The sequence below is a fragment of the Streptomyces sp. NPDC037054 genome, from assembly GCF_055606745.1.
The window spans coordinates 1-57,671 of sequence record NZ_JBVJSJ010000013.1 but is presented as its reverse complement, the minus strand read 5'-3'; the positions used below and the strand labels follow the sequence as shown (position 1 = coordinate 57,671).

The 57,671-nt window shown below is 71.9% G+C and carries 44 protein-coding genes (1 of these 44 running past the window's edge); 30 read left to right on the top strand and 14 right to left on the bottom strand.

What is annotated here, in order from left to right; genetic code table 11:
- From ACZ7D7_RS27300 to ACZ7D7_RS27270, 7 genes are all read left to right on the top strand, one after another.
- Window positions 1–1,409 carry the 3' portion of an extracellular solute-binding protein gene (locus ACZ7D7_RS27300; protein ID WP_470827684.1) on the top strand. It extends 283 nt beyond the left edge of the window, so 1,409 of the gene's 1,692 nt are visible here — the last part of the coding sequence; the start codon falls outside the window, past its left edge; the stop codon is at window positions 1,407–1,409.
- A gap of 27 nt (window positions 1,410–1,436) precedes the next feature.
- Entirely contained in the window at window positions 1,437–2,471 is a 1,035-nt protein-coding gene (locus ACZ7D7_RS27295) for an ABC transporter permease (protein WP_470827683.1), read from the top strand.
- A complete protein-coding gene (locus ACZ7D7_RS27290) occupies window positions 2,468–3,409 on the top strand; it encodes a carbohydrate ABC transporter permease (protein ID WP_470827682.1) in 942 nt (313 codons plus the stop codon). The genes ACZ7D7_RS27295 and ACZ7D7_RS27290 overlap by 4 nt, the downstream gene beginning before the upstream one ends.
- Before the next feature lie 153 nt (window positions 3,410–3,562).
- Window positions 3,563–5,734 carry a 1,4-beta-glucanase gene (locus tag ACZ7D7_RS27285; protein WP_470827681.1) on the top strand — a complete coding sequence of 724 codons (2,172 nt, stop codon included), beginning with the start codon at window positions 3,563–3,565 and terminating at the stop codon, window positions 5,732–5,734.
- Complete coding sequence (locus ACZ7D7_RS27280; protein ID WP_470827680.1) at window positions 5,734–7,701, top strand: beta-galactosidase; 1,968 nt, start codon at window positions 5,734–5,736, stop codon at window positions 7,699–7,701. Before ACZ7D7_RS27285 ends, ACZ7D7_RS27280 begins: the two co-directional genes overlap by 1 nt.
- A gap of 38 nt (window positions 7,702–7,739) precedes the next feature.
- The gene (locus tag ACZ7D7_RS27275) at window positions 7,740–9,962 is read left to right on the top strand and encodes a glycosyl hydrolase family 95 catalytic domain-containing protein (RefSeq protein ID WP_470827915.1); all 2,223 of its coding nucleotides are present in this window, start codon (window positions 7,740–7,742) and stop codon (window positions 9,960–9,962) included.
- Window positions 9,963–10,009: 47 nt separating this feature from the next.
- Window positions 10,010–10,723, top strand: coding sequence for a glycoside hydrolase family 12 protein (locus ACZ7D7_RS27270; RefSeq protein ID WP_470827679.1), 714 nt, complete (start codon window positions 10,010–10,012; stop codon window positions 10,721–10,723).
- 70 nt (window positions 10,724–10,793) lie between these two features.
- On the opposite strand, the gene ACZ7D7_RS27265 is transcribed toward ACZ7D7_RS27270, so the two are convergent.
- Both ACZ7D7_RS27265 and ACZ7D7_RS27260 read right to left on the bottom strand, forming a co-directional pair.
- Window positions 10,794–12,836 carry a glycoside hydrolase family 31 protein gene (locus tag ACZ7D7_RS27265; protein WP_470827678.1) on the bottom strand — a complete coding sequence of 681 codons (2,043 nt, stop codon included), beginning with the start codon at window positions 12,834–12,836 and terminating at the stop codon, window positions 10,794–10,796.
- A gap of 103 nt (window positions 12,837–12,939) precedes the next feature.
- Window positions 12,940–13,989: a LacI family DNA-binding transcriptional regulator gene (locus ACZ7D7_RS27260; protein ID WP_470827676.1), complete on the bottom strand. Its 1,050-nt coding sequence runs from the start codon at window positions 13,987–13,989 to the stop codon at window positions 12,940–12,942.
- A 309-nt stretch (window positions 13,990–14,298) separates the two neighbouring features.
- Here ACZ7D7_RS27260 and ACZ7D7_RS27255 point away from each other — a divergent pair, with 309 nt between their 5' ends.
- From ACZ7D7_RS27255 to ACZ7D7_RS27225, 7 genes are all read left to right on the top strand, one after another.
- On the top strand, window positions 14,299–16,239 hold the full coding sequence (locus ACZ7D7_RS27255; RefSeq protein WP_470827675.1) for an acyl-CoA dehydrogenase family protein: 1,941 nt from the start codon (window positions 14,299–14,301) through the stop codon (window positions 16,237–16,239).
- Between the two features lie 75 nt (window positions 16,240–16,314).
- On the top strand, window positions 16,315–17,613 hold the full coding sequence (gene dxr, locus ACZ7D7_RS27250) for a 1-deoxy-D-xylulose-5-phosphate reductoisomerase (RefSeq protein ID WP_470827674.1): 1,299 nt from the start codon (window positions 16,315–16,317) through the stop codon (window positions 17,611–17,613).
- An 8-nt stretch (window positions 17,614–17,621) separates the two neighbouring features.
- The gene (locus ACZ7D7_RS27245; RefSeq protein ID WP_470827914.1) at window positions 17,622–18,914 is read left to right on the top strand and encodes a M50 family metallopeptidase; all 1,293 of its coding nucleotides are present in this window, start codon (window positions 17,622–17,624) and stop codon (window positions 18,912–18,914) included.
- A 168-nt stretch (window positions 18,915–19,082) separates the two neighbouring features.
- Window positions 19,083–20,240, top strand: a complete 1,158-nt coding sequence (gene ispG, locus ACZ7D7_RS27240) for a flavodoxin-dependent (E)-4-hydroxy-3-methylbut-2-enyl-diphosphate synthase (protein WP_470827672.1) — start codon at window positions 19,083–19,085, stop codon at window positions 20,238–20,240.
- A 162-nt stretch (window positions 20,241–20,402) separates the two neighbouring features.
- A complete protein-coding gene (locus ACZ7D7_RS27235) occupies window positions 20,403–21,251 on the top strand; it encodes a GNAT family N-acetyltransferase (protein ID WP_470827671.1) in 849 nt (282 codons plus the stop codon).
- A 20-nt stretch (window positions 21,252–21,271) separates the two neighbouring features.
- A complete protein-coding gene (locus ACZ7D7_RS27230; RefSeq protein WP_470827670.1) occupies window positions 21,272–21,805 on the top strand; it encodes a GNAT family N-acetyltransferase in 534 nt (177 codons plus the stop codon).
- 109 nt (window positions 21,806–21,914) lie between these two features.
- Window positions 21,915–23,615, top strand: a complete 1,701-nt coding sequence (locus ACZ7D7_RS27225; RefSeq protein WP_470827669.1) for a proline--tRNA ligase — start codon at window positions 21,915–21,917, stop codon at window positions 23,613–23,615.
- Window positions 23,616–24,081: 466 nt separating this feature from the next.
- On the opposite strand, the gene ACZ7D7_RS27220 is transcribed toward ACZ7D7_RS27225, so the two are convergent.
- The 3 genes from ACZ7D7_RS27220 to ACZ7D7_RS27210 are packed head-to-tail and all read right to left on the bottom strand — an operon-like array spanning window position 24,082 to window position 26,016.
- On the bottom strand, window positions 24,082–24,981 hold the full coding sequence (locus tag ACZ7D7_RS27220) for an aminoglycoside phosphotransferase family protein (protein ID WP_470827668.1): 900 nt from the start codon (window positions 24,979–24,981) through the stop codon (window positions 24,082–24,084).
- Between the two features lie 22 nt (window positions 24,982–25,003).
- Window positions 25,004–25,462 carry a ferritin-like domain-containing protein gene (locus ACZ7D7_RS27215; protein ID WP_470827667.1) on the bottom strand — a complete coding sequence of 153 codons (459 nt, stop codon included), beginning with the start codon at window positions 25,460–25,462 and terminating at the stop codon, window positions 25,004–25,006.
- Window positions 25,459–26,016, bottom strand: a complete 558-nt coding sequence (locus ACZ7D7_RS27210; RefSeq protein ID WP_470827666.1) for a hypothetical protein — start codon at window positions 26,014–26,016, stop codon at window positions 25,459–25,461. Before ACZ7D7_RS27210 ends, ACZ7D7_RS27215 begins: the two co-directional genes overlap by 4 nt.
- Before the next feature lie 198 nt (window positions 26,017–26,214).
- Here ACZ7D7_RS27210 and rimP point away from each other — a divergent pair, with 198 nt between their 5' ends.
- The 9 genes from rimP to ACZ7D7_RS27165 all read left to right on the top strand — a co-directional run bounded on the left by rimP (window position 26,215) and on the right by ACZ7D7_RS27165 (window position 38,302).
- Window positions 26,215–26,733, top strand: coding sequence for a ribosome maturation factor RimP (rimP, locus tag ACZ7D7_RS27205; RefSeq protein ID WP_470827665.1), 519 nt, complete (start codon window positions 26,215–26,217; stop codon window positions 26,731–26,733).
- Window positions 26,734–26,735: 2 nt separating this feature from the next.
- A complete protein-coding gene (nusA, locus tag ACZ7D7_RS27200) occupies window positions 26,736–27,758 on the top strand; it encodes a transcription termination factor NusA (protein WP_470827664.1) in 1,023 nt (340 codons plus the stop codon).
- 89 nt (window positions 27,759–27,847) lie between these two features.
- Window positions 27,848–28,135, top strand: coding sequence for a YlxR family protein (locus ACZ7D7_RS27195; protein ID WP_470827662.1), 288 nt, complete (start codon window positions 27,848–27,850; stop codon window positions 28,133–28,135).
- Window positions 28,136–28,314: 179 nt separating this feature from the next.
- Window positions 28,315–31,371, top strand: coding sequence for a translation initiation factor IF-2 (infB, locus tag ACZ7D7_RS27190; protein ID WP_470827661.1), 3,057 nt, complete (start codon window positions 28,315–28,317; stop codon window positions 31,369–31,371).
- Between the two features lie 153 nt (window positions 31,372–31,524).
- Entirely contained in the window at window positions 31,525–31,818 is a 294-nt protein-coding gene (locus ACZ7D7_RS27185; RefSeq protein ID WP_470827660.1) for a DUF503 domain-containing protein, read from the top strand.
- Between the two features lie 39 nt (window positions 31,819–31,857).
- Window positions 31,858–32,313, top strand: a complete 456-nt coding sequence (gene rbfA, locus ACZ7D7_RS27180) for a 30S ribosome-binding factor RbfA (protein ID WP_470827659.1) — start codon at window positions 31,858–31,860, stop codon at window positions 32,311–32,313.
- Window positions 32,310–33,215 (top strand): tRNA pseudouridine(55) synthase TruB, encoded by a 906-nt coding sequence (truB, locus tag ACZ7D7_RS27175; RefSeq protein ID WP_470827658.1) that lies wholly within the window; start codon window positions 32,310–32,312, stop codon window positions 33,213–33,215. Before rbfA ends, truB begins: the two co-directional genes overlap by 4 nt.
- 385 nt (window positions 33,216–33,600) lie before the next feature.
- Window positions 33,601–37,218: a trypsin-like peptidase domain-containing protein gene (locus ACZ7D7_RS27170; protein WP_470827657.1), complete on the top strand. Its 3,618-nt coding sequence runs from the start codon at window positions 33,601–33,603 to the stop codon at window positions 37,216–37,218.
- Window positions 37,219–37,351: 133 nt separating this feature from the next.
- A complete protein-coding gene (locus ACZ7D7_RS27165; RefSeq protein ID WP_470827656.1) occupies window positions 37,352–38,302 on the top strand; it encodes a bifunctional riboflavin kinase/FAD synthetase in 951 nt (316 codons plus the stop codon).
- Window positions 38,303–38,531: 229 nt separating this feature from the next.
- Here ACZ7D7_RS27165 and ACZ7D7_RS27160 read toward each other — a convergent pair whose 3' ends face one another.
- The 8 genes from ACZ7D7_RS27160 to eccE all read right to left on the bottom strand — a co-directional run bounded on the left by ACZ7D7_RS27160 (window position 38,532) and on the right by eccE (window position 50,590).
- Entirely contained in the window at window positions 38,532–39,560 is a 1,029-nt protein-coding gene (locus tag ACZ7D7_RS27160; protein WP_470827655.1) for an ABC transporter ATP-binding protein, read from the bottom strand.
- Window positions 39,557–40,576 carry an ABC transporter ATP-binding protein gene (locus ACZ7D7_RS27155; protein ID WP_470827653.1) on the bottom strand — a complete coding sequence of 340 codons (1,020 nt, stop codon included), beginning with the start codon at window positions 40,574–40,576 and terminating at the stop codon, window positions 39,557–39,559. Before ACZ7D7_RS27155 ends, ACZ7D7_RS27160 begins: the two co-directional genes overlap by 4 nt.
- Window positions 40,573–41,529 carry an ABC transporter permease gene (locus ACZ7D7_RS27150; RefSeq protein ID WP_470827652.1) on the bottom strand — a complete coding sequence of 319 codons (957 nt, stop codon included), beginning with the start codon at window positions 41,527–41,529 and terminating at the stop codon, window positions 40,573–40,575. Before ACZ7D7_RS27150 ends, ACZ7D7_RS27155 begins: the two co-directional genes overlap by 4 nt.
- The gene (locus ACZ7D7_RS27145) at window positions 41,526–42,593 is read right to left on the bottom strand and encodes an ABC transporter permease (RefSeq protein WP_470827650.1); all 1,068 of its coding nucleotides are present in this window, start codon (window positions 42,591–42,593) and stop codon (window positions 41,526–41,528) included. Before ACZ7D7_RS27145 ends, ACZ7D7_RS27150 begins: the two co-directional genes overlap by 4 nt.
- A 109-nt stretch (window positions 42,594–42,702) precedes the next feature.
- On the bottom strand, window positions 42,703–44,583 hold the full coding sequence (locus tag ACZ7D7_RS27140; RefSeq protein ID WP_470827648.1) for an ABC transporter substrate-binding protein: 1,881 nt from the start codon (window positions 44,581–44,583) through the stop codon (window positions 42,703–42,705).
- Between the two features lie 294 nt (window positions 44,584–44,877).
- Window positions 44,878–48,135, bottom strand: coding sequence for an SCO5717 family growth-regulating ATPase (locus ACZ7D7_RS27135; RefSeq protein WP_470827646.1), 3,258 nt, complete (start codon window positions 48,133–48,135; stop codon window positions 44,878–44,880).
- Window positions 48,136–48,467: 332 nt separating this feature from the next.
- A complete protein-coding gene (locus tag ACZ7D7_RS27130) occupies window positions 48,468–49,163 on the bottom strand; it encodes a hypothetical protein (RefSeq protein WP_470827913.1) in 696 nt (231 codons plus the stop codon).
- Window positions 49,164–49,252: 89 nt separating this feature from the next.
- Window positions 49,253–50,590: a type VII secretion protein EccE gene (eccE, locus tag ACZ7D7_RS27125; RefSeq protein ID WP_470827645.1), complete on the bottom strand. Its 1,338-nt coding sequence runs from the start codon at window positions 50,588–50,590 to the stop codon at window positions 49,253–49,255.
- A 186-nt stretch (window positions 50,591–50,776) separates the two neighbouring features.
- On the opposite strand from eccE, the gene eccB reads away from it, so the two are divergent.
- From eccB to ACZ7D7_RS27110, 3 genes are all read left to right on the top strand, one after another.
- Window positions 50,777–52,303 carry a type VII secretion protein EccB gene (eccB, locus tag ACZ7D7_RS27120; protein WP_470827643.1) on the top strand — a complete coding sequence of 509 codons (1,527 nt, stop codon included), beginning with the start codon at window positions 50,777–50,779 and terminating at the stop codon, window positions 52,301–52,303.
- Window positions 52,304–52,366: 63 nt separating this feature from the next.
- On the top strand, window positions 52,367–53,647 hold the full coding sequence (gene mycP / locus ACZ7D7_RS27115) for a type VII secretion-associated serine protease mycosin (protein ID WP_470827642.1): 1,281 nt from the start codon (window positions 52,367–52,369) through the stop codon (window positions 53,645–53,647).
- Window positions 53,644–55,122: an outer membrane protein assembly factor BamB family protein gene (locus tag ACZ7D7_RS27110; protein ID WP_470827641.1), complete on the top strand. Its 1,479-nt coding sequence runs from the start codon at window positions 53,644–53,646 to the stop codon at window positions 55,120–55,122. The genes mycP and ACZ7D7_RS27110 overlap by 4 nt, the downstream gene beginning before the upstream one ends.
- Window positions 55,123–55,177: 55 nt before the next feature.
- Here the strand turns inward: ACZ7D7_RS27110 and ACZ7D7_RS27105 are convergent, their stop codons facing one another.
- Complete coding sequence (locus ACZ7D7_RS27105) at window positions 55,178–55,501, bottom strand: DUF397 domain-containing protein (RefSeq protein WP_470827640.1); 324 nt, start codon at window positions 55,499–55,501, stop codon at window positions 55,178–55,180.
- Window positions 55,502–55,782: 281 nt separating this feature from the next.
- Between ACZ7D7_RS27105 and ACZ7D7_RS27100 the strand changes: the two genes are divergently transcribed.
- From ACZ7D7_RS27100 to ACZ7D7_RS27085, 4 genes are all read left to right on the top strand, one after another.
- On the top strand, window positions 55,783–56,115 hold the full coding sequence (locus ACZ7D7_RS27100; RefSeq protein WP_470827638.1) for a WXG100 family type VII secretion target: 333 nt from the start codon (window positions 55,783–55,785) through the stop codon (window positions 56,113–56,115).
- Between the two features lie 34 nt (window positions 56,116–56,149).
- Window positions 56,150–56,461 carry a WXG100 family type VII secretion target gene (locus tag ACZ7D7_RS27095; RefSeq protein ID WP_470827636.1) on the top strand — a complete coding sequence of 104 codons (312 nt, stop codon included), beginning with the start codon at window positions 56,150–56,152 and terminating at the stop codon, window positions 56,459–56,461.
- 205 nt (window positions 56,462–56,666) lie between these two features.
- Window positions 56,667–57,095, top strand: coding sequence for an SseB family protein (locus ACZ7D7_RS27090; protein WP_470827635.1), 429 nt, complete (start codon window positions 56,667–56,669; stop codon window positions 57,093–57,095).
- Window positions 57,092–57,580 (top strand): hypothetical protein, encoded by a 489-nt coding sequence (locus ACZ7D7_RS27085; RefSeq protein WP_470827634.1) that lies wholly within the window; start codon window positions 57,092–57,094, stop codon window positions 57,578–57,580. Before ACZ7D7_RS27090 ends, ACZ7D7_RS27085 begins: the two co-directional genes overlap by 4 nt.
- The last annotated feature ends 91 nt before the right edge of the window (window positions 57,581–57,671 follow it).

Sequence of the window (57,671 nt, the reverse complement as noted above, 5' to 3'; positions counted from 1 at the left end):
TCCCGGAGAAGCTCGGCAAGGGCGGCAGGGTCAGCGTCATGTCGCCGTTCTGGGGCTCGCCGCCCAAGAACGACAACGCCTACTACCGCGCCATGAACGACCTGACCGGCGTCGACGTCCGGTGGCAGAACCAGGACGGCAACACCTACGACCAGAAGCTCGGGGCGGTCCTCGCCTCCAGCGACATCCCGGACGTCGTGGTCGTCCCCGGCTGGAACATGTCGGGCAAGATCCCCAGCGCCATCATCGGCAAGTTCGCCGACCTCGGCCCCTACCTGTCCGGCGACGCCGTCAAGGAGTACCCGAACCTCGCGGCGATCCCGACCGACGCCTGGCAGCGCTCCATCTTCGGCGGCGAGCTGCGCGGCCTGCCCATGCCGTCGTCGTACGTCACGAGCATCACGCCGCTGTACCGCAAGGACGTCTTCGACAAGGAGGGCTACGAAGTCCCCACGTCGGCCGACGAGTTCATGGCGCTCGCGAAGGACGCCACCAGCGCGAAGGCCAAGCGGTGGGCCTGCCTCGACATGAAGTGGACCGCGTTCAACGCCTTCGGGGTGCTCTCCGGCGAGGAGAAGTCCCTCGGCTGGAACATGACCGACGGCAAGCTGATCTACCGCATCGAGACCGAGGAGTACCTCGAGGCGCTGGAGTGGACCCGCAAGCTGTTCGCCGCGAACGTCGTCCACCCCGACGCGCGCCTCGGCAAGAGCCAGGCCACCGACCCCGGCCCGAAGTTCGCCAAGGGCGAGTTCCTCATCTACAACCAGGACATCTCCCAGTGGTGGAGCCGCACCGCCGAACAGGCCGCGCAGAACCCGGAGTTCGAGATCTGGGGCATGGACCTCTTCGGCCACGACGGCGGCGACCCGACGCTGTGGGCGAAGAACCCCGCCGGCATCTTCGCCTTCGTCAACAAGAAGGCGTCCGAGGCCGTCATCCGTGACGTGCTCGCCGTCGCCAACGTCACGGCGGCCCCGTACGGCACCAAGGAGTACATGCTCACCAACTACGGCGTCGAGGGCACGCACTACACCGTGAAGGACGGCGTCCCGGTCAAGACCGACCAGGGAAACATCGACGTGATGAACGCCTTCGTGATGGTCGCGAGCCCCGCCCCGACCATCGCCCACCCCGACTTCCCCGAGGTCGCCAGGGGCCAGGTCGAGTGGCAGCAGCGGATGGGCGCCTTCACCAAGAAGTCCTCCTTCTACGGCATGCAGATCACCGAGCCCGCCCGGTACGCCAACCTGTCCAACGACTTCGAGCAGCTGGAGGACGACATCGTCCGCGGCCGCAAGAAGATCAGCGACATGCAGCAGGCCGTCTCGGACTGGAAGAAGAAGGGCGGCGACGAACTGCGCGACTGGTACAAGAAGATCCTCGACGAGAACGGCTCCGCCAACTGACCCCGCACCGAGGCAAGGAGAACGGCCGTGTCCCACAGCACGGTGCCTCGGAGCAGGCCCGAGGCCGACACCACGGCGAAGACCCCGGCCGCGTCCGGTGACACGACCGGCGGCGGCGAGCGCCGGGCGAAGGGCCGACGCGGCATCCGGGTCAGGTTCCGGCGCGACCGCGTCCTGATCCTCATGACCCTGCCGGCCCTCGCCCTCGTCCTGCTCTTCAACTACGTGCCGATCCTCGGCAACGTCGTCGCCTTCCAGGAGTACGACCCCTACATCAGCGACAACGGCGTCGTCTCCATCCTGAACAGCCCCTTCGTCGGCCTGGACAACTTCGAGCGGATCTTCGCGGACTCCGCGTTCTGGAACGCCGTCCAGAACACCCTCGTGCTGTTCTTCCTCCAGCTCGTGCTGTTCTTCCCCATCCCGATCCTGCTCGCGCTGCTCATCAACAGCGTGGTCAGGCCCCGGGTGCGGGCGGTCGCGCAGGCCGTGCTCTACCTGCCGCACTTCTTCTCGTGGGTGCTGGTCATCGCCGTCTTCCAGCAACTCTTCGGCGGCGCCGGGATCTTCTCCCAACTGCTGCGCGAGCACGGGTACGACGGGCTCGACGTCATGACCGACCCGAACACCTTCGCCTTCCTGATCACCGCGCAGAGCGTCTGGAAGGACGCCGGCTGGGGCATCATCGTCTTCCTCGCCGCCCTGTCCTCGGTCAGCCCCGACCTGTACGAGGCCGCCGCGATGGACGGCGCGAACCGCTGGCGCCGCATGTGGCACGTCACGCTGCCCGCGCTGCGCCCCGTGATCGCCCTGCTGCTGGTGCTGCGCGTCGGCGACGCCCTCACGGTCGGCTTCGAACAGATCCTGCTGCAACGCGACGCGGTCGGGCCGGGCGCCTCCGAGGTGCTCGACACCTTCGTGTGGTGGAACGGCGTGCGCAACCAGGACTTCGGCTACGCCGCTGCCGCCGGCCTGGTCAAGGGCGTGGTCAGCCTCGGCCTGGTCCTCGCGGCGAACAAGGTCGCCCATCTCATGGGCGAGCAGGGGGTGTACAAGAAGTGACCGCCGTCCTCGACGAACCCGTGCGCGAACCCGCCGACCGCTGGTGGTCCGCGCCGCCCCGCCCGGTGTGGGAGGAGAAGCCCACCCCGGCGGGCGCGGCCGGCAAGGGCCTGGTGCTGACGCTTGCCTGCCTCGCGATCCTCTTCCCGCTGTGGATCGTCGTCGTCACGAGCCTGTCCTCGCGCAGGACCATCGACGAGGCCGGCGGCCTGGTCATGGTGCCGAAGGACATCACCTTCGTGGCCTACGAGGAGCTGCTGAGCGGGGGCCAGGTCACCCGGGCCGCGATCATCAGCGTCCTCGTCACGCTCGTCGGCACGCTGTTCTCCATGACCGTGTCGGTGCTGTGCGCGTACGGGCTGTCGCGCAGCGGGTCGCTCGGGCACCGGTGGTTCCTGATGCTGCTGCTCGCGACCATGTTCTTCAGCGCCGGGCTCATCCCCACGTATCTGCTGGTGCAGACCCTCGGGCTGACCGACAGCTACCTCGCGCTGATCCTGCCGAGCGCGGTGAGCGTGTTCAACATCCTGGTGCTGCGCGGGTTCTTCATGGGCATCTCGCAGGAACTGATCGACAGCGCGCGCATCGACGGCGCCGGGGACTTCCGGATCCTGTGGCAGATCGTCATGCCGCTGTCGCGGGCCGTCCTCGCGGTGATCACGCTGTTCTACGCGGTCGGGTACTGGAGCGCGTGGTTCAACGCGTCGCTGTACCTGAACGACCAGGACATGATGCCGCTGCAGAACGTGATGATCCAGCTGGTGCAGAAGCAGGAGGCGCCGGTGGGGCTCGGACAGGCCATCAAGACGGGGGAGTTGTCCGGGCTGGCCGTGCAGATGGCCGTGATGGTGATGGCGTTGCTGCCGGTGGCGGTGTTGTCGCCGTTCGTGCAGAAGCATTTCCGCAAGGGGATGTTGACCGGAGCGGTGAAGGGCTGAAGCCCGGGCGCGGTTGGGGTCGGGGGCCTTGAGGTGCGCTTTCGGGTGCGGGCTCGTTGTGGCCTGTCGCACCCACGCGGCGGAGCCGCAAATCGATACAGTCCCGCGCCCCTGAGTCACTCATCTCACCTTCCTTACAAAACGAGGTATGTCATGTTTGGGTCCAGTCCGAGTCGGCGTGGGGTCCTTGCCGGGGCTGCGGCTGTTGCCGCCCTCGCCGCCGTTCCGGCGTCTCACGCCGTCGCCGCGCCCCGCGGGTACCGCTGGCGCAACGTCGTCATCGGGGGCACCGGGTTCGTCACCGGTGTGCTGTTCCATCCCGCCGTGCGCGGGCTCGCCTATGCGCGGACCGACATCGGGGGTGCCTACCGGTGGGACCGGCTGCGCGAGCGCTGGGTGCCGTTGCTCGATCACATCGGGTGGGACGACTGGAACCTGCTCGGGGTCGAGGCGATGGCAGTGGACCCCGCCCATCCCGGCCGGTTGTACCTCGCCGTCGGCACCTACGCCCAGGACTGGGCGTCCAACGGGGCCGTGCTGCGGTCCGAGGACCGGGGGGCCACCTGGGAGCGGACCGACCTCGCCGTGAAGCTCGGGGCCAACGAGGACGGGCGGGGGACCGGGGAGCGGCTGCTCGTCGACCCGCGCGACAGTGACGTGCTGTGGCTCGGCACCCGGCACGACGGGTTGTGGAAGTCCACCGACCGGGGGGCCAGCTGGCGGCCCGCCGACGGGTTCCCGGCCGCTCCCAGCCCATCCGGGCAGGGCGTCACCCTGCTCGTCGCCGCCGGGCGCGCCGTGTACGCCGGGTGGGGCGACGGCACACCCAACCTGTACCGCACCACCGACGGCGCCACCTGGACCGCCGTCCCCGGACAGCCCACCGGCGCCGCCGCGAAGGTGCCGATCCGGGCCGCGTACGACCGGCACAGCCGTGAGCTGTACGTGACGTACGCCGACGCCCCGGGGCCCAACGGGCAGGCCGACGGGAGCGTGCACAAGGTGCGGGTCGGTGACGGGCGGTGGACGGAGGTCACGCCGGTGAGGCCCGACGGGGCGGCGGACACCTTCGGGTACGGGGGAGTGGCCGTGGACGCTCGGCGGCCCGGGACGGTCGTCGTCTCCACCAACAACCGCTGGGGCGCCGTCGACACCCTGTACCGGTCCACCGACGGCGGGCGCGGCTGGGCGTCCCTGAAGGACACGGCCGTACTCGACGTCTCCGAGACGCCGTACCTCAAGTGGGGCGGTGACCGGCCCAAGTTCGGGTGGTGGATCCAGGCGCTCGCCGTCGACCCGTACGACGCGGAGCACATCGTGTTCGGCACCGGCGCGACCCTCTACGGCACCCGTGACCTCGTCCACTGGGCTCCGGAGATCCGCGGCCTGGAGGAGAGTTCCGTGCGGCAGCTGATCTCGCCCCCGGCCGGTGAGGCGCACCTGATCAGCGGGCTCGGCGACATCGGCGTGATGTACCACGAGCGGCTCCACGCCTCCCCGTCGCGCGGCATGGCGGACAACCCCGTCTTCGGCACGGCCACCGGACTGGCGCAGGCGGCGGCACGGCCGTCGTACGTGGTGCGCACCGGCTGGGGCGACCACGGCAACGGCGCGTACTCCGAGGACGGCGGGAAGAGCTGGGCGCCCTTCGCGGCGCAGCCCGCGATCGCCAAGGACGCGCCGGGGCCCATCGCCGTGAGCGCCGACGGCCGTGTGCTGCTGTGGACCTTCGTGCACTGGGACGGCACCAAGTACGCCGCCCACCGCTCGGCGGACCACGGTGCCACCTGGACGGAGGTCGCCACCTTCCCGAAGGGCGCCACCCCGGTCGCCGACCCCGTCGACCCGAAGCGCTTCTACGCCTACGACACCGACTCCGGCAGCGTGCACGTCAGCACCGACGGCGGCCTGACCTTCAGCGTCCGGGCCGGTGGACTGCCGTCCGGGGACGGCCAGTTCAAACTCGTCACCGCGCCGGGCCGGGCCGGCGACCTCTGGCTCAGCGCCAAGTGGCACGGGCTGTACCGGTCCACCGACGGCGGCGGCACCTTCACCAAGGTCGACAGCTGCTGGGCCTCGTACGCCCTCGGCTTCGGCAGGGCCGCCGACGGCGCCGACTACCCGGCGATCTACCAGGTCGGCGCCACCGACGCCACCACGGCCATCCACCGTTCCGACGACGGGGCGAAGACCTGGACGCGGATCAACGACGACGCCCACCAGTGGGGCTGGACCGGCGAGACCATCGCCGGCGACCCGCGCGTGTACGGCCGCGTCTACGTCGCCACCAACGGGCGCGGCATCCAGTACGGGGAGCCCGTCTGATGCCGGCGCTCGCCGACGTCACCCGCGGCCGCATCCTGTTCGGCGGCGACTACAACCCCGAGCAGTGGCCCGAGGAGACCTGGGCCGAGGACGTCCGCCTGATGAGGGACGCCGGGGTCAACTCCGTCACCGTGGGCGTCTTCTCCTGGTCCCGGATCGAACCGCAGCCCGGCGTACGGGACTTCGCCTGGCTCGACCGGCTGATGGACCTGCTGCACCAGCACGGCGTCGGCGTCGTCCTCGCCACCCCCACCGCCTCGCCGCCGCCCTGGCTGGGCCGCCTCCACCCGGACACCCTGCCGCGCGACGCGGAGGGCCGCACCGAGTGGTGGGGCGGGCGCCAGCACTTCTCCCACTCCAGCGCCACCTACCGCCGCTACGCCGCCGCCGTCACCGAGGACCTGGCCGCCCGCTACGCCGACCACCCGGCCCTCACCATGTGGCACATCAACAACGAGTACTGCACCTACGACTGGGGCGACGAGGCCGCCGTCCGCTTCCGCCGCTGGCTGCGCGCCCGGTACGGCACGCTCGGCGCCCTCAACTCCGCCTGGGGCACGGCCTTCTGGAGCCAGGGCTACGGCGACTGGCCGGAGATCCTGCCGCCCCGGCACGCCCACTACCTGAAGAACCCGGCGCAGGTACTGGACTTCAAGCGGTTCACCTCCGACATGCTCCTGGAGTGCCACGCCGCCGAGCGCGACATCGTGCGCCGCCACACCCCGCACCTGCCGGTCACCACCAACTTCATGCCGCTGTGGGCCGGCCTGGACGCCTGGCGCTGGGCCGAGGAGGAGGACGTCGTCTCCGTCGACCTCTACCCCGACCCGCGCGACCCGTACGGCGCGCAGGCCGGCGCGCTCGTGCAGGACTTGACCCGGTCCCAGGCCCGCGGGCCGTGGATGCTGATGGAACAGGCGGCCGGGGCTGTCAACTGGCGGGGCGTGAACCACCCCAAGCCGCGCGGGCTCAACCGCCTGTGGTCCCTCCAGGCCGTGGCGCGCGGCGCGGACGCCGTCTGCTACTTCCAGTGGCGGCAGTCCCGGCAGGGCGCCGAGAAGTTCCACTCCGGCATGGTGAGCCACGCCGGGGAGCACGGCCGTACCTTCCAGGAGGTCAAGCGGCTCGGCGCCGACCTCGCCCGGATCGCGCCCGACGTCGCCGGCCGGCACTGCACCGCCGACGTCGCCGTCCTGCACGACTGGCACTCCTGGTGGGCCGGCGACCAGGACGCCCGCCCCTCGCGCGAGGTCACCTACCCCGACGTCCTCACCGCCTGGCACCGCGCCCTGTGGCGGGCCCACCTCACCACCGACTTCGCCCACCCCGAGCACGACCTCACCGCCCACCGCCTCGTCGTCGTCCCCCAGCTCTACCTGCTGACCGACGCCGCGATCGACAACCTCCTCGCCTACGTCGGGCAGGGCGGCACCCTCGTCTGCGGCTTCCTCACCGGCGTCGCCGACGAGGACGACCGGATCCGCCCCGGCGGCATGGACGCCCGGCTGCGCGCGCTGTTCGGCATCCGCACCCTGCACGAGTGGTGGCCGCTGGAGGCGGGGGAGCGCGCCGACTGCGACGGCTTCACCGGCACCCTCTGGACGGAGGAACTGGAGACCGACGGCACCGCCGAGGAGTCCCTCTCCTACCGGGGCGGCGAGCTCGACGGGCTGCCCGCCGTCCTGCGCAAGGGCCGCGCCTGGTACGTCTCCACGCTCCCCGAGCCCGACGCGCTGCGGGACCTCCTCGCCCGCGTGGCCGCCGGCGCGGGGGTGCGCCCGGTGCTCGACGGGCTGCCGGCCGACGTCGAGGCCGTACGCCGCGGCGACCTGCTGTTCCTGCTGCACCACGGCCGCGGGGAGGTGACCGTCGAGGTCCCCGGCACCCACCGCGACCTGCTGACGGACACCGTCGTCACGGACCGGGTCACCCTGGGGCGGTACGGGGCGGCGGTGCTGAAGCCGTGAGCGTGCGGGACGAGGGCGTGCGCCCGCCGACCGAGGGCGTGAGCCGCGCCCGCCCCGGCGCCACACCCGGGGCGGGGCCCCTGCACGGCACCTGGGAGCCGCGCCCCGCCGCCCGGTGGGAGGACGCCTTCCTGACCGGCAACGGCCACCACGGCGCCCTCGTGTTCGGCGATCCGAACGACGACCGTGTCGTCGTCACCCATCACACCCTCGTCCGCCCGAACGGCGACGAGCACCGCGAGCCACCACAACTCGCCGAACGGCTCCACGCCCTCCAGGACCGTCTGCTGTCCGGCGACCTCACCGCCGCCGAGGACTTCACCGACGGGCGCCCGCTCCAGTGGGTGCGCCCCTTCCACCCCGCCTTCCAGGTCCGCCTGCGCCGCGACCCCGCCCCCGCCGGACGCCACCACCGCCGCGTCGACTTCACCACCGGCGAGACGACCGCCGTCCACGGCGACCGGACCAGCCGCGTCTTCGTCTCCCGCGCCGACGACGTGATCGTGCACCGCGTCACCGCTCCCCGCCTCACCCTCGGCATCGGCCTGGACCACCGCCTGCCCGGCGCCCCCGGCGGCCTCGCCGTCGGCCACGGCAGCGTCCGCACCGCCGACGGCGCCCTGCTCAGCCTGCGCGTCCGCCACCCCGGAAGCGACCTCGGCTACACGGGCGTCAGCCTGGCCGTCGTCACCGGCGGCACGACGACGATCACCCCGCCCGGCGCCCACGTCACCGCGGCGACCGAGGTGCTCCTGCTGACCCGCGTACGCCGCCACACCGGCGAACTGGACGTCCTCGCCGAGTCCCGCGCCCTGCGCGCCCTGCTCACCGACCGGCCCTACGACGACCTCCTCGACCGGCACCTCGCCCTGCACCGCACCGCCTACGAGCGCGTCGAACTCGACCTCGACGCCGACCCCGCCGAGCGCGCCCTGCCGGGCTCCGAACTCCTCGCGCGGCCCCACAGCCCGGCCCTGCTGGAGCGCCTCTTCGCGGCCGGCCGCTACCACCTGCTGTCGGCCAGTGGCCTGTGCCCGCCCCGGCTCACCGGCCTGTGGACCGGCGACTGGAACACCGCCTGGTCGGGCGCGTTCACCAACGACGCCAACCTCAACCTCCAGACCGCCGCCGCCGCGCCCACCGCCCTCCCCGAGGTCACGGAGGCGCTCGCCGCCCTCGTCCAACGGCAGTTGCCGCACTGGCGGGACAACGCCCGCGCGATCTTCGGCGCCCGAGGCGTCGTCGCGCCCGCGCACACCGACGGCGAGTCCGGCCACGCGTACCACTTCAGCCGCGAGTACCCCCTCCACCTGTGGACCGCCGGCGCCGACTGGCTGCTGAAACCGCTCGTCGAGCACGACGAGATCCACGGCACCCGCGACCCGCGCACCGCCGCCGCGCTCGCCGAAGTCGCCCGGTTCTACGAGGACTTCCTCACCCGCACCGACGCCGACGGACACCTCGTCGTCGTGCCGTCCTACTCGCCCGAGAACCGGCCCGCCAACGCCGGTTGGGGCGCGATCAATGCCGCCATGGACCTCTCCGCCGCCCGCCACGCCCTGCGCACCGCCGCCGACTACCACCCAGGGCCCGACGCCGACCGCCTGCGCGCCCTCGCCGACCGGCTCCCGCCCCACCGGATCAACGCCGACGGCGCCCTCGCCGAGTGGGCCCACCCCGGCCTGGACGACTCCTACGACCACCGCCACCTCAGCCACCTCTACGGCGTCTGGCCCCTGGACGAGATCAACCCCTACGACACCCCCGGCCTCGCGGCGGCCGCCCACCGCGCCCTCGAACTGCGCGGCGCCGAGAACGACTCCGCGCACGGCCACCTCCACCACGCCCTGATCGCGGCCCGGCTCCGCGACGCCGACCGCGTCGCCCACGCCCTGGACCAGGTCCTCGGCGGCGACTTCTTCCACGCCTCCCTGATGAGCGCGCACTACCCGGGCCGCGACGTCTACAACGCCGACGCCGCGCACACCCTGCCCGCCGTGCTCGTCGAGGCGCTCGTGCAGTCCACCCCGGACCGCCTCGTCCTGCTGCCCGCGCTCCCGGCCGCGTACCCGACGGGCCGGCTGCGCGGCGTGCGCACCCGGTTCGGGGCCGAACTCGACCTCGCCTGGGGGCCGGACGGCGTCACCGCCGTGCTGCGCCCGGGCCGCACCCACCGCGTCGAACTGCGGACTTCGTCCGGCGCCCAACCGCTCGACCTGGTCGCCGGAGAGGACCGCGTCCTCACCCTGGGGGCGCGGTAGACCCCTGCGATTCCCCGGCAATTCCCCCCACCCATGGAAGGAACACCATGGCAACAAGCACCCTCGGCAAGGTCACCAAGGCCCTGCTCGCCCCGGCGCTCGCGCTCGGCGCCACGGTCGGCCTCGCCGCCGCCCCCGCCCAGGCAGCCGTCTGGAACTCCTGCGACCAGTGGGGCAACACCACGCTGGGCGGCTACACCCTCTACAACAACATCTGGGGCTCCGGCGCCGGCAGCCAGTGCGTGTGGGCCAACTCCGGCACCAACTGGGGCGTGTGGGCCGACCACCCCAACACCGGCGGCATCAAGTCGTACCCGAACTCCAAGAAGGTCATCAACAAGCCGATCACGTCGATCGGTTCGCTGACCAGCAGCTACAACGTCACCGTCCCGTCGTCCGGCGCCTACAACACGTCCTACGACATCTGGGACACCGACTACGACTACGAGATCATGCTCTGGGTCAACAAGACGGGCCCCGTCGGACCGCTCGGCTCCGCGCAGGGCACCGTGACGCTGGGCGGCCACTCCTGGTCGGTCTACAAGGGCAGCAACGGCCACAACGAGGTGTTCTCCTTCATCCGTACCTCGAACTCGACCGCCGGCACCGTCAACATCCTTCCGATCCTGAAGTGGATCAAGGACACCAAGGGCTGGATGGGCAACGAGACCATCGGTGACGTGCAGTTCGGCTACGAGATCACCTCGTCGTCCGGCGGCCTGAACTTCACCACCAACAACCTCACGGTCTCCGGCGGCTGACGTCCGCGGCAGTCGCACCACGGGGGACGGGGGCGGCCGGGACAGGACCCGGCCGCCCCGCTCCGCCCCGCTACTCGGCGACCGGCAGCCGCGCCCCGTCCCGCAGGAACAGCGGGATCCGGTCCAGCGGCGCGTCCACCGTCACGGCCGCCCCGCCCTCGTACGTCTCACCCGTCCACGCGTCCGTCCACGTCGCGCCCGCCGGAAGGTACGCCGTGCGGGCCGTCGCGCCCGCCGTCAGCACCGGCGCGACCAGCAGATCCCGGCCGAACAGATAGGCGTCGTCCACCGACCAGGCCGCCTGGTCCGCCGGGAACTCCAGGAACAGCGGCCGCATCACCGGCAGCCCCTCCTCGTGCGCCTGACGCATGACCTCAAGGACGTACGGCTTGAGCCGCTCCCGAAGCCGCAGGTACCGCTCCATGACCGCACCGGCCTCCTCGCCGTACGACCACACCTCGTTGGGCCCGCCCGTCATGTCCGGGCCCAGCGGCATGCCGGGGTCGCGGTAACCGTGCAGCCGCATCAGCGGCGACAGCGCGCCGAACTGGAACCAGCGGACCATGACCTCGCGGTACGCCGGGTCGTCCGGATCGCCGCCGTGGAAGCCGCCGATGTCCGTGTTCCACCACGGGATGCCCGACAGGGCGGTGTTGAGTCCGGCCGCGATCTGGCGGCGCAGCGTCGCGAAGTCGGTGCCGATGTCACCGGACCACAGGGCGGCCCCGTAGCGCTGACTGCCCGCCCACGCCGAGCGGTTGAGGGTGACGACCTCGGTCTCGCCGGCCGCCGTGAGGCCCTCGTGGAAGGTGCGGGAGTTCTCCGCCGGGTACATGTTGCCGACCTCCAGGCCCGGGCCCGCCCAGTAGCGCAGGTTCTCCGAGAAGCCCGGCTTCAGCTCCGGCTCGCAGGCGTCCAGCCAGAACGCGGTGATGCCGTACGGATCCAGGTAGTTCTCCTTGATCCGCGACCACACGAACTCCCGGGCGTCCGGGTTGGTCGCGTCGTAGAAGGCGACCTGGACCGTCGACGCGACCTCCTTGTCCGGCCAGTCGGCGTGCGCCATCGGGCCGTACTGCGTGCCGATGAAATAGCCGCGCTGCTCCATCACCGGATGGTTCTCCGACAGCGGCGACACCGACGGCCACACCGACACCACGAGCTTGATGCCCAGCTCGTCCAACTCCCGCACCATCGCCGCCGGGTCGGGCCACTCGGCCGGGTCGAACCGCCACTCGCCCAGATGCGTCCAGTGGAAGAAGTCGCACACGATCGCGTCGATCGGCAGTCCCCGCCGCTTGTACTCCCGTGCCACGGCGAGCAGTTCGTCCTGCGTGCGGTAGCGCAGCTTGCACTGCCAGAACCCGGCCGCCCACGCGGGCAGCATCGGCGTACGGCCGGTCACCGCGCTGTAGCGGCGCTGCCCGTCGGCCGGATCGCCCGCCGTGATCCAGTAGTCGATCTGCCGGGCCGAGTCCGCCACCCACCGCGTGCCGTTGTGCGCCAGCTCCACCCGGCCGATCGCCGGGTTGTTCCACAGCAGCGTGTAGCCCCGGCTGGACGTCAGCACCGGGATACCGACCTCGGCGTTGCGCTGCACCAGGTCGACGACCAGGCCCTTCTGGTCAAGCCGCCCGTGCTGGTGCTGCCCCAGGCCGTACAGCTTCTCGCCCTCGTACGCCGCGAAGCGCTGCTCCAGGCGGTGATGGCCGTTGCCGACCGCCGTGTAGAGGCGCGGGCCCGGCCACCAGAAGTGGGCGCGCTCCTCGGCGAGCAGCTCGGCGTCGTCCCCGGTGCGCAGGAAGCGGACCATGCCCTCGGCGTCGACCTCGGCGGTCAGCGCGCCGACGGTGAGCGTGGCGCGCCCGTCCTCGACCTCGACGGTGCCGCCGGCGGCCGGCGCCTCGTCCAGGAGGGCGCCCGGCAGCCCTTCGAGCACCGGCCCGCCGAGCCGGGCCCGCACCCGGACCGCGTCCGGCCCCCACGGCTCTATCCGTACGGTCTCCTGGCGGCCGCTCCACTCCAGCGCGCCGTCCCGCTCCCGGAACGTGCCGACGGTGGGCGAGGACTGGGCGAGGCTGACCTTGGGCTGCAGCTCGGCGGGCTGATTCACGAAGCACGCTCCTGGAGGAGTGCGGGCATGGCGGTGCCCCGTGCGGGACACCTCGGGTGAGGCCGGGCGCGGAACGCCCGGGGTGAGCGGAAGGACGGGCGCGTCAGGACGCGGTCGGCGCCGGTCCCGAACTCGCCCGTACCGTCAGCTCGGGCGCGAGCAGCACGACGTCGTGGCCGCCCCGTCCGTCCAGCTTCGCGACCAGGTGCTCCACGGCGCGCCGGCCCATCTCCTGCGCCGGGATGGCGACCGACGTGAGGCGCACCGAGGCCTGTGTGGCGACCTGCTCCGGGCAGATCGCCACCACCGACACGTCCTCCGGCACCGCCCGGCCCTGCTGGCGCAACAGGGCGAGCAGCGGCTCGACCGCCGACTCGTTCTGCACGACGAAGCCCGTGGTGCCGGGCCGCTCGTCGAGGATCCGGGCGAGCGTCACGGCCGTCGCGTCGTACCCGCCGTCGCACGGCCGGTGCAGCACGCGCAGCCCCAACTCCCGCGCGCGCGTGCGCAGTCCGTCCAGGGTGCGTTCGGCGAAGCCGGTGTGCCGCTCGTAGACCGCCGGGGCCTCGCCGACGACCGCGACGTCACGGTGCCCCAGCATCGCCAGATGCTCCAGGCACAGCGCGCCCGTCGCCTTGAAGTCGAGGTCGACGCAGGTCAGCCCGGTGGTGTCGGCGGGCAGCCCGATCAGGACCGACGGCTGGTCCTCCCCGGCTCCCGGCCGCGCCCGACCGGGGGCGCCCCCGTCCCGCAGCAACGGCAGCCGCTCGTCGTCGAGTTCGACGTCCATCACGATCATGCCGTCGGCGAGACCGCTGCCCGTGACGCGGCGCACCGCGTCGGGACCCTCCTCGCCGGTCAGCAGCAGCACGTCGTAGCCGTGCGTGCGGGCGGTGGTGGCCACCGCGATGGCGATCTCCATCATCACCGGCACGTACATGTCGGTGCGCAACGGGATCATCAGCGCGATGATGTTCGACCTGCTGCTGGCCAGGGCGCGGGCGCCCGCGTTCGGGTGGTAGCCGAGTTCGCGGATGCTCCGCTCGACCCGCTGCCGGGTGGTCGCGGAGATGGACCGCTTGCCGCTGAGGACATAGCTCACCGTGCTCGCCGAGACTCCGGCGTGCTGGGCGACCTCGGCGAGGGTGACCATCCGGCTCTCCAAGCTTTGTGAAGCGCTTCGACAGTTGCGCGGTGCGTACCAGGGCGGGTGACGGTGATCCGACAGTAACGCTGACGAGGAGCGGGTGTCCATAGGCTGTCGAAGCGCTTCGACAACTTTCTCCCGGCGTCTCGCTCTCCCCCGGGTCGCGGCGACGCCAGTACTACCAGGCCCGCCCCGCATCGGCCGAACGGCCGCGCGAAGGGTGGTGGGGTCGCCCCGTATCGGGTACATACGATCGGGTAGCACCCGTCGGTAACCAAATGGACCTTGATCCCGATTCGCGGCGAGGTGAGCCTCATGTCCGCCAGCTCAGAACCAGCGTCCCGACCCGCCGTCACCGAACGCGAGGCACGCCGGGTGGCGGAGGCCGCCCGGGAGCAGGACTGGCGCAAACCCAGCTTCGCCAAGGAACTCTTCCTCGGCCGCCTCCGCCTCGACCTCATCCACCCGCACCCCCTCCCGGCCGACGAGGACGCCCGCCGCGGCGAGGAATTCCTCGCCAAACTCCGGGACTTCTGCGAGACGCGGATCGACCCGGCCGTGATCGAACGCGACGCGCGGATCCCCGACGACGTGATCAACGGGCTCAAGGAGCTCGGCGCCCTCGGCATGAAGATCGACACCAAGTACGGCGGCCTCGGCCTCACGCAGGTCTACTACAACAAGGCCCTCGCCCTGGTCGGCTCCGCGAGCCCCGCCATCGGCGCGCTGCTGAGCGCCCATCAGTCCATCGGCGTCCCGCAGCCGCTGAAGCAGTTCGGCACCCAGGAGCAGAAGGACACCTTCCTGCCGCGCTGCGCCCGCACCGACATCTCCGCCTTCCTGCTGACCGAGCCCGACGTCGGCTCGGACCCGGCGCGCCTCGCCACGACCGCCGTCCCGGAGGGCGACGAGTACGTCCTCGACGGGGTGAAACTCTGGACGACCAACGGCGTCGTCGCCGACCTGCTCGTCGTCATGGCCCGCGTGCCGAAGTCCGAGGGACACCGGGGCGGCATCACCGCGTTCGTCGTCGAGGCCGGCTCCGAGGGCATCACCGTCGAGAACCGCAACGCCTTCATGGGCCTGCGCGGCATCGAGAACGGCGTCACCCGCTTCCACCGGGTGCGGGTGCCCGCCGCGAACCGCATCGGCGAGGAGGGCCAGGGCCTCAAGATCGCCCTGACCACCCTCAACACCGGCCGCCTCTCCCTGCCCGCGATGTGCGTCGGCGCCGGCAAGTGGTGCCTGAAGATCGCCCGCGAGTGGTCGGCGGCGCGTGAGCAGTGGGGCAAACCGGTCGCGCTGCACGAGGCCGTCGGCTCGAAGATCAGCTTCATCGCCGCCACCACCTTCGCCCTGGAGGCGGTCCTCGACCTCGCCTCCCAGATGGCCGACGAGGACCGCAACGACATCCGCATCGAGGCCGCCCTCGCCAAGCTGTACGGCTCCGAGATGGCCTGGCTGATGGCCGACGAACTCGTCCAGATCCGCGGCGGACGCGGCTTCGAGACCGCCGCCTCCCTCGCGGCCCGCGGCGAGCGCGCCGTCCCCGCCGAGCAGATCCTGCGCGACCTGCGCATCAACCGGATCTTCGAGGGCTCCACCGAGATCATGCACCTGCTGATCGCCCGCGAGGCCGTCGACGCCCACCTCTCCGTCGCCGGCGACCTCATCGACCCCGACAAATCCCTCGCGGACAAGGCGAGGGCGGGCGCGAACGCCGGCGTCTTCTACGCCAAGTGGCTGCCGAAACTGGTCGCCGGACCGGGCCAACTGCCCGTCTCCTACGGCGAGTTCAAACACGAGGTGGACCTCGCGACCCACCTGAGGTACGTCGAGCGCGCCGCCCGCAGACTGGCCCGCTCCACCTTCTACGCCATGTCCCGCTGGCAGGGCCGCATGGAGACCAAGCAGGGCTTCCTCGGCCGCGTCGTCGACATCGGCGCCGAACTGTTCGCGATGAGCGCCGCCTGCGTCCGCGCCGAGCTCCTGCGCAGCCGAGACGACCACGGCCGCGAGGCCTACCAGCTCGCCGACGCCTTCTGCCACCAGGCCCGCATCCGCGTCGACACCCTCTTCGACCGGCTGTGGACCAACACCGACGACCTGGACCACAAGGTCGTCAAGGGCGTCCTGACCGGCACCTACGCCTGGCTGGAACAGGGCGTGGTCGACCCCTCGGGCGAAGGCCCCTGGATCGCGGACGCCACCCCCGGCCCGGCGCGGAAGAAGAACGTCCACCGCCCCATCAGGTAAACGCGGCGCCCACCCCGCCACCCCGGAGGGGGACGCGCTGTCCACAAGGCACCCCCCTCCGGCCACAATAGAAGGATGAGCGACTCTCCAGCCCTCCCCGCCGCGGGGCAGACGGGGCTTTCGGCCCGCGCCCTGGCCGACCCGCACCTGGTCTACGACCCCGTCGCGGGAGACGGCCCGAAGGACGTGGTGATCCTCGGCTCCACCGGGTCGGTCGGCACCCAGGCGGTCGACCTCGTCCTGCGCAACCCCGGCCGGTTCCGCGTCACCGGCCTGTCCGCCAACGGCGGCCGGGTCGCCCTGCTCGCCGAGCAGGCGCACCGGCTCGGGGCGCGGACCGTGGCGGTGGCCCGCGAGGACGTCGTACCGGCGCTGCGCGAGGCGCTCGCCGCGCGGTACGGCGCGGGGGAGCCGCTCCCGGAGATCCTGGCCGGGCCGGACGCGGCCACCGAGCTCGCCGCGTCGGACTGCCACACCGTCCTCAACGGCATCACGGGCTCCATCGGCCTCGCACCGACCCTCGCCGCCCTGGAGGCGGGCCGCACCCTCGCGCTCGCCAACAAGGAGTCGCTCATCGTCGGCGGCCCGCTGGTCAAGGCCGTCGCCAAGCCCGGACAGATCATCCCGGTCGACTCCGAGCACGCGGCGCTCTTCCAGGCGCTCGCCGCCGGCACCCGCGCCGACGTCCGCAAACTGGTCGTCACCGCGTCCGGCGGTCCCTTCCGGGGCCGCACCAGGGCCGACCTGGCGCACGTCACCGTCGAGGACGCCCTCGCCCACCCCACCTGGGCCATGGGCCCGGTCATCACGATCAACTCCGCGACCCTCGTGAACAAGGGCCTGGAGGTCATCGAGGCGCACCTGCTCTACGACATTCCCTTCGACCGCATTGAGGTCGTCGTGCACCCGCAGTCGTATGTCCACTCGATGGTCGAGTTCACGGACGGCTCCACCCTGGCCCAGGCGACGCCCCCCGACATGCGCGGGCCGATCGCCATCGGTCTCGGCTGGCCGGAGCGCGTCCCGGACGCGGCGCCCGCCTTCGACTGGAGCACGGCGTCGACGTGGGAGTTCTTCCCGCTCGACAACGAGGCCTTCCCGTCGGTGAACCTCGCCCGGCACGTGGGCGGGCTCGCGGGCACCGCCCCGGCGGTGTTCAATGCCGCCAACGAGGAGTGCGTGGACGCGTTCCGGCGCGGCGAACTGCCCTTCAACGGGATCATGGACACCGTCACCCGGGTCGTCGAGGAGCACGGCACCCCGGCCGCGGGAACCTCCCTGACCGTGGCGGACGTCCTCGAAGCGGAGACCTGGGCGCGGGCCCGGGCCCGGGAACTGACGGCGCGGACGGCGAGCGCGGAGGCGCGTGCATGACGACACTGATGTTCATCCTCGGCATAGTGCTCTTCGCCGTGGGCCTGCTCTTCTCCATCGCCTGGCACGAGCTGGGGCACCTGTCGACCGCCAAGCTGTTCGGCATCCGTGTGCCGCAGTACATGGTCGGCTTCGGCCCCACGCTCTTCTCGCGCAAGAAGGGCGAGACGGAGTACGGCATCAAGGCCATCCCGTTCGGCGGCTACATCCGCATGATCGGCATGTTCCCGCCCGGCCCCGACGGACGGCTGGAGGCCCGCTCCACCTCACCCTGGCGCGGCATGATCGAGGACGCCCGCTCCGCCGCGTTCGAGGAGCTCAGGCCCGGCGACGAGACCCGCCTGTTCTACACGCGCGCGCCCTGGAAGCGCGTCATCGTGATGTTCGCCGGCCCCTTCATGAACCTGATCCTGGCGGTCGTGCTGTTCCTCATCGTCCTGATGGGCTTCGGCATCACGCAGCAGACCACCACCGTCGGCTCGGTCTCCAAGTGCGTCATCTCCCAGAGCGAGAACCGCGACACCTGCAAGGGCTCCGACCCGGCCGCCCCGGCCGCCGCCGCGGGCCTCAAGGCCGGCGACCGGTTCGTCTCCTTCAACGGCGTCCCCACCGACTCCTGGAACCAGCTCTCCGACCTCATCCGGGCCAACCCCGGCAAGGACGTCCCGATCGTCGTCGAGCGGGGCGGCGAGCAGGTCACCCTGCACGCCAAGATCGCCACCAACCAGGTGGCCAAGAAGGACTCCGGCGGACAGATCGTCGAGGGCGAGTACGTCACGGCCGGCTTCCTCGGCTTCAGCGCCGCCACCGGCGTCGTCAAGCAGGACTTCGACGAGTCGCTGACCTGGATGGGCGACCGCATCGGCGAGGCCGCCCACTCCATCGCCGCGCTCCCCGGCAAGATCCCCGCCCTGTGGGACGCGGCCTTCGGCGACGGCCCGCGCGAGCCGGACTCCCCGATGGGCGTCGTCGGCGCCGCCCGCGTCGGCGGCGAGATCGCCACCCTGGACATCCCGCCCACCCAGCAGCTCGCCATGTTCATCATGCTGGTCGCCGGCTTCAACCTCTCCCTGTTCCTGTTCAACATGCTCCCGCTGCTGCCCCTGGACGGCGGCCACATCGCGGGCGCCCTGTGGGAGTCGCTGCGCCGCAACGTCGCCAAGCTGCTGCGCCGCCCGGACCCCGGGCCGTTCGACGTGGCGAAACTGATGCCCGTGGCCTACGTCGTCGCCGGGATCTTCGTCTGCTTCACGATCCTGGTGCTGATCGCGGACGTCGTTAACCCGGTGCGCATCTCCTAGACGGACGACGTTCCCCGTGGCCCGGCAGGAGCTCTGCCGGGCCACTTCCATCGAGTGGGTTTAGCGACCTGCGATGTGCTGGGCCCGGTGCCCGTGCCGTAATCTCGGACTTCGGAGCCCGCCGCAAGCGGGGCCGGGCCTGATCCACGACTTGGGGTTGCACAGCAGATGACTGCGATTTCTCTCGGCATGCCGTCCGTACCGACCAAGGTCGCCGAGCGCCGCAAGAGCCGGCAGATCCAGGTCGGTTCCGTGGCGGTCGGCGGCGACGCCCCCGTGTCCGTGCAGTCCATGACCACCACCCGCACCTCGGACATCGGCGCCACCCTCCAGCAGATCGCCGAGCTGACCGCCTCCGGCTGCCAGATCGTGCGCGTCGCCTGCCCCACGCAGGACGACGCCGACGCCCTCGCGACGATCGCCCGCAAGTCGCAGATCCCGGTCATCGCCGACATCCACTTCCAGCCGAAGTACGTCTTCGCCGCCATCGAGGCCGGCTGCGCCGCGGTCCGCGTGAACCCGGGCAACATCAAGCAGTTCGACGACAAGGTGCGCGAGATCGCCAAGGCGGCCAAGGACCACGGCACGCCGATCCGCATCGGCGTCAACGCGGGCTCCCTGGACCGCCGGCTGCTCCAGAAGTACGGCAAGGCCACCCCCGAGGCCCTCGTCGAGTCCGCGCTGTGGGAGGCGTCCCTCTTCGAGGAGCACGACTTCCGCGACATCAAGATCTCGGTGAAGCACAACGACCCGGTCGTGATGATCGAGGCCTACCGCCAGCTCGCCGCCCAGTGCGACTACCCCCTCCACCTCGGCGTCACCGAGGCCGGCCCCGCCTTCCAGGGCACCATCAAGTCCGCCGTCGCCTTCGGCGCGCTGCTCTCCCAGGGCATCGGCGACACCATCCGCGTCTCCCTGTCGGCCCCGCCCGTCGAAGAGGTCAAGGTCGGCAACCAGATCCTGGAGTCCCTGAACCTCAAGCAGCGCGGCCTGGAGATCGTCTCCTGCCCGTCCTGCGGCCGCGCCCAGGTCGACGTCTACAAGCTCGCCGAGGAGGTCACCGCCGGCCTCACCGGCATGGAGGTCCCGCTGCGCGTCGCCGTCATGGGCTGCGTCGTCAACGGCCCCGGCGAGGCCCGCGAGGCCGACCTCGGCGTCGCCTCCGGCAACGGCAAGGGACAGATCTTCGTCAAGGGCGAGGTCATCAAGACCGTCCCCGAGTCCAAGATCGTGGAGACCCTCATCGACGAGGCCATGAAGCTGGCCGAGCAGATGGAACAGGACGGCGTGGCCTCCGGCGAGCCGTCGGTCTCCGTCGCCGGCTGACCCACCCGCACACCCGAACGCCCCGTCACCCGCGCAGGTGACGGGGCGTTCGCGTGTCCGCACCGCCGCGACCGGCCCCACCAGGGCCGCTCACCGGGCGACGCGGCACATTTTCGGCAGGTACAGTGCGGAAACCAGCAGATCCGACGACGAGGCCCGCACGTGTTGACCCAGACAACCTCCCGCGTGCTCGAACCGAGCGACCTGGACGCCGCGCTCGCCGTACTGGAGCGCGAGCCGGTCGCCAACGCCTTCGTGACCTCCCGCGTGCGGATCGCCGGCCTGGACCCCTGGCGCCTCGGCGGCGAGATGTGGGGCTGGTACGAGGACGGCATGCTCACGTCCCTGTGCTACGCGGGCGCCAACCTCGTCCCCATCTGCGCCACCCCCCGCGCCGTCCGCGCCTTCGCCGACCGCGCCCGCCGGGCCGGCCGCCGCTGCTCCTCCGTCGTCGGCCCCGCCGAGGCCACCGCCCAGCTCTGGCGCTTCCTCGAACCCTCCTGGGGCCCCGCCCGCGAGGTCCGCACCCACCAGCCGCTCATGGTCGCCGACCGCATGCCCGACGGCATCACCCCCGACCCGCACGTCCGGCGCGTCCGCAAGGACGAAATGGAAACGATCATGCCGGCGTGCGTCGCGATGTTCACCGAAGAGGTCGGCGTCTCACCCCTGGCAGGCGACGGCGGCCTGCTCTACCAGGCCCGCGTCGCCGAACTCGTCGGCTCCGGCCGCTCCTTCGCCCGCTTCGACCGCGACGGCAAGGTCGTCTTCAAGGCCGAGATCGGCGCCGCCACCGACCGCGCCTGCCAGATCCAGGGCGTCTGGGTCGCCCCCGAACACCGCGGCAAGGGCCTCGCCGCCCCCGGCATGGCGGCCGTCCTGCGCTACGCCCTCGCCGACGTCGCCCCCGTCGTCAGCCTCTACGTCAACGACTTCAACACCCCGGCCCGCCGGACGTACGAGAAGGTCGGCTTCCAGGAGGTCGGCGCCTTCATGAGTGTCCTCTTCTGACCGCCTGTAGGCTCCCCGCCATGGATCTCGAGATCGGCCCCTTGGACCTCTCGTCCCACGTGGACGAAGCCCTCGCCGTCCAGGCCGTGGCCTTCGGACTGGGCGCCGACGAGGTCGCCGTACGCCGCCAGATCGTCCTGCGCCACATGACGTACCCCGGCGCCCGAGCCCTCGGCGCCACCAGCGGCGGCAGACTCGTCGGCTTCGTCTACGGCATGCCCAACGACCGGGCCCACTGGTGGTCCACCGTCGTCGAGCCCTACCTGCGCGCCCAGGGCCACGACGCCTGGCTCGACGACTCCTTCGTCATCACCGAACTGCACGTCCACCCCCGCCACCAGAACCGCGGCATCGGCCGCGCCCTGATCACCGGGATCACCGACACGGCCGCCCAGCCCCGCTCGATCCTCTCCGCGATCGACACCGAGAGCCCCGCCCGCGGCCTGTACCGCTCCCTCGGCTACGAGGACCTCGCCCGCCGGGTCCACTTCCCGAGCGCCCCGAAGCCGTACGCCGTCATGGGCGCCCCCCTGCCGCTGCGCCGCCGCCCATAACCGATTTCCGCAGCCCCGCACCCCCCGGCTAACCTCCTTGCCAACACCCTCCCCGCACTCGGCGGCGCCCGAGCGGGGAGAACCCACATCCGGCAGGAGTACGAGAACGATGGCGAACGCACCGGTCCAGCGCATGTCCCAGTTGTTGGCGAAGACGCTGCGCGACGACCCGGCCGACGCCGAGGTCCTCAGCCACAAGCTGCTGGTCCGCGCCGGCTACGTCCGCCGCACCGCGGCCGGCATCTGGACGTGGCTGCCGCTCGGCAAGAAGGTCCTCGCCAACGTCGAGCGGATCGTCCGCGAGGAGATGGACGCGATCGGCGCCCAGGAGGTACTGCTCCCCGCGATCCTGCCCAAGGAGCCGTACGAGGCGACGGGCCGCTGGGACGAGTACGGCCCGGAGCTGTTCCGCCTGAAGGACCGCAAGGGCGGCGACTACCTGCTCGGCCCCACCCACGAGGAGATCTTCACCCTCCTGGTGAAGGACCAGGCGTCCTCCTACAAGGACCTGCCGGTCATCCTCTACCAGATCCAGAACAAGTACCGCGACGAGGCCCGCCCCCGCGCCGGCATCCTGCGCGGCCGCGAGTTCCTCATGAAGGACTCCTACTCCTTCGACACCGAGGACGAGGGCCTGGCCCGCGCGTACGCCCTGCACCGCGAGGCCTACCAGCGGATCTTCGAGCGCCTCGGCCTCGACTACCGCATCTGCGCCGCCACCGCGGGCGCCATGGGCGGCTCCAAGTCGGAGGAGTTCCTCGCCCCGGCCGAGGCCGGCGAGGACACCTTCGCGGACTGCCCGAACTGCGACTTCGCCGCGAACACCGAGGCGATCACGTACGAACTGAAGCCGGTCGACGCCACGGACGTGCCCGCGGCGGAGGACATCCCCACCCCCGACACCCCCACGATCGAGACCCTCGCGGCCTCCCTCGGCGTCCCGGCCTCCGCGACGCTGAAGAACCTCCTCGTCAAGGTCGACGGCGAGATCGTGGCCGTGGGCGTGCCGGGCGACCGCGAGGTCGACATGGGCAAGGTCGAGGCCCACTTCGCCCCGGCGGCCGTCGCGATGGTCACCGAGGAGGACTTCGCGACGCGCCCCGACCTGGTCCGCGGCTACGTCGGCCCGCAGGGCCTGCCCAAGCTGACGTACATCGCCGACCCCCGGGTGGCCCCGGGCACCGCCTGGATCACCGGCGCCAACAAGCCGGACACGCACGCCAAGAACGTCGTCGCCGGACGGGACTTCGAGGTCGACGAGTACGTCGACGTCGTGGTCGTGCAGGAGGGTGACCCCTGCCCCGAGTGCGGGACCGGGCTGAAGCTGGACCGCGCCATCGAGATCGGCCACATCTTCCAGCTGGGCCGCAAGTACGCCGACGCGCTCAAGCTCGACGTCCTCGGCCAGAACGGCAAGCCCGTCCGCGTCACCATGGGCTCCTACGGCATCGGCGTCTCCCGCGCGGTCGCGGCGCTGGCCGAGCAGCACGCCGACGACAAGGGCCTCATCTGGTCCAAGGAGGTCGCGCCGGCCGACGTGCACGTGGTGGCCGCCGGCAAGGCCCTCCAGACGGAGCTGGCGCTCGACATCTCCGGGAAGCTCGCGGCGGCGGGTGTACGAGTGCTTGTCGACGACCGGGCGGGGGTGTCGCCGGGCGTGAAGTTCACGGACTCCGAACTGATCGGCGTCCCGCAGATCCTGGTCGTGGGGCGGCGGGCCGGCGAGGGCGTGGTGGAGCTGAAGGACCGCCGGACGGGGGCCCGTGAGGAACTGCCGATCGAGGACGCGATCGGTCGGCTGACGGCGTAGGTGTGACGGTCCCTGCGCGGGTCGTACTCGCGTGCGCCTACCGTCCACACGTGGGTCGGGGGCGTGGGGCCGGGGCGAGCCCGCCGCGGTCGGGCCCTTGCGCGGGCCCACAAGTGACCGCCGGGTGGTAACCGAGTAAGCGGCGGGCTTTCGCCCCGGCCCCACGCCCCGCTCCCGTCGTACGGCGGCTGCCGGAAGGACCTCGCTGGGGTTCGGAGGGGAATGGGGCAGCGTGCCGCAGTCGCGTACGGCGAGAAGGGGACGTGGCGGGGGGTGTCCGCCCGCAGCGGACGGCGCGTCAACGCCGCGAGCTTCTCAAGACACCTCGCCCGCGCCGTTCCGAGGACGGACACCCCCCCGGCGCGGCCCCGACCCCACCACCGGGCCGCAGGCGCTACGCGCACCCCCACCGGAGCCGCGCAGGCCGCCGCAGGCATCCCGCGCAACCGCCGGAGGCCAGGGCCTCCTACAGCCAGCCCGCGAACTCCAGCAACAGCTCCGCGTCCTTGGGGCGGCCCACTCGGCGGGCTCGTACGCCCGATTCCACCGCGCGGAACAGGGTCCAGCCCCGCAGCCGCTCCTGGTCCACCTCCAGCGACTCCGCCAGCCGCTTCACGCGCCGCCGCGTCGTCGCCGCCCCCGACGGCTGTGCGATCAGGTCTTCCACCCGGTCCCGCACCAGCCGCGCCAGGTCGAACGCGCTCTCGCCCACCACCGGGTCCGGCCCCACCGCCAACCACGGCACCCGGTCCCCGGCCAGCACCTTGCTCTGCCGGAACGTTCCGTGCAGCAGCCGGGCCTCCGGCGGCGCCGCCACCAGCTCCGCCCGTGCCGTCAACGCCACGTCCACCAGCGGCGCCACCTCGGGATCCCGCAGCGCCGTCGCCCGCATCACCTCGGCCTGCCGGCCCGTCCGCTCCGCGACCGTCTCGAAGGTGTGCCCGGTCGGAGGGTCCACCCACAGTCGCCGCAACGCCCCCGCCGCCTCCAGCAACGCCTTCGCCTCCGGCAACGACCGCACCGACACGTCCGGATGCAACCGCTCCAGCACCAACGCCCCGTCGGCCGACGACTCCTCCAGCAGCTGTACGGCCCCCAGCCCACCCCAGTGCGCCAGCGCCGCCCGCTCGCTCTCCGGCCGCGCCCGCCGGGGCGCCAGCTTCAGCACCGCGGGCGTGCCGTCCGCCCGCCGCACCAGCAGCACCACACTGCTGCGCCCTCCGGGCACCTGCACCCGCTCCACGGTCAACTCGCGTAGCGCGACGGCCTGTTGCACCAGTCCGGGCAGTTTCGCCAGCCAGTCGTCACCGTCCGGTGCCGTCTCCCCGAGCGCCCTGACCAGACGCGGCGGCGCTTCGAAAGCCATGCGCGAGCCGTTCCCTTCCTCGTTACGCCGACGGCGCTGCCGACCGTTCGGCGAGTCCAGGGAAGGCTACGCTCTCGCCGCGCCAGCGCACCGCACGCACCGCGGCCTCCCGCAGCGCCTCCGCCGCCGCGGCCCGCCGCTCGCCCTCGGCCGACCGCACCAGGTCCGAGTACACCCCGGCGATCCGGTCCTCCAGCTCCGCCGCCAGCCGTACGGCCGCGGCCGAGTCCGGCACCGCGAACGGCAGCGCGTACCCGGCCGCCGCCGCGACGGGCTCGCCGCCCAGGTCGCGCACCTCGCGGGCGAGGGCGTCCCGTCGAGCCCGGTGCGCGTCGTAGGCGGAACGTGCCTCCTTGCGCCGCTCCTCGCCGATCCGCCCTCCGACGACTCCGTAGCCGTACACGGCGGCGTGTTCGGCGGCGAGTGCCGCCTGGAGCGTACGGAGGGCCGCGCCCTTCCCGTCGTCCTGCCGTTTGCTCACCGGTCACCCTCCGTCAGCAGGTACACGTGCGCGGCCCCGGCGGCCGCCACGGAGGCGAGCAGCCGGGCCAGTTCGCCCTGCGCGTCGAGCAGCGCGCGGGAACGCCGCTCGGCGAGCACCCGTTCGGCGTCGGCGAGTTCGGCCAGGGCGGCCTTCTCGTCCGCGGGGACGGCGACACGGGGCGACGTGGTCGCGGACGGCGTGGCCCCGCTCGACGCCTCACTGCCGGCCTCGCCGACCGACTCCGTGGCCGGACGGCCGGACGGCTCCTTCCCCGCCTCGAACGCCCCCACGTGCAGCAGCACCTCGGCCCGCAGCGGCGTCAACCGCCCACCCAGCCCCGGATGCGCCGCGATGACGGCGTCGTAGTGCTCGGCGAGCCGACGGCTGTCCCGTGCCGCACGCGCGCGTGCGCGGTCCTCCGGTGACGGCCGACGCCCGTTCGTGGCGGGGGAGTCGGAGCAGCCGGCCAGCAGGACGGTCCCGGCGGCCGAGACGAGCAGGCTCCTTCTGCGCGGCCCGGAGGGCATGCGCGACGGTGGGGGCAGCGGCACGGCGGACGTCCTCGGGGCTCGTACGGAATCGGGGGCGGCATGGCACGCCCGTGATCACGGTACCCGCGCACCCGTGCGTCATCACCCAACGGCACCGGTCACCCCCCGGGGTGGACGGCAACACCCCCCGGGACCGGATACCCTTTGTCAGACACGCGACCATCCCACAACAGCACACGCGGCCGAGGAGTCACCCGGATGAGCACCACCCAGAGCGAGAGGCTGCGAGAACTTCTGGAACCGCTCGTCAGCTCCCAGGGCCTCGATCTCGAAGAGATCGCCGTGGACTCCGTCGGACGCAAGCGTGTGCTGCGCGTCGTCGTCGACTCCGACACCGGAGCGGACCTCGACCGGATCGCCGATGTGAGCCGCGCGCTCTCGGCGAAGCTCGACGAGACGGACGCGATGGGAGCGGGGGAGTACACCCTCGAGGTCGGCACCCCGGGCGCGGAGCGCGCCCTGACCGAGCACCGCCACTACGTCCGCGCCACGAACCGCCTGGTGAGGTTCCGGCTCCACGAGGGCGGCGAACTCGTCGCCCGCATCCTCGACGTGGACGACGACGGCCTCGACGTCGAGGTTCCCGGTGTGAAGGGCCGCAGGGCCACCACCCGCCGGCTCGCCTTCGCCGACATCGACACGGCCCGTGTGCAGGTCGAGTTCAACCGCAAGGACCCGAAGGACAAGAAGGACATGACGGAAGAGGAGGAGGCGTAGCCGTGGACATCGACATGAGTGCCCTGCGGGGCTTGGTACGGGAGAAAGAGATCTCCTTCGACCTGCTGGTCGAAGCGATCGAGTCCGCCCTCCTCATCGCCTACCACCGCACCGAGGGAAGCCGCCGACACGCGCGCGTGGAGCTCAACCGGGAGACCGGTCATGTGACCGTGTGGGCGAAGGAGGACCCCGAGGACATCGAGGAGGGCCAGGCCCCCCGCGAGTTCGACGACACCCCGTCCGGTTTCGGCCGTATCGCCGCCACCACGGCCAAGCAGGTCATCCTGCAGCGCCTGCGCGACGCCGAGGACGACGCGACGCTCGGCGAGTACGCGGGCCGCGAGGGCGACATCGTCACGGGTGTGGTCCAGCAGGGCCGCGACCCGAAGAACGTGCTGGTGGACATCGGCAAGCTGGAGGCCATCCTCCCGGTGCAGGAACAGGTACCGGGCGAGACCTACCCGCACGGCCTGCGCCTGCGGTCGTACGTCGTCCGGGTGGCCAAGGGCGTCCGCGGCCCGTCCGTCACCCTGTCCCGCACACACCCGAACCTGGTGAAGAAGCTGTTCGCGCTGGAGGTGCCGGAGATCGCCGACGGGTCCGTCGAGATCTCCGCCATCGCCCGCGAGGCCGGCCACCGCACCAAGATCGCCGTCCGCTCCACCCGTTCGGGCCTGAACGCCAAGGGTGCCTGCATCGGCCCCATGGGCGGCCGGGTGCGCAATGTGATGGGCGAGCTTAACGGCGAGAAGATCGACATCGTCGACTGGTCGGACGACCCGGCGGAGATGGTGGCGAACGCCCTGTCCCCCGCGCGGGTGTCCAAGGTCGAGATCGTCGACATGGCGACACGCTCGGCCCGGGTGACCGTCCCGGACTACCAGCTGTCGCTGGCGATCGGCAAGGAAGGGCAGAACGCCCGCCTCGCCGCCCGTCTGACCGGCTGGCGGATCGACATCCGGCCGGACACCGAACAGCCCGCACAGCAGCCCGGCGAACGGTCCGGGGAGCGGCGCGGGGAATGATCCAGGCCGCACTGGGCTTGGATTACGACAACAACCGTTCGATTTTTGCCCCAAACGGGTGAGGTCGGTGCGGGGAGGTAGACTTAGCAGTGTCTGGCCGGACGCGAACCCGCGCATGCCCTGAACGCACCTGTGTGGGGTGCCGGGAACGAGCGGCCAAGATCGAACTGCTGCGGATCGTGGCGATCGAGGGCGAGTGCGTCCCCGATCCTCGCGGTACGCTGCCCGGCCGGGGTGCGTATGTACACCCCGCCCCGCTCTGTATCGACCAGGCGGTGCGCCGCCGGGCGTTTCCGCGGGCGCTACGCGTCCCGGGGCCGCTCGACGTAAAGGCGTTGCGCCACTACGTCGGGCAGGCACAAGGTTGCGTTCAGTAGCCGTGAGCTGCTGAACAGGCAACCACGCACGTAAGACGTGCCGCACGGAACCCCGTGCGGTCTGGTACCTCGCGAGTCGAAAGCAGGTCGAGATTGCGATGAGCACTCGATGAGTACGCGATGAGTACGCCCATGAACTAGCGACGGTCCGGACGCAACCCGGACCTCAAAGGAGCGAAGTGGCTAAGGTCCGGGTCTACGAACTCGCCAAGGAGTTCGGTGTCGAGAGCAAGGTCGTCATGGCCAAGCTCCAGGAACTCGGTGAATTCGTCCGTTCGGCGTCTTCGACCATCGAAGCGCCGGTTGTACGCAAACTGACTGACGCCTTCCAGGGCGGTGGCAACGGCAAGTCCGCCGGCAAGCCCGCCCCGAAGAAGGCCGCCCCCAGGCCCGCCGCGCCGTCCCCGGCGCAGGCGGCCCGTCCGGCTGCTCCCGCGCCCGCCGCGCCGAAGCCGCCGGCCGCGCCCAAGGCACCCGCGGCGCAGCAGCCCGCTGCCCCGTCCTCCCCCTCCGCGCCGGCTCCCGGTCCGCGTCCGACGCCGGGCCCCAAGCCCGCGCCGCGCCCGGCCCCGGCAGCTCCGGCCGCGCCCGAGTTCACCGCTCCGCCGTCGGCCCCGGCCGCCCCGAAGCAGAACACGCGCCCCGGCGCCCCCAAGCCCGGTGGCCGTCCGGCCCCCGGTCAGGGTCAGCAGGGCGGCCAGGGCGGCGGACGCCCCGGTGGTCAGGGTGCTCGTCCCGGCGGTTCCGCGCCGCGTCCGGGCGCTCGTCCGGCCGGTCCCCGTCCGGGCAACAACCCCTTCACGTCCGGTGGCTCCACCGGCATGGCGCGCCCGCAGGCGCCCCGTCCGCAGGGCGGCCCGCGTCCCGGTGGCCCCGGTGCCCCCGGCGCCGGTCCCCGTCCGCAGGCTCCGGGCGGCCAGGGCGGCGGTCCTCGTCCCCAGGGTCCGGGCGGTCAGCGTCCGTCCCCGGGCTCGATGCCGCGTCCGCAGGGCGGCGGCCCGCGTCCCGGCCCCGGTGGGCCGCGTCCCAACCCCGGCATGATGCCGCAGCGTCCCGCCGCGGGTCCGCGTCCCGGCCCCGGTGGCGGCGGCGGTCGCGGTCCCGGCGGTGCGGGTCGTCCCGGAGGCGGCGGCGGTCGTCCCGGTGGCGGCGGCTTCGCCGGTCGTCCCGGTGGCGGCGGCGGTGCCGGTCGTCCCGGTGGTGGCGGCGGCGGTTTCGCCGGTCGTCCCGGTGGTGGCGGCGGCTTCGGCGGCGGCGGTGGCCGTCCCGGCTTCGGCGGTCGTCCCGGCGGTCCCGGTGGCCGTGGTGGCACGCAGGGCGCCTTCGGCCGTCCCGGCGGTCCCGCGCGTCGCGGTCGCAAGTCGAAGCGGCAGAGGCGCCAGGAGTACGAGGCCATGCAGGCCCCGTCGGTCGGCGGCGTGATGCTGCCTCGCGGCAACGGCGAGACCATTCGCCTGTCGCGCGGTGCGTCGCTCACCGACTTCGCGGAGAAGATCAACGCCAACCCGGCGTCGCTCGTCGCGGTCATGATGAACCTCGGCGAGATGGTCACGGCCACGCAGTCCGTCTCCGACGAGACGCTGCATCTCCTGGCCGACGAGATGAACTACACGGTTCAGGTCGTCAGCCCGGAGGAGGAGGACCGCGAGCTCCTCGAGTCGTTCGACATCGAGTTCGGTGAGGACGAGGGCTCCGAGGAGGACCTGGTCGTCCGCCCGCCGGTCGTCACCGTCATGGGTCACGTCGACCACGGAAAGACCCGACTGCTCGACGCCATCCGCAAGACGAACGTCATCGCGGGCGAGGCCGGCGGCATCACCCAGCACATCGGTGCCTACCAGGTCGCGACCGAGGTCAACGACGAAGAGCGCAAGATCACCTTCATCGACACCCCGGGTCACGAGGCGTTCACCGCCATGCGTGCCCGTGGTGCGAAGTCGACCGACATCGCGATCCTGGTCGTCGCGGCCAACGACGGCGTCATGCCGCAGACGGTCGAGGCGCTCAACCACGCCAAGGCGGCCGACGTGCCGATCGTCGTCGCGGTCAACAAGATCGACGTCGAGGGCGCCGACCCGACCAAGGTGCGCGGTCAGCTGACCGAGTACGGCCTGGTGGCCGAGGAGTACGGCGGCGACACCATGTTCGTCGACATCTCCGCCAAGCAGGGTCTGCACATCGACTCCCTGCTGGAGGCCGTGATCCTCACGGCCGACGCCTCGCTCGACCTGCGGGCCAACCCGAACCAGGACGCGCAGGGCATCTCGATCGAGTCCCGTCTCGACCGCGGCCGCGGTGCCGTGGCGACGGTCCTCGTCCAGCGAGGCACGCTGCGGGTCGGCGACACGATGGTCGTGGGCGACGCCTACGGCCGCGTGCGCGCCATGCTCGACGACAACGGCAACAACGTCGCCGAGGCGGGCCCGTCCACGCCGGTCCAGGTCCTGGGTCTGACCAACGTCCCGGGCGCCGGTGACAACTTCATCGTGGTCGAGGAGGACCGTACGGCCCGCCAGATCGCGGAGAAGCGTGCGGCCCGCGAGCGCAACGCGGCCTTCGCGAAGCGCACGCGCCGCGTGTCGCTGGAGGACCTGGACAAGGTCCTGAAGGCCGGCGAGGTCCAGCAGCTGAACCTGATCATCAAGGGTGACGCTTCCGGTTCCGTCGAGGCCCTCGAGTCCTCGCTGCTCCAGCTGGACGTCGGCGAAGAGGTCGACATCCGCGTCCTGCACCGCGGCGTCGGTGCGGTCACGGAGTCCGACATCGACCTGGCGATGGGCTCCGACGCCATCGTGATCGGCTTCAACGTCCGCGCGGCAGGCCGTGCGGCGCAGATGGCCGAGCGCGAGGGTGTGGACGTCCGGTACTACTCGGTCATCTACCAGGCGATCGAGGAGATCGAGGCGGCCCTCAAGGGCATGCTCAAGCCGGAGTACGAAGAGGTCGAGCTCGGCACGGCGGAGATCCGCGAGGTCTTCCGCTCGTCCAAGCTGGGCAACATCGCGGGTGTTCTCATCCGCTCCGGCGAGGTCAAGCGCAACACCAAGGCGCGCCTCATCCGCGACGGCAAGGTCATCGCGGAGAACCTCAACATCGAGGGTCTGCGTCGCTTCAAGGACGACGTCACCGAGATCCGCGAAGGCTTCGAGGGCGGTATCAACCTCGGAAACTTCAACGACATCAAGGTCGACGACGTCATCGCGACGTACGAGATGCGCGAGAAGCCGCGCGCGTAAGCGTTCGGTTTCCGAGACGGTCCGGTCCGGGGCCGGTCGACGGAGAGTATTTCCGTCGATCGGCCCCGGCCGTTCGTTGTACGGTTCTGATGTCCCTGCCACACGGATGGCGGGGCCATCGATCCCGTACCGGCGGGTGAACCGGCTACACACATGTATGTGGGGACGCTGTCCTTCGACCTCCTCCTCGGCGACGTACGGTCGCTGAAGGAGAAGCGCTCCGTCGTCCGCCCGATCGTCGCCGAGCTCCAGCGGAAGTTCTCCGTGAGCGCGGCCGAGACCGATCACCTGGACCTCCACCGCAGGGCCGGCATCGGCCTCGCGATGGTGTCCGCGGACGCCGGGCACCTCACCGACGTACTGGACCGGTGCGAACGGCTGGTCGCCGGCCGCCCCGAGGTGGAACTGCTGTCCGTACGACGGCGCTTCCACGGCGAAGACGACTGACTTCAAGAACGCAAGAGAGAAAGAACGGGAGACGGACCAGTGGCCGACAACGCGCGGGCTAAAAGGCTGGCGGACCTCATCCGAGAGGTGGTGGCCCAGAAGCTGCAGCGCGGGATCAAGGACCCGCGGCTCGGCTCGCACGTCACCATCACGGACACCCGGGTCACGGGTGACCTGCGGGAGGCGACCGTCTTCTACACGGTGTACGGGGACGACGAGGAGCGGAAGGAGGCCGCCGCCGGACTGGAGAGCGCCAAGGGCATCCTGCGCTCCGAGGTCGGCCGGGCCGCCGGCGTGAAGTTCACGCCGACCCTGACGTTCGTCATGGACGCCCTCCCGGACACCGCCAAGACCATCGAGGACCTCCTCAGCAAGGCACGCCAGTCCGACGAGAAGGTGCGCGAGGCCGCCACGGGCGCCAAGTACGCCGGTGACGCGGACCCGTACCGCAAGCCGGGCGACGAGGACGACGAGACGGACGACGCCGCCGAATGACCGCCAAGCACACCACGCCCGACGGCCTCGTCATCGTCGACAAGCCGTCGGGCTTCACTTCGCACGACGTCGTCGCCAAGATGCGGGGCATCGCCCGGACGCGGCGCGTCGGGCACGCGGGCACCCTCGACCCGATGGCGACGGGCGTCCTCGTCCTCGGCGTCGAGCGGGCGACGAAGCTCCTCGGTCACCTCGCGCTGACCGAGAAGGAGTACCTGGGCACCATCCGCCTGGGCCAGACGACCCTCACGGACGACGCCGAGGGCGACATCACGGCCTCCGTCGACGCCGTCGGGATCACCCGGGACGCCATCGACGCCGGGGTCGCCAAGCTGACCGGCGACATCATGCAGGTGCCGTCCAAGGTCAGCGCCATCAAGATCAACGGCGTGCGGTCCTACAAGCGGGCGCGGGACGGCGAGGACTTCGACATCCCGGCCCGGCCGGTCACCGTGTCGTCGTTCGGCGTGTACGACGTCCGGGACGCCGTCGCCGACGACGGCACACAGGTCCTCGACCTGGTCGTGTCCGTGGTCTGCTCGTCCGGCACCTACATCCGCGCCCTCGCCCGCGACCTGGGCGCCGACCTCGGCGTCGGCGGGCACCTCACCGCCCTGCGCCGCACCCGCGTCGGTCCGTACCGGCTGGACGCGGCGCGCACGCTGGACGAGCTCCAGAAGGAACTCACCGTCATGCCGGTCGCCGAGGCCGCGTCGGCGGCGTTCCCCCGCTGGGACGTCGACGGGCGCCGGGCGCGGCTGCTGACCAACGGGGTGCGGCTCGACATGCCGGAGGAGTACGCGGGCTCCGGGCCCGTCGCCGTCTTCGACCCGGACGGGCGCTTCCTGGCGCTGGTCGAGGCGGAGCGGGGCAAGGCGAAGAGCCTGGCCGTCTTCGGCTGACCGGGCGCGGGCGTCTTCGGTGGGTTCGGCACGGGTGTCTTCGGCTGACCGGGCACGGGCGTCTTCGGTGGGTCCGGCGCGGGCGTCTTCGGCTGACCGGGCATGGGGCTTCGGCTGACCCGGCGCGGGCGGGGCCTCTCGGACGGCTTCCGGCGCTCCGCCCGTGGAGCGGCAGCCACGGGGACCTCCACTGCCGCCGCTCCACGGTCCCCCCTCGGTTCCCCCACCCTTAGAGTGCGTCCCGCCACCTCCGTCTATTCACCCGTCCGGACGGGCGCTCGGAGTGAACCGGGGGAGCGGAAGGGGGCGCGTTCCCCGGCCCACCTGTTCCGCTGATCACCGCGCGCCTACCGTCGGAAGCGGGGCACGGCGGGGAGGTACGGCGATGACGGCGCAGCGGGGCTCGCAGCACGGGGAGGGCGCGCCCCCCGGGGCGTACGACACCGCGCTCGTCCGGCTGCACGATCCGGCCGGCCGGCCGCGCGGCACCGGCTTCGCCGCCGACCACCACGGCACGGTCCTCACCAGCCACGAGGCCGTCGACGGGGCCGACCGCCTCGTGGTCACCGCGGCCGGGGGCCGCCACTGCGCCGTGACCGCGGACGCGGTGACAGCACTGCCCGGCCTCGACCTCGCCCTCGTCCGCACCGAGGGCCTCGGCGTCCCGCCGCTGCCCGTGACCGTGCGGGACCGCGTCGAGCCCGGCACGTACGTGCGGATCGCCGCCGGGGGCTGGCGCGAGGCGCGCGTGCTCGGCACGGCCCCGGCCACCTATGCCGCCTCCGAGCGGCGCCATCTCCTGGCCGGCGCCGTGGAGTTGGCCCTCGGCACGGCCGGGTGCGACGCGCTGCGCACCGGCCGCGGGGCGTCCGGGGGACCGGTGCTCGACGCGGCGACCGGCGCCGTGCTCGGGGTGCTCGGCGCCGCGCTCAGCTCCGCCCACCGCGACGTCGGCTTCGCCGCGCCCCTGCGCCCCCAGGAGGGCGCCCCGCACACCGAGGGCCCGCTCGCCGCGCTGCTCGCGGAGAACGCCGCGACCGTGCCCGCCTACGGCGCCGACCTCAATCTCGCCGGGGTGCTGGAACTGACGGCCACCTCGGTCGGCCAGGACGGCCCACCGGCCGCGCCGCCGGGCCCCGGTGCCGTCCCGCCGGTCGAACGGGCCGCTCCCGCCGCCGAGTTCGCCGCGTTCGAGGCCGGCCCCGCCGCCGTCCTCGCCCTCGTCGGGGCGCCCGGCAGCGGACGTACGACCGAACTCGCCGCGCTCGCCGCCCGCCGCGGCCGGGGCCCCGCGCCCGCCCCCACGCTGTGGCTGCGCGGAGCGGACCTCCGCGACGACGACACCTCCGTCGCCGACGCCGCCCGCAGGGCCCTGGACCGCGCCGCCCGCATCGTCGCCGCCTCCCGCACCGCCCCGCCCGCCGACCTGGGCGACACCACCCCGGAGCGCCTGGCCCGCCTCGCCCGCGACGCCGGGCGCCCCCTGCTGCTCCTGCTGGACGGCCCCGAGGAAATGCCGCCGGTCCTCTCCCACCGCCTGGCCGCCTGGACGACCGGCACGGCCGACTGGCTCCGCCGCACGGGCGCCCGCCTGGTGGTGGCGTGCGGCGCCGAGTACTGGGAGGAGGCCGGAGCTTCACTCCCGGCGGACCTGCTGCACGGGGGGCCGGCGGCCGGGGGCGATGAGGCCGGAGTCTCCGCAGGCGGCGGGGCCGCGGTGGCCGGGGGCGCGGCGATCGGCGGTGACGGGGCGGTGGCCGGAGGCCGTGGGGCCGTGGCGCCCGGCGGTCGTGGGATTGCGGCGCCCTGGCGTGACGGGACCCCCGTGTCTCCCGGCCCCGCCGGTCTCCCCGCCCGTCTCCCCGCCTGCGTGCCCCTCGGTGACCTCGACGTGGGGGAGGCCCGGCGGGCTCGGGCGCGGTATGGGATTCCCGATGGCGTGCTCGGTGACCGGGACGAGCGGCATCCGCTCACCCTGCGGTTGCTCTCCGAAGTGCGGGCCGCGCTGCCGGGCGGCGGCGCGGAACGCGTCGACCGGCACGACGTGTTCGCCGCCCACCTCGACCTGATGTGCCTGCGCGTCGCCGTCCGGCTCGCCGCCGAGAACGGGCTGCGCGGCGCTGCCGTGCGCAGACTCGCCGCGAAGGTCGCCGGTCAGGTCCACGAGGCCGCCCGCCGCAGCCTCGGACCGGGGCAGGGCGGGCTGGACCGGGAGGCGTTCGAGGCGGTGTTCCCGTGGGGGCCCGCGCCCGCCAGGCTGGGCGGCGGCACCGGCTGGGCGTCCGCCGTGCTCGCCGAGGGCCTCCTCGTGCCCGCCGGCACCGGCTACCGCTTCGCCCACGAGGAACTCGCCGACTGGATCCAGGGCACCCACCTCGACCTGGACGAGGCCCTGCGCGCCCTCGTCCACCGCCGCCGCGACCCGGACAACGCCCACCCGCTGCCCGTACCGCACCACCGCATCGGCCCCGTCGTCCAGGCCCTGCTCCTCCTGCCCCGCCAGTACGGCCCCGGTCGGCTGGCCGCCCGGCTGGAGGAACTGGTGCTCGCGCTGGACGCCGACCCGGACAACTGGTGGGCCGCGCGGCTGCTCGCGCAGGTGCTGGTCCGCGTGCCCGACGCGACGCCCTGCGCCCGCCCCCTGCGGCTGCTCGCCGAGCGGCTCGTGGCCCGGCGCGAGCGGGAACGGCGGCCGGTGCCAAGGGAGTTCGGGCCCGCGTTCTGGAGCGCGCTGCCCCTGTCCGAGGCCGTCCGCTGCGAGTTGCTGCGCGTCCTCGTGCGCGCCGACGGCCCGCCGGACGAGCCCGGCCCCCGCTTCCTCGACGCCACCGCGCGGCTGCTCGCCGCCCGGCCCGCCGCCGTACAGCCGCACCTCGTGCGCTGGTTCGACGACGAGCGCCCGCTGCCCGCCACGCCCCACGCGACCGTCGGCACGGCCGCGCAGGCGCTGCTGCACACCCACCGGCACCGGGCGCTGGACGAGCTGACCGAGGCGCTCGCCGGCAGCGCGCACGCGCGCGCCGCCGAACTCCTCGCCGTCCTCGCCCGGGAGGAACCCTCCGCCGTGTGCCGCGCCATCGACCGCTGGGCGCACGACGAGCGGCCCGAACGCCGGGCGGCCGCCCTCACCCACGGGCTGCGGGCCGCCCCGCACGCGACCACCGAGCCCGACCGCATGCTGCTGCGCTACGCCGCCCTCGCCCTGCTCGCCCGCCCCGCCGACCACGCCCTGCACGGCGGAGCGCTCGCCCTCCTCGTCCGCGACCCGCACACCCGCGCCCGGCACCTGCCGCAGGCGCTGCGGCACTTCGCGGCCGGTGACCCGCTGTTCCCGCCGAGCGCCCTCGCCGGCGCCCTCGTCACGCACCCCGACCCCGTCCTCGACGCCTTCCGGGAGCGGCTGCGGCTGCCCGGCGCCGGGCCCGCCCTGCGCACCCTCGCCGACGTCACCACGCCCGGCCTGGCCCGCCGGGTCGCCGCCCTCGTACGGGAAGCAGTCGAGCGGCGCCCCGAGACCGCAGGGGACGTCGCCGCGTACGTCGACCGGCGCCTCGACCAGGGGCCCGCCGCCCGGGCCGTGCTGCTCCCGCTGGTCGGCTCGCTCCTGGACGACGGGCCCGAGCCGGTGCGGGCCGCGCTCGCCGGAGTCGTCGGCGCCCCCGGCGCGCCCGCCTCCCGCCCCGTGCGCCGCGAACTGCGCGAGGCGCTGCTGGCCCGCGAGGACGAGCCCGCCGTCCTGGACGCCCTGCTGCGCGGCGCCGCCCTGCACGACGGCGACGACCTGCGCGACCTCGTGCACCGCACCGGGCGCCGCCTCGCGCGCACCCCGGACGGCGCGACCCGCTTCGACCTCGCCCTGGCCGACCTGAGCAGGCACGTCCCGGGCTTCGCCGCCCGCGTCGCCGGCTGGCTGACCGACGCACCCCGCGACTGGGCGCCCCTCGTGGGCCCCAGCACGCGCCGCACGATCGAGCACCTGGCCGGCCTGCGCGTGCCCGCCTGAGCCGGGCCGCGGGTGCCTTCGGTCACAGCCCGATACCGATGCGGGCCGGACGCCCCCGGCATGGCACCCTTAGACCTGCGTACGAGGCACCACGGACACCGGTTCGAAGAGTTTGCGACAAGGAGCATTCACAGTGCAGCGCTGGCGTGGCTTGGAGGACATCCCCGAGGACTGGGGGCGCAGCGTCGTCACCATCGGTTCCTACGACGGCGTCCACCGCGGTCACCAGCTGATCATCCGGCATGCCGTGAACCGCGCCCGCGAGCTGGGCGTGCCCGCCGTCGTCGTCACCTTCGACCCGCACCCCAGCGAGGTCGTCCGGCCCGGCAGCCACCCGCCGCTGCTCGCCCCGCACCACCGCCGCGCCGAGCTGATGGGCGAACTCGGCGTGGACGCCGTGCTGATCCAGCCGTTCACCACGGAGTTCTCGAAGCTGTCCCCGGCCGACTTCGTCGTCAAGGTCCTGGTCGACAAGCTGCACGCCAAGGCCGTCGTCGAGGGCCCCAACTTCCGCTTCGGACACCGCGCAGCGGGCAACGTCGAGTTCCTCGCCGAACAGGGCAAGGTCTACGACTTCGAGGTCGACGTCGTCGACCTGTACGTGTCCGGGGAGGCGGGCGGCGGGGAGCCGTTCTCCTCCACGCTGACCCGGCGCCTGGTCGCCGAGGGCGATGTCGAGGGCGCCGGGGAGATCCTGGGCCGGCCGCACCGCGTCGAGGGCGTCGTCGTCCGGGGCGCGCAGCGGGGCCGCGAGCTCGGCTTCCCCACCGCCAACGTCGAGACCCTCCCGCACACCGCGATCCCGGCCGACGGCGTCTACGCGGGCTGGCTGCACGCCCAGGGCGAGGCCATGCCGGCGGCGATCTCCGTCGGCACGAACCCGCAGTTCGACGGCACCGAGCGCACGGTGGAGGCGTACGCCATCGACCGCGTCGGCCTCGACCTGTACGGCCTGCACGTCGCCGTGGACTTCCTGGCCTTCGTGCGCGGCCAGGCGAAGTTCGACACCCTCGAAGCCCTGCTGGAGCAGATGGCCGAGGACGTCAAACGCTGCCGCGAGCTGATCGGTGCGGCGGAGGAGTAACCTCCGCCACCCGATCCACCGCTCGGGCGCCGCGCCCGGCGAATTCCGCAGGCGTCCCCGCGGCGCGGCTCATGTCGCGGGCGTCGCCCTGGCCCGAGTCCCGTTGCCGGGCGTCCGCTCCGGCCCGGCTCACTTCGCGGGCGTCGCCCGGTCCGCGTCACGTCGCCGGGTGCCCCGGCTCGGGCGTCGCTTTGGTCCGTGTCCCGTTGCCGGGGTGCCCCGGTCCGTGTCAGTTCTCCGGTGTCGCCGTGGCCCGGGCCCAGTGGCAGGCCGCCTGGGACGGGCCGCTGCCCGCGAGGATCTCCAGGTCGCGGGTCCGGCAGGCGTCCGCCACGCCCGCGCGCTCCGCCTCGCCGCCGGCCAGGACCTGGCAGCGGACGTGGAAACGGCAGCCGGTCGGCACGCGGGACGGGTCCGGGGGTTCGCCGGTGAGGACCACCGGGTCGCCCGGGGCCTCGGGGAGCACCGACAGCAGGGCCTGTGTGTACGGGTGCCGGGGCGCCGTCAGCACCTGCTCGACCGCGCCGGTCTCCACGATCCGCCCGAGGTACATCACGGCCACCCGGTCGGCGATGTTCCACGCCAGCCCCAAGTCGTGCGTGACGACCAGCGCGGACAGCCCCAACTCGGCGCGCAGCCGCAGCAGCAGCGCCAGGATCTCGCCGCGCACCGACGCGTCGAGGGACGCCACCGGCTCGTCCGCGACGAGGAGTTCGGGCTCCAGGACCAGCGCGCCCGCGATGACGACGCGCTGACGCTGACCGCCCGACAGCTCGTGCGGGTAGCGCAGGAAGAACCGCTCCGGGGGCCGCAGCCCCGCCCGGGACAGCGCCCGCGCCACGGCCTCCCGCTCGTCACCGCCGTACCCGTGGATGCGCAGCCCCTCGGCGACCGCGTCGTACACCGTGTGCCGGGGGTTGAGCGAGCCGCTCGGGTCCTGGAGCACCAGCTGCACCCGCTTGCGGTACGCCTTCAGCGCCCGGCCCGAGTAGTCGAGCGGGCGGCCGTCGAACGTGACGTCGCCCGACGTCGGCCGGACCAGGCCCAGCAGGCTGCGCGCCAGCGTCGTCTTGCCGCAGCCCGACTCGCCGACCAGGGCGACGATCTCACCGGGCCGGATGTCGAGGTCCACGCCGTCGACCGCGCGGGCGCGCGCCGCGCCGTGCCGGCCGGGGAACGTGACGTGCAGGTCCCGCGCGCTCAGCAGGGGAGCGCCGGTGACCTCGGGGGTCTCGGAGACCGCTGGGGACGTGCTCATGGCGTGCTGCGCCTCGCTTCCTCAAGGGGCCCCGACTCGTCGAGCGGCCCCGCTGCCGTGGACCCGTCCGCCGCCACGTGGACGCAGGCCGCCCGCCGGTCCGCGCCCGCCGCCCGCAGCGCCTGGTCGTCCCGCGAGCAGGAGTCGAGGGCCACGGGGCAGCGCGGATGGAACGTGCAGCCGGACGGCAGCGCGACCGGGTCGGGCGGATCACCGGCGAGCCCCTGGGGCGCGAACCGGGACGCCGGGTCGCCGATCCTCGGGAACGCGGCCGACAGCGCCTTCGCGTACGGGTGCCGGGCATCGTCGTAGACCTGCCGGGCCGGGCCCTCCTCGACGACCCGCCCCGCGTACATCACCGCGAGCCGGTCGCAGGTGTCCGCGAGGACCGCCAGGTCGTGGCTGATCATGACGAGGCCCACGTCCTGCTCGGCGACGAGCTGCTCGATCAGCCGGAGGATCTGCGCCTGGATCATCACGTCGAGCGCGGTGGTCGGCTCGTCCGCGATCACCAGCCGCGGATCGCAGGCCAGCGCCATCGCGATCATGACGCGCTGACGCTGACCGCCGGACAGTTCGTGCGGGTAGGCGTTCGCACGGGCGGCGGGCAGGCCCACCTGCTCCAGCAGTTCGCCGGTCTTCTTCCTCGCGCCGGCCGGGGTGGCCTTGCGGTGCAGCAGGATCGGCTCGGCGATCTGGTCGCCGATGCGGTGCACGGCGTTGAGGGAGTGCATCGCGCCCTGGAAGACGATGGACGCCCCCGCCCAGCGGACCGCGCGCACCCGGCCCCACTTCATGGCCAGCACGTCCTCGCCGTCGAGCAGGATCTGCCCGGTGGCGCGCGCCCCGGGCGGCAGCAGCCGCAGCAGCGCCAGCGCCAGCGTCGACTTGCCGCAGCCCGACTCACCGGCCAGGCCGAGCTTCTGGCCCGCGTCCAGGCGCAGGTCCACACCGCGCACGGCCGCGGCCCCGCCGGCGTACGTCACCGTCAGGTCCCTGACGTCGAGCAGACTCAACGGGACACCCCCAGCCTCGGGTTGAGGACCGCTTCCACGGCCCGGCCGCACAGCGTGAACGCCAGCGCCACCACCGCGATCGCGATGCCCGGCGGCACCAGGTACCACCAGTGGCCGGCGCTGACCGCGCCCGCCTCCCGCGCGTCCTGGAGCAGCCCGCCCCAGGAGACGACCGTCGGGTCGCCGAGGCCGAGGAAGGCCAGCGTGGCCTCGGCGAGGATGGCCGAGGAGATGATCAGGGTCGTCTGGGCCAGCACCAGCGGCATCACGTTCGGCAGCACGTGCCGCGACATGATGTGCCAGTGGCCGCCGCCCAGCGCCTTCGCGCGCTCGATGTACGGGCGGGTCTCCACCGCCAGCGTCTGCGCGCGCACCAGCCGGGCCGTCGTCGGCCAGGTGGTCACGCCGATCGCCACCACGATCGTGGTCAGCGAGCGGGACATCACGGTGGCCAGCGCGATCGCCAGCACCAGCGTCGGCATGACGAGGAACCAGTCCGTCACCCGCATCATCACCGTCGCGTACCAGCCGCGGAAGTGGCCGGCCGTGACCCCGATCAGCGTGCCGATCGCCACCGACAGCACGGCGGCGAGCAGTCCCACCAGCAGCGACACGCGCGAGCCCCACACCACCAGGCCCAGCAGATCGCGGCCGAACTGGTCGGTGCCGAGCGGGAATTCACCGCTCGGGCTCTGCAACGGGCTGCCCGGCGCGTCGGTCACGTTGCTCACGTCGGAGCCCACGAGCAGCGGCGCGGCCAGCGCCAGCAGCGCGAACAGCGCGAGCGCCGCCAGGCCGAACACCCCGGCCCGGTGCGTGCGGTACTGCCGCCAGAACCGCGCCACGGAGGCCCGGCGCCGCTGCCGGGCCAACGCGCGCGGGCTCGCGGGGGACTTGGGGCCGGTGTCCGGGCCGGTGGGTGACTTGTCGGCGGCTGTCGTCTCGGTCGTCATCGGCCCACCCGGGGGTCGAGCAGCGGATAGATCAGGTCGGCGAGCGTGTTCATCACGATCACCGCGGCGGCGAACACGAAGAACAGGCCCTGCACCAGCGGCAGATCGGGCACGCTGAGCGCCTGGTAGAACAGCCCGCCGAGCCCCGGCCAGGAGAACACCGTCTCCACCAGGATCACGCCCGCCACGGTCCGGCCGAGGTTGATGAAGATCAGCGTCACGGTGGGCAGCAGCGCGTTGGGCACCGCGTGCCGGCGCCGCACGAGGTCGTCGCGCAGACCCTTGGCCCGCGCGGTCGTCAGATAGTCGCTGCCCATCTCGTCCAGCAGCGCCGACCGCGTCACCAGCAGCGTCTGCCCGTACTCGACGGCCACCAGCGTCAGCACCGGGAGGATCAGATGGTGCGCCACGTCCAGGACGTACGCGAAGCCCTCCTCGCCGCCCGATTCCATGCCGCCGGTCGGGAACAGACCCGGCAGCGGGCCGATGCCCACCGACAGCACGATGATCAGCAGCAGGCCCAGCCAGAACGACGGGATGGAGTAGAGCGTCAGCGCCAGACCGGTGTTGATCCGGTCGCCCGCCTTGCCGTGCCGCCACGCCGAGCGGGTGCCGAGGAAGATGCCCAGCACCGTGTAGAGGACGAACGACGTGCCGGTCAGCAGCAGCGTGTTCGGCAGCGCCTCGGTGATCTTGTCGATGACCGGCGCCCGGAACTGGTACGACGTGCCGAGGTCGCCGGTGAGCGCCTTGCCGCAGTAGTCGGTGAACTGCTGCCACAGCGGCAGGTCCAGGCCGAACTCCTTGCGGTAGGCGGCCAGTTGCTCCGCCGACACCTGACGGCCGCCCGTCATGTGCTTGACCGGGTCGCCCGGGATCAGCCGGAAGAGGAAGAAACTGGTGACGAGAACGGCGAGCAGGGAGACGGCCGCACCGGCCACCTTGCCCGCCACGTACCGCAGATACGCGGTGGTGGTGCGCGCCCGTGGCCCCCGGGCCGCCGGCCCGGCCTCGGCCGGACCGGCGGTCTCCTCGACCAGCGCGGGTGTTGCGTCAGCGGTCATGTGTACTCAATCGCCTGGTCGGTTCGAAGGGTGTGCGGGTGCCCGGGGACGCCTGCCCCCGGGCACCCGCCGGGCCCACGCCTGCTCGCGGTCCTCGGTGGGCCTGCGCCTACTCGCGGTCCTCGGCGGTGGACCGGCGCCGCATCGCCACGAACAGGCCGAGGCCCGCGAGGACGACGACACCCGCCACGATCCCGATGACCACCCCGGTCGACGAGGAGTCGTCCGAGGAGTCGCCGGAGTCCGCCGGAACCGCCGACCACCAGCTCCAGTAGCCGTCCTGGCCGTAGATGTTGCCCGCCTTCGCCGGCATCGTCGTGATCGACTTGATGTGGTCCGTGCGGTAGGCCTCGACCGCGTTCGGGTACGCCATGACGTTCATGTACCCGAGGTCGTACAGCCGTGACTCCATCTGCTTGACGATGTCCGCCCGTTTGGCCGGATCGTATTCGGCGAGCTGCTTCGCGTAGAGCTCGTCGTACTTCTTGTCGCAGATGAAGTTGTCCGTCGCTCCGGTGTCCTTCGGCGTCGCCGGGAGCGCCGCGCAGGTGTGGATGGAGAGCACGAAGTCCGGGTCCGGGTTGACCGACCAGCCGTCGAAGGCCAGGTCGTACTTCCCCGCGAGCCAGGGATCGGTCACGTTGTCCAGGCAGTTGAGGGTCACCCCGATGCCGAGGTCGCCCCACCACTCCTCGAGGTACTTGCCGATCGCCTTGTCGTTCGGGTCCGTGGCGTGGCACAGGATGCGGTAGTTGATCGGCTTGCCGTCCTTGCCGACGCGCTTGCCGTCACCGTTCTTCTTGTACCCGGCCTCGTCGAGCAGCTTCGCCGCCTTCGCCGGGTCGTACGCCAGCTCCTGGTCGGCGGACGGCTCCCAGAAGTACTGCGAGAAGCGCGGCGGGATGTACCCGGCGCCCTCGACGGCGTGGCCCTGGAACACCTTGTCGATGACGGTCTTGCGGTCGACCGCCATGAACAGCGCGTTCCTGACCCGCTGGTCCAGCAGCGAGGGGTGCCCGTCGCCGAACTTCTCGCCGTTCTTCGCCTTCGCGCCCGGGTTGGTGGCCAGCGCGTAGAAACGCCGGCCGGGCGCGTCATTGACCTTGATGTTCTTCTCGCCCTTGAGCGAGGCCGCCTGAGCGGGCGTCAGCGACGGCGAGCCCGAGACGAAGGACACCTCGCCCTTGCGCAGCGCGGACACCGCCGCGTCCTGGTCCTTGTAGTAGCGGAAGACCAGTTCGTCGAACTTCGGAGTGCCGCGCCAGAAGTCCTTGTTGGCCTTCAGCCGTACGTAGCTGTCGGGCTTGTAGCCGGTCAGCACGAACGGCCCGTTCCCGACGAGCGGGAACTCCTTGTCGTTGTTGAACTTCGAGAAGTCGTCGACCTTCTCCCACACGTGCTTGGGCACGATCGGCACGTCCAGCGCCGTCATGGTGGCCTGCGGCTTCTTCAGCTCGATGACCAGCTTGGTGGGGCTCGGCGCGGTGACCTTCTTGAAGTTGCCGACGAAGCTGCCGTTGGCGGTCGCGGCGCCCTCGTCGGTCATCATCGTGTTGAACGTCCACGCCGCGTCCTCGGCGGTGGCCTGCTTGCCGTCCGACCACTTGGAGTTGTCCCGGATCGTGTACGTCCAGGTCAGCTTGTCGGACGACGACTCCCACTCGGTGGCGAGGCCGGGGATGACCTTGTTGTCCTTGGGGTCGTAGTTCGTCAGGTACTCGTACGTGAGCCGGTGGATGCTCGTGCTGAGCAGCCTGACCGCCAGGAACGGGCTGAGCGAGTCGACGCTCTGCGCCACCGCGACGGTGAGCACCTTCTTGCCGTCGTCGGCCGCTGCCGCCTGCTGCGGCGCCGGGTTGAGCGGTGTCGCGAGACCGGCGGTCAGCGCGAACGCGGCCGCACCGGCCGCCGCCACGAGCCGGACGCGGCGCGGGAGATTACGAGAATGGGGGCGCGGACGCCCTCTGCCGTACTGATCGTTCTTGTCCATTGCGTCGGTGACCTCGCGTCATGGCTCGCACGGGATGGAGGGTTGAGCGGACGGGTTGATCAGGTAGATGAGGTTGTCTATCAGCGAGTATCTGCACGCGTCAACGGCAGGTGAACCCCATGTGGCCTGCGGAAATAACGAATTGACGAGCTTTTCGCGCCCATTGGTCGAGACCTCTGAAGGGGTACTGGCCAGGGGCTGGCGACGGAATGGGGCGGGTGGACGCAATACGAGAAGGCCCGCGCCGGGGACGCGGGCCTTCGAGTCGGCTGTGCCGGGCGGACTGGTGTCGGATTACTGCTGCGGGGGCGGCTGGTGGTGGCCCGGGTAGGGCTGGCCCGGTGGCTGCTGCGCGTACGGCTGGCCCTGCTGGGGCGCGCCCTGCTGGGGGTGGCCGCCTTGCTGGGGGTGGCCGCCTTGCTGGGGGTGGCCGCCCTGCTGGTAGGGACCCTGCTGGTAGGGGCCCGGCTGGGGGTAGTGGCCCGGCTGGCCGGGGGCGGGCTGGCCCGGCATCGGCTGTCCGCCCGGGGCGGGCTGGCCCTGGTACTGGCCGGGCTGGCCCTGGTACTGGCCGCCGGGCATGGGCGGGGCGGCGACGGGCGGGGGGTTGCCGTCGGAGGTCCACAGGCCGTGGGCCTGCTGGTGGCGGACGAAGTCCTCGGCGACCATGGCCGCGAGGTTGAAGTACGCCTCCCGCACCTTGGGCCGCATCATGTCGAGGTCGACCTCGGCGCCCGCGGCGAGGTGCTCGTCGAAGGGGACGACGACCACGCCTCGGCAGCGCGTCTCGAAGTGGGACACGATGTCCTCGACCTTGATCATCTTGCCGGTCTCGCGGACCCCGGAGATGACCGTGAGGGAGCGCGAGACGAGGTCGGCGTACCCGTGCGCGGACAGCCAGTCCAGCGTCGTGCTGGCGCTGGAGGCGCCGTCCACGGACGGAGTGGAGATGATGATGAGCTGGTCGGCGAGGTCCAGTACACCGCGCATGGCGCTGTAGAGCAGACCCGTGCCGGAGTCGGTGAGGATGATCGGGTACTGCTTGCCGAGCACGTCGATCGCGCGCCGGTAGTCCTCGTCGTTGAACGTGGTCGAGACGGCCGGGTCGACGTCGTTGGCGATGATCTCCAGACCGGAGGCGGCCTGTGAGGTGAACCTCCGGATGTCCATGTAGGAGTTGAGGTACGGGATCGCCTGGACGAGGTCGCGGATGGTGGCGCCGGTCTCGCGGCGCACGCGGCGGCCGAGCGTGCCGGCGTCCGGGTTGGCGTCGATCGCGAGGATCTTGTCCTGGCGCTCACTGGCGAGGGTCGAGCCGAGGGCGGTGGTCGTGGTCGTCTTGCCGACGCCGCCCTTGAGGCTGATGACGGCGATGCGGTAGCAGGAGAGCACCGGGGTGCGGATCAGCTCCAGCTTCCGCAGCCGCTCGGCCTCCTCCTTCTTGCCGCCCAGCTTGAACCGCGAACCGCCGGCCGCGGGACGGCTGCTCTTCGCCTTCTGCTTCTTGTTGTTGAGCAGCCGGTCGGAGGACAGCTCGACGGCGGCGGTGTAACCGAGCGGCGCGGCACCGGGGTTGGTGGGCTGCCGCTGATCGTGCTGCACGGCCTGCGGCCAGGCGGCACCGGTACGGGGGTCCACGGGCTGCTGCGCGGGGACGGCGGGGTGTCCGGCCGCGCCGGCCTGGCCGGGGTGTGGCTGGCCCTGCTGGGCGGGCTGGCCTTGATGGGCGGGCTGCTGCGGGAAGCCGTAGCCGCCGGCCTGGGGGTTGGGCTGGGGCGTGGTCTGCGGGTTGGGCTGGTTGGGCTGGTTGGGCTGGGGGAAGCCGTAGCCGCCCTGGGGGCCGGGCCCGGCGTGCGGGTGAGGGCCGCCGGGGGCGCCGCCGGGCTGTGGGAAGCCGTAGCCGGAGGCGTCGGGCGCCGGGGCGGGCTGCTGAGCGTGCGGCTGCTGGACGGGAGGCTGCTGCTGCGCGGGCGCCTGGGCGGGTGCGCCGGGCTGGGGGAAGCCGTAGCCGCCCTGAGGGCCGGGACCACCCTGCGACTCGGCGCCACCGGGAACGCCACTGGGGCCGGGCTGCGGGAAGCCGTAGCCGGGCTGCGGAGCGGCGGCAGGAGCCGTCGGCGGCGCGGCGGGCGGGTTGTGCCATGCGGCGGGGGCGGGCTGGGGAGCCTGCGGCTGGAAGGGAGGCTGCCCCTGCGGAGGCACGCCGGGCTGCTGGCCCTGCTGCGTCTGCTGGCCTTCGTGGGCGGGCTGCTGCGGGAAGCCGTAACCGCCGGCCTGCGGGGCTTGCGGTGCCTGCGGCTGTGCGGGCCACTGGTTGGCGGGCGCGGGCGCGGCGGGCTGGTACGAGGGCGGCAGAGGCGGCACGGCACCCTGCGCGGGCGGAACGGGCGCCGGAGGGACGGCGTCCTGGGGTTCGTCGTTGCGGGCGGCGACCGGCTCCTCGTCGGGAGACGGGTGGGACGCGGAGTCGGCGTCGTTCTCCGGAGCGTCGGGGGAGGGGCCGTCGTTGGCGGCACTCTCGGAGTCCGGCCCCTCGTCGCCCTCGGTGTCGTGCTCCGTGTCGCGCTCGGCGTCACTGGCGGCGCCGGACGACGAGTCGCTGCCGAAGACGGCACCGAGCGGGGCGTCGTCCTCCTGCGGGGTCAGATTGCCGGGGGCGTCGCTGTCGACGCCGTCGCTCTCACTCTCACTGTCACTGTCGCTGGAGTCCGCGGGGCCGGGCTCGTCGTCGGCGGAGTCCCCGTCGGCGGCCCTGGCGTCGGCGGCAACGGCCGCGCCACCCTCACTACCGCTCTCGCTCCCGACCGCCTGAATCCGCGCCTCGACCTCGGCGGCGCGCTCGGCGATCTCCCGCTTCAGGTCGCCGGCGGAGAACCGCATGGTGGCACCGCTCTCAAGGTCGCCGCTACCGGAACCATCGGGGGCAGAGGCAGAGGCAGAGGCAGGGCCGGGGCCGGGGTCGGGGACAGAGGCGGGAGACGGGCCATCGGGAGACTCGGGGAAGGCCGAGGCGCCCGGGCCACCGGGACCACCGGGGCCACCGTGACCGGCGCCGCCGGCCCAGGGCTCGGCGGTCGGCGCCTGCGGCTCGAACCCGCTCCCGGCCGGAATCCCGGGCACCGCGACGGGCCCGCCCACAGGCGGCGGGGGCGGCGAGTAGGCGGGCGTGTAAGGAGCGCCGGGCGACGGGGCGCCGGGGGACGGAACGCCGGGCGACGGAGCGCCGTGAGGCGCAGGAGCGACGGGCGGCACGGACGGCGTGCCCGGGGCACCCTCGGCCACGCCGGTGCCGGCCTGCGGCGGCGGCGTCGGACCGGCCGGCGGACCCACGGGCTCGTCGGGCGCGGGCGGGGCAGGGGGAGACGCGGGCGTGACGGAGGGCGACGCGGGGGAGGACGTGGCCGATCCCCCGGAGGCGTTCTGCGTGTACCAGGCGGGTGGGGCGTAGTCGATGGTGAACTCGCCGGTCGCCTCCACGGCCGATTCCACGTCGGGCTGGTCATCGCCGGGTGTTGCCCAGCCCCCGCGGTTCCCGTCCCGATCGCTGCTCACAGTTCCTCCTGGTGTGGTCGAGCACCCTCATGCCGTGCCGGGGCGACCTGGCTCGTGGTCCGCGTCACTCGAGTCGTCCGAAGCCGAATGACGTCGTACGAAGCTGTACGCCTTCACCCGAGGTCGTCCGATGTACTGGCTCCCCCTGGGACGCCGACGCCGGGTCCACGGGTTCAGACGTCGCGCCCGATCCCAGCCTAATCATCCGGGCCCCACCCCTGTCAGGCCCGCCCGCCCTCACTCTCCGACCCCTACCCCCACAACTCGGGCGAAAGGGACGCTCCTTCCTGATGTGGGGGCGCACACATCCGACGTCCGCTCCGGGGGATGCGTCAATCCATGCGCCGGGGCGTACCCAACAGGCCGATCTCGGCGTCCGTGGGACGCGTCAGCACGTACTGGCGGTCACGGCCCGCACACCACAACGTCATCCCGTCGACCAGCGTCGGCAGCGCCTCCATCTCCGCCCGGGACAGGGCCATGAGCCGCCCGAGCTCCGCCGCCTCGTCCGGTGAGACCCGCTGGATGCCCGTGAGCCGGGCCTGCCGCACCAGCCGGGGCGCGGCGGGACTGAGATAGGGCAGCAGCGTCAGCACGGACTGCCACGGTCCGGACACGACCCGCCCGCGTGGCGGCCGCATGCCGCAGTCACGCACCACCAGGACGGGCGTCCCCGCCGACGCGCCCTGTGGCGGCACACGACCCACGTCGTACACCGCCAGCCCGTTCTGACCGCCGCCCATCGCGTGCACCATCTGCACCCAGGACTGCGGGCGTCCGGTCTCCACGGCGACCCGTGCGCCCGTCGCGGCGGCTCGCAGGGCGATTACCTGGGCGGTCCACAGGCCGCCGATGAGGACCATGTCGTACGGGGTGGGCCGGTTGACACCGAGCACGGCGGGGTGCCCTTCGGAATCCACGCCGACGACAACCCCGTCGTCGCCGATGGGTACCGCCAGGTTGTCCAACTCCTGCGCGGGAAGTGTATGCCGGCCGTGCCGCGGGCCGATCAGCCCGAACCCGCTCAGGAACCGTCCACGCCGCGCGTCGGTGGACCGGGTGTCACCAGTGTCGTCGGGGACGACCGGGCCCCCGGTCCGCTGGGGTGTCGGGGACGTCACCGGGCACCTCCGAGTGGCAACGTGGCGAGGACTCCCGGCAGTTGCTCCCGGTCCAGCCGCGCGAGGGCGCCGCCGGACCGAATGGCCGCGTCCTCCAAGGCGCGGCGGGCGGCGACCAGTTCGTCGTCACCGCGTCCGGTCACCCGCAGATGCCCGGACAGCGACACCTCCTGCCCGTCCCCGCGGGACAGACTGAGGCTGAAGGTGGTGGCCAGAGCGGGCACCGAGGTCACGTTCGCCACGAACTGCGGCAGGGAGAGCCCTCGTTCACCGTCGAAGTGCGGCCAACGGCGAATCCAGTACGTGGTGTGCCGGCGGTTGTCGCAGCGCCAGTTGCGCGCCGACTCCTGAGTGCGCCGCTGTCGCTGCTCGGTGCGCCCCGCCTCCGCCGTCACCAGCGGGTTGGCGCACGCCGAGGTCGCCAGCGCGGCGATCAGCTCCTCCTCGCTCAGCACCGTCGTACCGAATCCGGCGCCCGTGAGTCTGCTCGCGAGGTGGTGGGCCGTACGCGCGACGCACTTCTGCGCCCCCACCAGCCCACCCCCGCGCGCGGCGACGGCCTCGGGGCACAACTCCGGATCCAGCTTCAGCGCGACCCAGGTGATACGCACCGAGGGGGCGCCCGTCTGCTCCTGCAGCGGCGTGTAATTGGCGACCGCGACCGACTGCTGCGGCAGGTGCAGCGCAGGGGCCGGCTGGGTGTGCAGCACGATCTGGGCCGACTCCAGGCGGATGCCGTCTACTTCGAGGGCGTCGCGCACGATGCCCAGCGGCAACGGCTGCCGGCTCCGCTCAGCACGCAGGGCCGTGACGTCCGCCTCGACCTGGACGACTGCCGTGACGAACGTGCCGTCCCCGACGATCCCCACGGGGCGCCGATCACGTACCCCGTAGGAGTAGGTGCGCAGCGCCGGCTCGCACTCCAGCGCCGGTACCAGGCCCGGCTCCGTCCCTGCCGGGATCTCCATGGCCGCAGCGCGTTTCTGCCTGCTCCGCAGGGCTCTTGTGGTGGCGACCCATTCCGGCAGCGACCGGCCGCGACGTCGCACGAAGGCAAGCAGCACCAGAGCGACGGCGACGACACCCGCCGGAATGAGGGCCACCGGATCGATCACCCAGCCGACGAGTAGAGCGGCGGCGGCGAGTTCCACAAGAACGACTCGTTGCAGCCGGAACGACCTGCCCTGCCCCGGGCGGGCCTTCAACTGCCGGGCACCGGACACGGCAGCCACCCCTTCGGGTGACTGTGCCGGCCGGCCACGATCTGCTCCCGGCGCCGGGGAGCCCTGGGCCCGCACCCGGCCGCGTGCCCGCGCACGTGTCCCGGAAGCCATCACTGAGTCCCCCCGAATTGCTCGCAATCAGCTGGAATACCGGTCCGGCACAAGGCTCTTGAAGGTCCGTTCACCCTACCCGCTCCAAGTGTCCGCGCGATCACCAGGCATAGTAGGGGGCCGGTCTGACAGCACAGGGCGGGGGACGGAAAGCTCCCGGACCGACACGGGGAGAGACAGTCACTCATGGCATCACGGCGGGACGAGCTCAATGCCTACACGTTCGCGAAGCGACGCCTGTTGGCAGCGTTCCTCCAACCGTCGCCCTCGGGAACCGAGGAAGGCGCCCCCAGGCCGTTGCGGGCGGTCGTGCCGAGCATGATTGCCGGTGTCCTCACCCTGGCGGTCTTCGGGGCCTGGGGCATGTTCCAGCCGACGGCACCCAAAGGCTGGGACGAGCCCGGCACCCGGGTGATCGTGGGCAAGGACTCGACCACCCGCTACGTCGTGCTGAAGACGGACGGTGACACGCGTCTGCACCCCGTGCTGAACCTGGCCTCCGCCCGGCTGCTGATGAAGGACGCCAACTACGACGTCATCCAGGTCAGCGACGACATCCTGGACTCCGGAAAGCTGCCGCGCGGCCCCATTCTCGGTATCCCCTACGCGCCCGACAGACTTCCCTCGCCCAAGGACGCCGGCAAGGCAAAGCGCTGGGCCGTCTGCGAACAGCCCGGAGGCAAGGGCGACACCGTCCAAGAGGCGACGTTCGTCCTGGCCTCCGGGGAGGCGGCGAAGACGGAGGGGAACAACAGGCTGACGGCCGGCGAAGCGCTGTACGTGACGACACGCACGGGCGAGCGCTTCCTGGTCGACGCCAAGGGGACCTCGTACCCCGTCACCGGCAGTGAGGCCGACACGCTGACGGAAGCGCTCGTCGGCTCCCGCAAGCCGCAACTCGTCACGAAGGAGTGGCTCGCGACGCTCCACCCCGGTGATCCGATCCGCTTCCCACAACTGCCGTCCGGCATCGGCACCCCGGCCGGTGTGCCCGGCGCCCTGTCCGCGGAGGAGAACAAGGTCGGCATGGTCCTGAGGGCCGAGACCGGTGAGGGGACGCAGCACTTCGTCGTGCTGCCGGGCAAGGTCCAGCCGATCAGTGACTTCACCGCGTGGCTCCTGATCACCTCGCCGCAGACCGCACCCCTGAACATGGACGGCGAGGCGCGCACCGTCGGCCTCCAGGACTTCACCGCCGACCCCGCGCCCTTCCGCGGACAGTCCGCCAACTGGCCTCAGCAGCGCGTCAGTCAGGTCAATTCCGCGTCCGGAGGCGCCGGACGCGACACGGTGTGCAGCGTCCTGCGCCATGTGGACACGAAAGGTCGGACGACGCTCAGCGCCTGGGCCGGCACCGACTACCCCGCCGAGATCACGGCCGACGGCACGAGCACGTACACGACCCCGGGAACCGGCCTGCTCTACACCCAGATCCAAGGCTCCGACACGGATTCGGGCTCACTCTTCCTCGTGACCGACACCGGCCTGCGGTACGCCGTCCAGGCGAACGGCGACAGCGACGCGGACAAGTCCGACATCGGCACCGACGGGCAGGGCAAGACATCGGACGGCACCCCGGAACCGAGCGAGGCGCAGGTGAAGTTGGGTTACGAGAACGTCCGTCCGGCCAAAGTGCCCCTGGCCTGGTCCGAGTTCCTGGCCAAGGGACCCCGCCTCGACACCAACAGCGCCCGGCAGCCGCAGGGTTCGTAACCGCGACATGCCTGTGGGGCCCGCGTGAACCCCTGGCTCAGGTCGAAGGATCCCAGGACCGACATGGACAGGAACGACGTGCAACTGTCGCCGACGAAGACCTCCCTGCTGGCCGCGGCCGTCGCGTTGGCGGCGCTGAGCGCCTGTCCGCCCGCCCCGGCGGGTACCACCCAGACTTCGGGGGTTCGGGCGCAGGCACAGGCACCCACGCGCCCGAACGGCAACGGCCAGTGCACGTTCCCCAGCAAGCAGCACTTCAAAGCGCGCCCCTGGTCGCTCCAGCGGGTCCTGCTGGACGAGCTGTGGCAGGGCACCGAAAAGGGCAAGGGCGTACGGGTCGCCGTCATCGACACCGGCGTCGACGACAAGAACCCGCAGCTGTCGGGCGCGGTGGACAAGGCGGCGGGCCGCGACCTGCTCAGCAAGGGCAAGGGAGGCGACCCCACGAACGATGAGGTCGGGCACGGGACCAAGGTCGCCGGCATCATCGCGGCCCGCCCCGCGAAGGAGACCGGGTTCGTGGGCCTCGCACCCAACTCGGTCATCATCCCGATCCGCCAGAACGACGCGGACAGCAGCGGCGACTCGGACACGATGGCCACGGCCATCAGGCACGCCGTCGCCCAGCGCGCCGACGTCATCAACATCTCCCAGGACACCACCAAGCCGCTGTCGGCGACCTCCGCTCTGGCCCGGGCGGTACGCGAGGCCATCGCGCGGGACGTCGTCGTCGTGGCCTCCGCAGGCAACGACGGACTGGACGGCAAGGACAGGAAGACCTATCCGGCCGCCTTCGAAGGCGTCCTGGCCGTGGCCTCCTCCGACCGGAACAACGAACGAGCCCCGTTCTCGCAGGCCGGCGACCACATCGGAGTGGCGGCCCCGGGCGTTGACATGGTCTCCACGGTCCCCGGCGGGGGCCAGTGCACGGACAGCGGCACCAGCTTCTCGGCCCCGTTCGTCGCCGGCGTCGCCGCGCTGCTGAAGGAGAAGCACCCCGACTGGACTCCCGCCCAGATCGTGACGCAGATCGAGCAGACCGCCGAGCGGTCCGTCAACGGCCGGGACAAATACGTCGGTTGGGGGGTGGTCGACCCCGTCCGTGCCGTGCAGGACTCCGACGTCGCCGACCCGCCATCGTCGCCTACGCCCGACCCGGGACCCGAGCGGGCCAAGGCACCCGACGTCGCGCCCTTCTCACTCGCGGAAACCCCCGCGGAACGCGACGAGCGCTATGCCACGTACGCCCTCGGCATCGTCACGGTCCTGGTCACGATCACCGCAGGCACCGCCATCGTCATGCGCGACCTCCGTCGCCGCAAGGGAAAGGATCTCCGAGCGTGAGTTTCGGTCCGCCTCCGTCGATATACACGCAGTCCGCGCTGTCGGCGGAGCAGACGAAGAGGAAACGCCGTAGACAGATACTCGTCGGTGTCCTCGCCGCCGTAGTGGCTCTCGCGGTGGCTTTGGGCGGCTGGCTGCTGTGGCCGGTCGAAAACGGCGGCGGTGAGAAGAAGCCGACCGTCGCGCGGCAGGCCCCGGACGAGGTACGGCACCTGGTGGAGAAGCCGCCGGTCACCGCCGAGGGCATCTACACGACGGAGGTGTCCGAGACGGTCAAGGGCAAGGGGCCCTTGTACACGCCCGGCACCTGGATCACCGAGAAGCTGGTCGCCAAGGGCATCGCCAACCATCTGTTCGGATTCGGGTTCAAGAGTGGGGACGGAGAGCCCGACTGGACCTTGGACTTGGGCGGACACATCTGCGCCATCACGGACGACGTCACGGCTGACGGCCGTACCGCGGTCGTCATCCAGCCGTCGAAGCGCAAGGGCACGTCCGAGGACGGTGTCTGCGACCAGGTCGTGTTCGTCGACCTGAAGACCGGCAAGAAACTCTGGCAGAAGCCGATGCCATCGGCAGGGTTCGCCTACGTCACGAACGTCAACATCGCCCTGACGAAGGGCGTCGTGGCCGTGGCCTGGGGGCGCGGATCGGTGGCCTACGACATGACCGACGGCAAGCAGTTGTGGAACGGTACGACGACCTCCAAATGCGAGGACAGCGGCTACGCCGGTGGTCGGGTGCTGCTCGCACTCGTGACCTGCGGTGAGTTGCCGGACGTCACCTTTCGGGTGCAGAAACTCACCCCGCGCACGGGCAAGGTGGAGTGGACGTACAAGGTCGCGGCGGGCGTCAGCGCTGTCTACCTGCCGTCGTCCGACCCACCGGTGCTGGCCGTCGCGGCCGGGGACACCACGGTGACCGACCTCATCTCACTCGACCGCCGAGGCGAGCACCGCACCACCATCTCACTGTCGGGCTACGAGGCCAATTGCGGGGTCCGCCACTTCTCGCGAACCTTCTTCGGCACTGTGGACAAGTGCGAAACGCTGGTGGTCGGGCGCGACCAGGCCTTCGTGACGAGTAAGGAGCAGTTCGACGTCGACCAGCCGAAGAACTGGATCGTAGGGTTCGACCTCAAGACGGGCAGGACGACGAAAAAGTTCGACGGACGAGCCGCTCAGCAGGTCTTCCCCGTGCAGATGAGCGGCGACGACCTTCTCATCTTCCGGGAGGGCAGCCTGAACCCGGCCGCGCTGGTGAGCTGGAATCCCCGCACGGACAAGGAAACCCCGTACCTCTACTTCAACCTCCCCGAGGACGATTGGAGACTCCAAGATCCGGAGTACGCGGATGTACTCGTCGCCCACGGCCACATCATTTTCGCCATGCGCCAGGTCGAGAGGGACGACGAGTACCCCAAGGATTCCGTCACAGTGGCGGTGGGGTACAGCAGCGCGGGCCTGGGGCATTGAAGAAGGTCAGCGATGGGGTGGCGTACCGACGCGGACGCCACCCCTGTCTCTGGGCTCAGTCGTCGGCTTCGGCTTCCACTCCGCCGTTGTGAACCGTCGGTTCCAGGTCGAACTCCCCGTCCCGCGCGCCCAGTACGAAGGCTCGCCACTCCGCCTCCGTGTAGCGCAGAACGGTGTCGGGGTCGAGGGAGGATCGCATGGCCACGGCACCCTCCGGCAGGTAGGCGATCTCGACCCTTTCCTCGTGCTCCTCCGTCCCTGGCGCGCAGTGCCACTCGACACCGGAGATGTCGAGAGCGTAGAGCTCGTCCCGCTCTCGTTCCTTGCGGGCCTTGATCTCCTGATCCGATTCCTTGGCCTGGTCGGGCGCGTCAGCCATGGCGGAGCGGTCCTTTCACTACATCCGATCAATCTCCGCCAGCCTAGCTGTCCCAGAACTTCCCTTGTGACCCTTTGCAGTTGGAAGCGCCTGTCCAAGTGACTAGAGTGGTCCCCGGTATCACGCACGTGATACGGCACGGGGGCGGCGCGACGCTGCGAGACCGCGCGTCGCGCGGCAGCCGTAGCGTTCCTTGCCCGCCGGGACGGCTCGGACAGCCGTCCGAGGTGGTGACCCATCGCGGCGACGGCCATCGTCGCTTCAGGAGGAGGGCAGGAAACATGAGTGTCAATTACAGCAACGCTCAACTCATCCAGCTTGCCAACGACATCGGCAAGTTCCACCACAACGTGAGCGATCGAGTGGGGTCTCTCAACCGAGTCGTGGACATGATCCAGGCGGGGTGGCAGGGCGCGGCCGGCAAGGAGTTCGATGCTGTTCAGCAGGGTGTGAACCAGCATCTGCGCAAGCTTCAGGACAATCTCGTCGAACTCGAGAAGGTCATGCGCATGAGCGTGGACGGCTTCGACAGCGAGGAGCAGGCGCGCATTTCGGATATCCGCAAGGTGGACCACTCGTACGAGGTCAAGAGCCGGATCACCGACCTCGCCTGACGCAATACGACTCGCCACCTAGGAGAACCTGAGAATGAGCACCAGCGCCGATCGCACAGCCGTAAATTACGACACAGTCACCCAGGCCGCGCACGACGTGCGCAAGACGGCTGGAGACCTCGCCGATGGCCTCGAGGCCCTGATGCGCCGAGTCGCAGCCGTCGCCCAGGATTGGGACGGTGAGGCGAAGGTCGCCTACGGCGAGATCCAACGCACCAGCAGTGAAGAGATGGACATGATGTGCCAGAAGCTCGCGCGCATCGCCAAGCTGCTGGACGACTCCGTCGTGGGTTACCAGGACACTGACCATGACAACGCTGCGCGTTTCCGCATGCTCATGGGCTGATACCACGCCGTAGCGGTTGCCGGGGAGAGGGGATCAGTCCCTCTCCCCGACACTTTGCGTCCTTGGTCACGATGGCCGGGCACCGCGTTGCGTTCCGTAATCACCATGTGTGATCTTTAGGCCCATGCGTGCGAACGGGGGCAGCACGCCGGAGCCGAACGGCCCGGCGGGAGAAGAAGAACACGCGGACGACTTGGTGTCGGTCGTGCGCCGCGCCAAGAGGAACGAGGCGTCGCCACAGGATGTCTTCGAGGAGTTCCAGCGCGCCCGCGTCTATTGTGAACGCCCGGACCGGCCTGGCTTTTTGACGGTGCCCGCACCGAAGACCGACGGCGGAGACGCCGAGCCGCACCGCTCCCGCATCATGGACCTCCTGACGACAACACCCTCCGAGAACCCGAAACCCGCGGATCGACTGGTGCCGGTGTTCACGTCACTCGAGCAGTTCGCGCTCTTCACCGACGGTGGCCCCTGGTTCTCGACCACGGGCGCCGACGTTCTCAACCTCCTGCCACCCGGCCTCGACATATGGCTGGACCCGGCGGCGGACCATACCGTCCGGCTGGCCTCGGCCGCCACCAAGTCCGAGCCCGTACTGCACATCACGTACCGACCCCGGGGGAGTGCTTCGTGAGCGGCGGACAGGGATGGCTCATACCGCTCGGCGCGGACGGCGGAGAGTTCAAGTACGAAGTCCAGTTCCTTCAGTCGATCACCAAACCCTTGGGCGAGGCGACGAAGGCGGCACGGGACATCTCCGAGGAGCGCGCTAAGGCTGCCCTCAAGAACCTGGGGTTTGAGGAGAAGACGGGCGCGAGCGACGTCACCGAAGCTGTCAACGACTTCTTCGACGCGTGGTGCCACGGCCTCGGCTGCATAGCCGACGACGCAGACGTCATCGTTTCCGCGCTGACCGCCACGATCAACGACTTCCTGGTGGCCGAGACCAAGGCCAAGTACCAGGTGATGATGCTGGAACGGCAGAAGCAGTACGAGAAGGACCACCCCGTCTCCACCTGGCTGGAGGACCACGGCATCAGCGGCGAACAGCAGACGTTCCGCGGCCGTTTGAAGCCCACCGAGGGGAACGGCCAGGCGTCGGGCGAGGGACAGGACTAAGGGCTGTCCCGTAACGGCTGGCCACGGCTGAGATGATCTTGCGGTGTCTGGTGTGATCACGGCGTCGGAGTCGTCTTGGATAGCCCCGTTT

Excerpts from the sequence above, each read along its gene's own strand:
- ACZ7D7_RS27225 (WP_470827669.1), top strand. The coding sequence starts at position 21,915 with ATGGCGAACGCACCGGTCCAGCGCATGTCCCAGTTGTTGGCGAAGACG.
- ACZ7D7_RS27245 (WP_470827914.1), top strand. The coding sequence starts at position 17,622 with ATGTTCATCCTCGGCATAGTGCTCTTCGCCGTGGGCCTGCTCTTCTCC.
- dxr (WP_470827674.1), top strand. The coding sequence starts at position 16,315 with ATGAGCGACTCTCCAGCCCTCCCCGCCGCGGGGCAGACGGGGCTTTCG.
- ACZ7D7_RS27260 (WP_470827676.1), bottom strand. The coding sequence starts at position 13,989 with ATGGTCACCCTCGCCGAGGTCGCCCAGCACGCCGGAGTCTCGGCGAGC.
- ACZ7D7_RS27230 (WP_470827670.1), top strand. The coding sequence starts at position 21,272 with ATGGATCTCGAGATCGGCCCCTTGGACCTCTCGTCCCACGTGGACGAA.
- ACZ7D7_RS27270 (WP_470827679.1), top strand. The coding sequence starts at position 10,010 with ATGGCAACAAGCACCCTCGGCAAGGTCACCAAGGCCCTGCTCGCCCCG.
- ACZ7D7_RS27150 (WP_470827652.1), bottom strand. The coding sequence starts at position 41,529 with ATGACGACCGAGACGACAGCCGCCGACAAGTCACCCACCGGCCCGGAC.
- ACZ7D7_RS27105 (WP_470827640.1), bottom strand. The coding sequence starts at position 55,501 with ATGGCTGACGCGCCCGACCAGGCCAAGGAATCGGATCAGGAGATCAAG.
- ACZ7D7_RS27160 (WP_470827655.1), bottom strand. The coding sequence starts at position 39,560 with ATGAGCACGTCCCCAGCGGTCTCCGAGACCCCCGAGGTCACCGGCGCT.
- ACZ7D7_RS27145 (WP_470827650.1), bottom strand. The coding sequence starts at position 42,593 with ATGACCGCTGACGCAACACCCGCGCTGGTCGAGGAGACCGCCGGTCCG.
- ACZ7D7_RS27185 (WP_470827660.1), top strand. The coding sequence starts at position 31,525 with ATGTATGTGGGGACGCTGTCCTTCGACCTCCTCCTCGGCGACGTACGG.
- ACZ7D7_RS27140 (WP_470827648.1), bottom strand. The coding sequence starts at position 44,583 with ATGGACAAGAACGATCAGTACGGCAGAGGGCGTCCGCGCCCCCATTCT.
- ACZ7D7_RS27220 (WP_470827668.1), bottom strand. The coding sequence starts at position 24,981 with ATGGCTTTCGAAGCGCCGCCGCGTCTGGTCAGGGCGCTCGGGGAGACG.
- eccB (WP_470827643.1), top strand. The coding sequence starts at position 50,777 with ATGGCATCACGGCGGGACGAGCTCAATGCCTACACGTTCGCGAAGCGA.
- eccE (WP_470827645.1), bottom strand. The coding sequence starts at position 50,590 with ATGGCTTCCGGGACACGTGCGCGGGCACGCGGCCGGGTGCGGGCCCAG.
- mycP (WP_470827642.1), top strand. The coding sequence starts at position 52,367 with ATGGACAGGAACGACGTGCAACTGTCGCCGACGAAGACCTCCCTGCTG.
- ACZ7D7_RS27095 (WP_470827636.1), top strand. The coding sequence starts at position 56,150 with ATGAGCACCAGCGCCGATCGCACAGCCGTAAATTACGACACAGTCACC.
- ispG (WP_470827672.1), top strand. The coding sequence starts at position 19,083 with ATGACTGCGATTTCTCTCGGCATGCCGTCCGTACCGACCAAGGTCGCC.
- ACZ7D7_RS27255 (WP_470827675.1), top strand. The coding sequence starts at position 14,299 with ATGTCCGCCAGCTCAGAACCAGCGTCCCGACCCGCCGTCACCGAACGC.
- truB (WP_470827658.1), top strand. The coding sequence starts at position 32,310 with ATGACCGCCAAGCACACCACGCCCGACGGCCTCGTCATCGTCGACAAG.
- ACZ7D7_RS27170 (WP_470827657.1), top strand. The coding sequence starts at position 33,601 with ATGACGGCGCAGCGGGGCTCGCAGCACGGGGAGGGCGCGCCCCCCGGG.
- rimP (WP_470827665.1), top strand. The coding sequence starts at position 26,215 with ATGAGCACCACCCAGAGCGAGAGGCTGCGAGAACTTCTGGAACCGCTC.
- ACZ7D7_RS27285 (WP_470827681.1), top strand. The coding sequence starts at position 3,563 with ATGTTTGGGTCCAGTCCGAGTCGGCGTGGGGTCCTTGCCGGGGCTGCG.
- ACZ7D7_RS27100 (WP_470827638.1), top strand. The coding sequence starts at position 55,783 with ATGAGTGTCAATTACAGCAACGCTCAACTCATCCAGCTTGCCAACGAC.
- ACZ7D7_RS27280 (WP_470827680.1), top strand. The coding sequence starts at position 5,734 with ATGCCGGCGCTCGCCGACGTCACCCGCGGCCGCATCCTGTTCGGCGGC.